The following is a 57,671-nucleotide window of genomic DNA, read 5'->3' as shown; positions in this document are numbered from 1 at the left end:
CATGGAAGAGCACCAGGTCACCGTCGACACCAGCACCTACGAGCTGGACGAGCCGTTCATGGTGATCGCCACCCAGAACCCGATCGAGATGGAAGGCACCTACGCGCTGCCCGAGGCCCAGCGGGACCGGTTCACCGCGCGGGTGTCCATCGGCTACCCCGACCAGCAGGCCGAGCTGGCCATGGTCGACGAGCACGCCGGGCACGATCCCCTCGCCGAGCTGCGGCCGGTGTCCGACGGCGAGACCGTGCACCGGCTCATCCAGACCGTGCGGAACGTGCACATGGCACCCGAGGTCCGGCGATACGCGGTGGACATCGCGGCGGCGACCCGGCAGGTGCCGGAGATCCGGCTCGGCGCCTCCCCCCGCGCCACGCTTCAACTGGTGCGCTCGGCACGCGCGCAGGCGGCGCTGTCCGGCCGCGAGTACGTCGTCCCCGACGACCTGCACGCGGTCGCCGTGCCGGTGCTCGCCCACCGGCTCGTACTGACCACCGAGGCGCACGCGGCCCGGCGCTCGGCGACCGACGTCGTCCGCGCGGTGCTGCACCGGGTCCCGGTGCCGCAGGGGCAGAACCACCACTGAGCCACGAAACCAGGCGCTGGGTTCTGTTCATGAGCGGCGAAGCCGCTTGCGGTGGGCCAGCAGCTCGCACCGCCGCGGGTTCTCAGACGTCCTCTCGCGAGGACAGCGGCGACGTGGTGAATCGGCATTCACGAGGAGGCGATCCCGGAGTGAGAGGGCGTCTGAGGTTCCGCTACCCGCACCGCTACGAAAGCCACTTTCAACAGACTCTCTAGTAGAAGAGAACCGCATGCTGCGTGCCCTGTCCGGCCTGACCACCCGCGGCCGCTGTCTCCTCGCCGCTGGCCTCGCCGCGGCGGCCTGCTCGTTCGTGCTCAACGAACGGGACCTGTTGCGGGTGGCGGTGTTCGTGGTCGCGCTCCCGGTGCTGGTCACCGTCTTCATCTCCGCCTCGCGGCTGCGGATCGGCGCCACCCGGTCGCTGCACCCGCAGCGGGTGTCGGTCGGCTCGACCGGCGAGGTCCAGCTGGAACTGTGGCGCAACGGCAGGCTCCCGGCGGGCGAGGTGCTGCTCGAGGACGGCGTCCCGTACGCGCTGGGCGCGCGGCCGCGGTTCGTCGTCGAGCGGCTGCCGCACGACCGCCGCGTCGCGCTGCGGTACCCGCTGCAGCCTGTGCTGCGCGGCATCCAGCAGGTCGGGCCGCTGCGCGCGACGATCACCGACCCGTTCGGGCTGTGCGAGTTCGAACGCGAGCTGATCGCGCACTCCCGGCTGGTGGTCGTGCCCCAGGTGTTCCCGCTGTGGGGACTGCCCAGCGGCGCGGGCGTCGGGGCCGGGGACGACGGCACCATCCGGCTGCACGCCGGGCAGGGCGAGCCGGACGTCATCGTGCGCCAGTACCGGGTGGGCGACGACCTGCGCAAGGTGCACTGGCGGTCCACCGCGCGCCGGGACGAGATCATGGTGCGGGTCGAGGAGCGGCCGTGGCGGGGCGGCACGACCGTGCTGCTCGATCACCGGGCGGCCGCGCACCACGGTGCCGGCCCGGCGGCGAGCCTGGAGTGGGCGGTGTCGTTCGCCGCGTCGATCGCGTTGCACCTGCGCCGCTCCGGGCACCACGTCCGGCTGGTGAGCGAGCACGGCGTCACCCTCGCCGACACGCCCGGCGAGGGCGGCGACCACTACGACCACGTCGTGCTGGACGCGCTGGCGGCGCTGCAGCCCGCGCACCAGCGCGACATCACCCTCGGCCACGACCCGGCCGAGGGTCAGGAACTCGTCGCGGTGCTGGGCACGGTGAGCGCGGAGTCGGTGCACGAGCTCGCCCGCTTCCGCCCGCGCGGCATCCGCAGCCTCGCCGTACTGCTGGACACGCCGGGCTGGTCGGCCGGGGTCAACGGGTCGGAGCGGCGCTCGGCCGCCACCGAGGACGCCGCCGAGCTGTTGCGCGGTGCCGGCTGGGGCGTCGTCGTCGCCGGGCCCGCCTCGCCGATGCCGCAGGTGTGGAGCGAACTGTGCCGCGCGGGTGTGGGCCGCGGCGCGCTGATCGGGGGCCAGCGGTGACCGCCACCGCGCCGCCGCGCCGGCGTCCCACCGCGCCGCCGCCCGGCCCGGCCCGGATGTCCGCCTGGGCGGGCAGTGTCGTCGCGCCGGTCGCGGCCGGGATCGCGACGTTGTCCGCGGCCACGTCGCTGACCAGCGTCGTGGCGGGCTGGGCGTGGTTCGGCTATCTGCTCGTCGCGGTCGTGCTGATCGCGGGCACCGGCCTCGCGCTGCGCACCCTGCGGGCACCGACGATCGTGGTCGGGCTCAGCCAGCTGCTCGTCCTGCTGTTCCTGATCACCGGCTCGTTCACCACCCACGGCTTCCTCAAGATCATTCCCGGGGCCCGGGCGCTCGACGAGCTGAGCCAGACGCTCGCGGCGTCGGCGGACCAGATCCGCGTCGGGCTGGCACCGGTGGACGGGACCCCGCCGATCCTGTGCCTGGTGACCATCGCGATCGGCCTCGTCGCGGTGCTCGTCGACACCCTCGCCGTGGCCGCGGCGGCACCGGCGGCCACCGGGCTGGTGCTGCTGTGCGTGTACGCGGTGCCCGCCGCGCTGGCCGAGGACATGCTGCCGTGGTGGACCTTCGTGCTCGGCGCGGCGTCGTTCGCCGCGCTGCTCGCGGTCGACGGGAACCACCGGCACCGCCGCTGGCGCACCCGGGAGGCCCCTGGCGCGGGCGGATCCGCGGGCGTGCTGCCGGTCCCGGTCGCCGTCGTCAGCGCCGCGATCGTGCTCGGCCTGCTCGGCGGGACGGTGACCTGGGTGGGCACCGTCGGCAAGATCCCCTTCGGCGGGGACGGTGCGAACGGCCGGGGTCCCGGCCGCGGCGGCGGGTTCGGCGTCGATCCCTTCACCGAGCTGCGGGGGCTGCTGGACCAGGGCGAGAACACCGAGCTGTTCAAGGTGCGCGGGCTCACCACGGACCGGCAGCTGCTGCGCGCGTTCACCCTCGACACGTTCACCCCCAACAAGGGCTGGGGACTGCGCAACGGGGGCCAGGCCCAGCAGGGCGTGCAGGCGAACAAGACCCTGCCCACGGCTCCCGGCGACGACGGCTCCGGCCCCAACCGGCAGATCCAGATCGAGCCGACCGGCTGGGTCGACAACTGGCTGCCGATCTACGGCGCGCCGCGGGAGCTGCGCGGCGTCGCCGACAACTGGCTCTACGACCGCGTCTCCGGCGCGGTGTTCACCACCAGGAAGGAAAGCGCGCCCGCCTACACCGAAACCGCGTCGCTCAAGCAGCCGTCCAAGGAGGAGCTGCGGGCCGTCGAGGTGAACCCCGCCGATCTGCCGCCCTACTACACCCAGATCGACCGGGTGGACCCGCGCGTGCGGGCGAAGACCGAGCAGCTCACCGCGGGCAAGTCCTCGAACTTCGAAAAGGCGACGGCGCTGTGGCAGTTCTTCACCGCGCAGAACGGTTTCGTCTACGACACGAAGACCGCGGACGCGACCGACGCGGACGCGCTCGCCGACTTCATCCTCAACGGCAAGCGGGGTTTCTGCGAGCAGTTCGCCTCGGCGATGGCCGTGATGGCGCGGGTGGCGGGGCTGCCGGCGCGGGTCGCGATCGGGTTCACCCCCGGTACCCGCAAGGGCGACTACCAGTCGATCAGCTCGCAGGACGCGCACGCCTGGGTCGAGGTGTACTTCGGCGACCGGGGCTGGGTCAGCTTCGACCCTACCCCGCTCGCGGACGGGCGCGGGGTCATCCCGCCGTACCTGCAGCAGAACGGGCCGAGCGGCGGCAAGACCAGCGACACCCAGGTGGCGCCGAGCGCGCCGGCGTCGAACGCGCCGGCCACCGGCACCCCTCGCGACCCGGCCAAGGACCAGGCCGCGGCGCCGATCGACGCGCCGAAGGAGCCGGAAACCGACTGGGAGGGCATCCTCGCCGCGGTGTTCGGCGGGCTCGGTGCCCTGATCGCCATCGCGGCGCTGGTGCTCGGCAGGCGGTTCCTGAGACAGCGCTGGGGCGGCGGTCCGGTGTCGTCCCCCACGCAGAGCACGCCGGGCGGCGAAGCCGGGCAGGGTCTCGAACCGTCGCGTGGCGGGCAGGCCGTGGCACTCGCGGTCCGGCCATCGGCGCGGGAGGCGGGCGAGGAACGCGCCGTGGTGGCCCTGACCTGGGTGCCGCTGGCGGTGGCCGGGCTGTGGACGATCGGGATCGCGTTCCTCGCGGCCTGGGTTTCCTGGTGGCTGGGCCTGCTCGCGCTGGTGCTGCTGCTCGCGGTCGGCGGCCCCGCGGCGGCGCGGGACTTCCGGCGGCGACGGCGGTTGAGCGTGATCGCGAGCCATCGCCCCGGTTCCGCCGACGCGGCGTGGCAGGAGCTGATGGCCGAGTGCTCGGACCGGGGGCTGCCGATCCCGGCCAGCGACACGGTGCGGGTGGCCGGGCAGAAGCTGGCGCAGAAGCACCGCCTCGACGCGGAGGGCCGGGAAGGCCTGCGGACGGTGATCGGCGCGGTGGAGCGTTCGTGGTACAGCGGGCAGGAGGACGTCGACCCGGAGCTGGGCCGGGCGTTCGAGAACGTACGGCACAGCCTGCGCCGGAACGCGCCGATGTCGTGGCGCGGCAAGCTCTTCCCGCGGTCCCTGGTCAACCGGAAGAACTGAGCACGATCCCGATACCCCCGGCCGGGCTACCCCACCGGGCCGGGGGTATCGGTGCGAGCGGGCGCCGCGTGCGCGAGCCACGCAGGCAGGTACCGCACACCGGTCCGGGCACGCGAAGACGCCGCCAAGGCGACAGCCCTGGCGGCGTCTTCGCGGAAGCGCCCGAAAACTACTGCTCTTCGAAGCGCTGGCGGAAGCGTTCCTCCATGCGCTGGGTGAACGAGCCTCGGCGGCTGGCCTGCTTGCCACGGCCCCGCTCACCCGGCCCGGCCGGTGGGCCGTCGCTCTCGGCTCCCTGCCGGATCGACGTCACCGCCATCACGACCCCGAAGAACATCACGAGGAACCCGAGCACGCTGATCAGCGGGATGTCGGCCACCCGGAACAGCGGCACCACCACGCCGAGCACCAGCAGTGCCACGCCCACCACGAACAGGGCGATCCCCTGGATGCGCCGTCGGCGCGCGGGGCGTCGCAACCGGGTGCCACGCACCGTGGATGCGAACTTGGGGTCCTCGGCATAGAGCTCGCGCTCGATCTGATCGAGCAGCCGCTGCTCATGCTCGGAGAGTGGCATCTTTCCTCCTCCGGCACAGCTGTCGCGGGCGCCGGGCCGCGCAACGTCCTGGACCCAACAGCCAACCCCAGGTGGGGTGGCACTGTCCAGGATACGAGTCCCGCGCGCTGCCGACTACCCGATCTCGCATCCTGTCGCGATCGAATCGGGCGAATTCCGGATCGACGTGGGTTGACACAGGGTCACGGCGATGGAACTCACTCCTCACCCGGCGTCAGCAGTGACGCCGGACGCACCGCGGCGGCCCCGAACCGGGACCGCGCCACGTCGGCCGCGACCTCCGCGTCCCGCCAGCGGGGCTCCGGTGAGTCGAACACCAGCTGCTCGCCCGACTCGCCGGTGTCGAGCCCTTCGACCCGGACCCCGATCAGCCGGACCGCGCCGGACGGGGCGTGCTCGGTGAGCAGCTCGACCGCGATGCGGTGGATCTCGCGGGCCACGTCGGTCGGGGTGAGCAGGGTGCGGGCACGGGTGATGGTGCGGAAGTCGGCGAAGCGGACCTTGATCGACACGGTACGCCCGCGCAGCCCGCGCTCGCGCAGTGTCGCGCCGACCCGCTCGGCGAGCCGGAGCAGCCGCAGGGCCAGCTCCGCGCGGTCGTGCCGGTCGACGTCGAAGGTGTGCTCGGCGCCGATCGACTTCTCGGCCGAGTCCGGGACCACGGCACGGTCGTCGTGCCCGTTGGCCAGCGCGTACAGGTGCTCGCCGACGGCGGTGCCGAGCGCCCGCCGCAGCCGGGGCAGTGGCGCCGCCGCGACGTCGGCGATCGTGGTCAGCCCCAGCTGGAGCAGGTTCTCCTCGGTGCGCTTGCCGACGCCCCACAGCGCGGAAACCGGCAGCTGGTGCAGGAAACCGAGGGTCTCCGCGGCCGGGACGACGACCATCCCGTCGGGCTTCGCCATCCCGGAGGCGAGCTTGGCGACGAACTTGACCCTGGCCACGCCCACCGAGCACGTGATGCCGTGCTCGGCCGCCACCCGCGCGCGGATCAGGGCCCCGAGCGCGGCCGGGGTGGCGCCGAGCCTGCGGAGCGCGCCGCTGACGTCCAGGAACGCCTCGTCGAGGCTCAGCGGCTCCACGAGCGGGGTCAGTTCGCGGAAGATCCCCATCACGCCACGGGAAACCTCGCCGTACAGCCCGAAGGTGGGCGGGATGCACACCAGTTGCGGGCACAGCCGCTTCGCCACCGCGAACGGCATCGCGGAGCGCACCCCGAACGTGCGCGCCGGGTAGTTCGCGGCGGACACCACCGCCCGCGGGCCGTTCCCGGACACCACCACGGGCCTGTCCACCAGCTCCGGCCGCGTCCGCAGCTCCACCGACACGTAGAACGCGTCCATGTCGACGTGCAGGATGCCGCAGCCGGTGTCGTCCGGCGGCTCCGCGGCCCCTTCGGCGACCCGGAAGCGGGCCATTCCCCCAGGCAGTTCGGTGTTTCGTCCCATCGCCGGGGACGCTACCCGCCACCCCCGACAATTCCGGTGGTCGGGCTTCCGCCGCGCCCCAATGTGGCATTGGGTGCGCTGGACGCACCGAACGCCACATTGGGGCGCTCGTCCGGGAGGGAAGCCCCGGCCGCGGAGCGACGGGAAGCCGGGGAGTTACGGGTGGCGGGCCAGCGCGTGGAGGCGGCCCGCGACGTCGCGGAAGGCGGGCAGCGCGGACGCGGCCTCCTCGAACTCGGCCAGGTCCTCCTCGCGGACCTCGCCCGGCACGACGTCGGCGACGATCCGGTCGCCGCGCAGCAGGGTCACCTCGAGACCGGCGGCGACGAGCTGTGCCCGCAGGCCCTCGCTGTCGAACCGCCGCAGCACGGTGTCCCGGTCGTCCGGCACGACACCGTCGGCGCTCTCCAGCAGTGCCCGCGCCTCGGCGACCCGGCCGGCCAGCGCGCGGTGCAGCACCGCGGCGTGCCGGTTGGCGACCAGGACGGACACCGCCCCGCCCGGCGCGGCGGCGGTGGCCAGCGCGGTGAGCACCGCGGCGGGGTCGTCGACGACTTCGAGCAGGCCGTGGGCCAGCACCAGGTCCGCCGATCCGGCGGCCACGTGCGCGCCGAGGGCGTCCGAGTCGTCCGCGATCACCGTGATGCGGTGCGAGACGCCTTCTTCCTCGGCGCGCAGCCGCAGCGTCGCCAGCGCGTTCGGGTTCGGCTCGACCACGGTGACCAGGCACCCCGCCGAGGCGAACGGGACGGCCCAGCCGCCGCTGCCACCGCCGACGTCGACGACGCTCGGCTGCTCCACGCCCCGCGCGCGGGCGGCCTTCAGCTCCGCCTCGAGCACCCGGCGAACCACCCCCGAACCTCGGGCGGCCACGGTGTCGGTCTTCATAGCCGCACAGCGTAGTGCCCGCCCCGCGCGTGCCCGCGCCTGCACCGCGTCCCGCCGTTAGGCTCACCCGCGTGCCCACCATCGCGGTACTCAGCCTCAAGGGCGGCGTCGGCAAGACGACCGTCGTGCTCGGCCTCGCCTCCGCCGCGCTGAAGCGGGGCGTCGGCACCCTGGTCGCCGACCTCGACCCGCAGTGCAACGCCACCGCCGCGCTCGACCCCGGCCCGGCCAAGACCACGCTGGCCGACGTCCTCGCGTCGCCACGCCGCCAGGTGGTGACCTCGGCGATCGCCCGCAGCGCCTGGGGCGCGGGGGTGGACGTGCTGGTCGGCTCCGAACAGGCCGAGTCCTTCAACGATCCCGAGCCCGGCTCGCGACGCCTCGGCAGGCTCGCCACCGCGCTCGGCGAGCTGCCCGATCCCTACGCGCTCACGCTGCTGGACTGCCCGCCCTCGCTGGGCAGGCTGACCCGCTCGGCGCTGGTCGCGGCCGACGCCGCGCTGCTGGTCACGGAGCCGTCGCTGTTCGCGGTGTCCGGTGTGCAGCGCGCTGCCGAGGCCGTCGACGCCGAGCGCGACCGGCACAATCCGGGCCTGCGGACGCTCGGGGTGGTCGTGAACCGGGTGAAACCGCGGTCGGTCGAGCACACCTTCCGGGTGAACGAGCTGCGCGAGACGTTCGACGGTCTCGTGCTCGACCCGGTACTCCCCGACCGCGCCGCCGTCGCGCAGGCCCAGGGTGCCTGCGCCCCGCTCCACCGGCTGCGCACCGCGGGCGCGCGCGACCTCGCTGCGGCGTTCGACACCTTGCTGGGCAAAGCATCCCCCGAGAGCCCGTAGGCTGTGTCGGGTGCACACGGTCGCCGTTCTCAGCCTCAAGGGAGGCGTCGGCAAAACGACGGTCGCTCTCGGTATAGCTTCCGCTGCGCTGCGTAGGGGAACACGGACCCTCGTCGCGGACCTCGACCCGCAGGGCAACGCCACCACCTCGCTCGACCCGCCGTACACCGACGCCACACTGGCCGACGTCCTCGAGACCCCGCAGCGCGCGGTGCTCGAACGCGCCATCGCGCCGAGCGTCTGGAGCGACGAGGTCGACGTCCTCGTCGGCGCCGAGGAGCTGGAGCAGCTCAACGAGCCCGACGCCGACAACCGCAGGCTGGAAAACCTCTCCCGCGCACTGGACGAACTGCACCGCGCGCCGATCCGGGAGACGCCGTACGACCTGGCGATCATCGACTGCCCGCCGTCGCTGGGCAGGCTCACCAAGTCCGCGCTGGTCGCCGCGGACAGCGCGCTGATCGTCACCGAGCCGACCATGTACGCCGTCGCCGGCGCCCAGCGCGCGCTCGAGGCGATCGAGCGGATCCGCAAGGAGAACAACCCCGACCTGCGCCCGATCGGCGTCCTGGTCAACCGGCTGCGGGTCCGCTCCTACGAGCACCAGTTCCGGATCGCCGAGCTGCGGGAGAACTTCGGCCCGCTGGTGATGCCGACCGCGATCACCGACCGGCTCGCCGTGCAGCAGGCGCAGGGCGCGTGCAGCCCGATCCACGAATGGCACTCCCCCGGCGCGCAGGAGATCGCGCTGACCTTCAACATGGTCCTGGCGAAGATCCTGCGGTCGAGCCGGGCGGGCCGCCACCGCGTCAAGGGCGAGGACGACGTCGAGGAGACCGGCGCCGGCGAAGCGGCGGAAGTCACCGGCAACGCGGGGTGAGCCGTGCCCGAGGGTGACACCGTCTTCCTCGCCGGGAAGCGGCTCGACAAGGCGCTCGCCGGGAAGACGTTGGTGCGCGGGGAGTTCCGCCATCCCGCACTGGCCACTGTGGACCTCGCGGGCCGGGACGTGCTCGGCACCGGGACGGTCGGGAAGCACCTGTTCACCCGGTTCTCCGGTGACCTGACGCTGCACAGCCACCTCCGGATGGACGGCGCGTGGGACATCTACCCCGCCGGGGCGCGGTGGCGCCGTCCCGGTCACGACGCGCGGGTCGTCCTCGCGTCGCGGGACGTGCAGGCGATCGGGTTCCGCGTGCACGACCTCGAACTCGTGCCCACCGCCGAGGAGCGCTCCCTGGTGGCCCACCTCGGGCCGGACCTGCTCGATCCACAGTGGACAGACGAGCACGCGCGGCGCGCGGCGGCGGCGCTCGCCGCCGAACCGGGGAGGGAACTCGGGCTCGCGTTGCTCGATCAGCGCGTCATGGCGGGCGTCGGCAATTTGTACAAGGTCGAGATCTGCTTCCTGCTCAAGGTCTCCCCGTGGACCCCGGTGTCCGAAGTGGACACCGCGAAGGCCGTCGCACTGGCGCGAAAGCTGTTGCTGGCCAACGCCTGGCGGCACGAGCAGAGCACCACCGGCGAGCTGGCGCGCGGCCGCCGGAACTGGGTCTACGAACGGACCCGCCAGGGCTGTTTCCGCTGCGGCGGCCGGGTCCTGGTGGCCCAGCAGGGCGAGGACGTGTACCGCAGGCCCACCTGGTACTGCCCGAAATGCCAGCCAGGCCCCGCCCCGAGCCGGTAGTATCCGCGGTGTGACGACGTTCAAGCTCCCGCTCTACGGGGCCGACACCGAACGCGGCGACCTCGCTCCCTGACCATCGCCCCTTCCCCCACACGTCACCTCACTCCATTCCCAGGGAGCTTTGTCATGCCCGAAATCCTGACCGGGCGGGCGCTGCGCGCGTACGTGCACGCCCTGCCCAAGGCCGAACTCCACGTCCACCTGGTCGGCTCGGCGAGCCTGCCGACCGTGCTCGAACTGGCCCGGCGGCGGCCCGCCGCGGGCGTCCCGGCCGACGCGGACGAACTGGCCGCGTTCTTCACCTTCCGCGACTTCGCGCACTTCCTGAAGGTGTACCTGGCGGTCACCTCGCTGGTGCGCGACCGCCACGACATCCACACACTGGTCACCGGGCTGGCCGCCGATCTCGCGGCGCAGAACGCGCGCTACGCCGAGGTCACCGTGACGCCCTACAACCACCTCCTCGACGGGATGTCCGCCGACGACCTGCTCGCCGGGCTGGAGTCCGGCCGCGCCGCCGCGGCGGCGGACCACGGCGTCGAACTGGCCTGGTGCTTCGATATCCCCGGCGAGAAGGGTGTCAAGGCCGGACGGGAGACATTGACGTTCGCGTTGCGCGAACGGCCCGAAGGACTGGTGTCCTTCGGGCTCGGCGGACCCGAGATCGGGGTGGGGCGGGCACAGTTCGAGCCGTTCTTCACCGCGGCGCGGGAGGCCGGGCTGCGCAGCGTCCCGCACGCCGGGGAGACCACCGGGCCCGCGACGATCTGGTCGGCGATCCACGACCTCGGCGCCGAGCGGATCGGCCACGGGACCAGCGCCGCCGGTGATCCGGCGCTGCTGGAATACCTTGCGGCGCACCGGATTCCCCTCGAGGTGTGCCCGACCTCGAACGTCCGCACCGGGCAGGTCCGCTCGATCGAGGCCCACCCCGTTCGCCGCCTGCTCGACCACGGCGTCCTCGTCACGCTCAACACCGACGACCCACCGATGTTCGGCGCCACCCTGAACGGCGAATACCTCGCGGTGGCCGGAACGCTGGGGCTGAGCGCGCCCGAAATCGCCCGGCTCGCCCGGAGCGCGGTCGAGGTGTCCTTCCTCGCGCCGGCACGGAAAACCGCGCTCCTGAAGGAGATCAACGAAATCACGTTGCCGGGACCCGAGGACTTCGCATAGCGTGGCGGTACACGAGAAAGGAGGTGGTCCTAAGTTGTATTCCCACAGGACTCGTGAGGTGGCTGTCCGCTAGCGGATGGCACACGATAGGACCTTGAGCAGCGATACAACGCGAGCCACCTTCGGCTCATCGCCTGCTTCGTGTGCTGCCTGCTATCGGTCACGGGACTCGTGACCATCGCGAATACCAGGCAGTCACCGGGCCCCCGGCGTACCCGAGCACCAGTCCGGCTCGGGCCCGAACGTTTGACGGCGTTCGGGAGGATCGCCGGGGGTTACCCATTTACTGATCCGGCGGCCGTCCATCCGGTCGGGACGACCGCCCGCCGATCGGATTTCGGCCTTGGGCGAAGAAGGGGTTGCGATGTTCCCCCGAACGGACGTCTCATGACTAGCCTGAACGGCATGCTCAGGCCCGACTATCCGATCACCACGGACCGTCTGCTGCTGCGCCCGTTCCGGCCCGACGACCTCGACGCCCTGAACAGTTTCCAGTCCCGATCCGACGTCGCCCGCTATCTCTACTGGGGTCCGCGCAGCCGTGCCGAATCGGCCGCCGCGCTGGCCAAGCGGGTGCACAGCTCGACCCTGTCCGCCGAAGGGCAACTCCTCGCCGTCGCGGTCGAACTCGCGTCCACCGGGCAGCTCATCGGCGACCTCAACCTGGAGTACCTGTCCGCCGAGCACCGGCAGGGCGAGATCGGCTTCGTCTTCCACCCCGACCACCACGGCAAGGGGCTGGCCGCCGAGGCGGCCACCGAACTGCTGCGGCTCGGGTTCGAGGATCTCGGCCTGCACCGGATCATCGGCCGCTGTGACGGCCGTAACACCGCGTCGGCCTCGCTGATGGAACGGCTGGGCATGCGCAAGGAGGCGCACCTCCGGGAGAACGAGATGGTCAAGGGCGTGTGGACCGACGAACTCGTCTACGCGATGCTCGAAGAGGAGTGGAAGGCCAGCCGCTGAGGGCTGGTTCACGCCGGGCACCACCTGCGCCGGGCGGCGCGGCGGCGATGAGGCAGCATGGACGCCGTGCTCTTCGAGAAGATCGTCCGTCCGGCGCTGTATCGCATGGCCTACCACGACCCCGAGCTGGTGCACGAGCGCACGGTCGCCGCGCTCGCCCGGCTGAGCCGTGTCTCCCCCGCGTTGCGGGCGATCGAAAAGGTCTACCGCACCGACGACCCGGTCTCGGTGCTCGGCCTGCGTTTCCCCAACCGGGTCGGCCTCGCCGCCGGGATGGACAAGAACGGGCACGCACTGGCCGCGTGGCCCGCGCTGGGGTTCGGGTTCGTCGAGGTCGGCACGGTCACCCGGCACGCGCAGCCGGGTAACCCCCGGCCGCGGCTGTTCAGCCTCCCGGCGACCGACGCGGTGATCAACCGGATGGGCTTCAACAACGCGGGCGCGCGGGCGCTGGCCACCCGGCTCGCCGCGGACGGCAAACCCGGTGTCCCGCTGGGGATCAGCATCGGCAAGTCGAAGGTGACCCCGCTCGACGAGGCCGTCGAGGACTACCGCTTCTCGCTGCGCACGCTGCACCCGTACGCGGACTACTTCGCGATCAACGTCAGCTCCCCCAACACGCCCGGCCTGCGCGCGCTGCAGGACCGCGCCGCGCTCGCGGAGCTGCTCGCCGAACTGCGGCTCACCTCGGGCGCGCTCGCCGAGGAGGCCGGGCGGGCGCCGACCCCGCTGCTGGTCAAGGTCGCGCCGGACCTGACCGACGAGGCACTGGCCGAACTCCTCGGCGTCTGCCTCGACCACGGCGTCGCGGGCCTCATCGCCACCAACACCACGCTCGGCCGGGACGGCATCGCGGCGGGCGAAGCCCATCTCGCCGCCGAGACGGGCGGGCTGTCGGGTAGCCCGCTGACCGCCCGCGCGCGCGAGGTCGTCCGCTTCGTGCACGAGGAAACCGGTGGCGGGCTGCCGATCATCGGCGTCGGCGGGATCCTCGGCGCCGACGACGCCGCGCGGATGCTCGACGCGGGCGCGAGCCTCGTCCAGCTCTACACCGGGTTCGCCCTGCACGGCCCCGGGCTGGTGCGGCGCGTCACCCGGGGTCTCGCGGGCCGGCGGTACTGACGAACCGCAGGTAGCCCCGCCACGACTCGTACCGGCCGAGATCTTCGGCGTCCTTCGCCGCCGCGTCCTCGCACAGCACGGCCGTCGGGCGGAAGCCGTCCTCCAGGTCGATCCGGCCGAGCACGAACGGCCCGGGCAGTTCGGCGGCGAAGCGGCCCAGCGCGCCCGGGGAAAGCCGCCAGAGCTCGCCGTCCAGCCCGGTGTCCCCTGTGGACAGTACGCCCGGCTGCGGTGGTTCGACCGGCAGCAGCACCATCCGGTACCGCTCGGCCGTCCGCACCGGACGCACGAAACGCGCGCCCAGCGCGGTGAGGCGCGCGTTGAGCGGCTGCCCGCGCAGGTGGGCACCGAACACCACCAGATCCGCGCCGGGCGCGGAGCAGAACGACGGCGGTTCCCCGGTGAGGACCGCCGCGAGGTCCAGCCCGATCTGGTCGTCGAAGGCCCTGGTCACCACGGTGACGCCAGAGGGGCCCTGTTCGCCGGGCCGCGACGGCACCCGGACCGCGGCGAAGCGGGAACGCACGGGCGCGGTGGGGAGCAGAAGCGCGTCGCAGCCCTCGGGTATCCGGCGCTCCTCGTTCTCCCCCATGGCTTCGAGGTTGCTTTCGACCACCGCGCCGGACGAGCGCAGGGCGGCGGCCGCGGTGCCGAGGGCGCGCCGCGCGGAAGCGGTCAGCGACCGGAGCCAGCCATCGTCCGGCATCGCGACCCGCGGATGCTCCCCCACGCCGAACCGGACGTCGGCGGGCCAGTTCCGGCAATCCGGATCGAGACCGTCCGGACCGGTCATGAGCCCGGCCGCGCGCTGCGCCTCGACGAGCCTGCGGGCGAAGACCACCACGCCCTGACACTCCCCGCCGAGAACACCGGTCACCGGCACCAGGCCGGGCGTCGGCCGGACCCCGGCGACGCCGTTCAGCGCGGCGGGGACCCGGCCGGGACCGGTGAGATCCGTGCCCAGGGAAAGGTCGACGATCCCGAGCGAGACGGCCGCCGCCACCCCACCGGCGACATCGAGCGGGTCGAGCGCGAGCTGCCCCGGGCTGGTCTTGCCGAGCACGACCGCGCCGGCGGCGGTGAGCCGCGCGACCGCGGTGGCGCTCACGTCGGGGACGGACGAAGTGGACGAACGGGCCGACGCGGTGGGCAGGCCCGCGACGTCGACGACGTCCTTCACCGCGAGGAGCGAGCCCGCCAGGGGAAGCTCGTCGCCCGCCCGGACACGTTCGTCGACGGCCTTCGCGTCGACGAGGACGTCTTCCTGGGCGCGGAGCGTGGTCCAGAGTTCGGGGCGGTCCAGTTCGGCGAGGCACTCGAACGCCGCCAGGACTCGCTGGTGCGCGCTGGGCGGTGGGGACGGGATGGGCTCGGGATCCGGCGGAATCGTGTTCACGGGGCGTCCTTTCCTCGGCGTGATCGAGAAAGCGTCCACTGTGTACGGTCGGCGCCGGCGAACCTCTAGTGCATCGCGCACTTCCGTTCAGGTGCCACCAGTCCATGCATACGCGAAACGCTACGCACCATGCGTTTCCGTAGCCAGACGATTCTGATTACGCGAGTGTTGCGGTACCGCGCGGTGAACAGGCGGTGACGCCGCTGTGCAACGCGACCCGTTCCGGGGAGCGGAAAACGCTCAGGAAAGCTCACGCAGCGCGAGCGCGAGACCGGCGAGCCGATCGGTGGCGTCGGTGAGCGCGTCCTTCGAGGCGCCGATCCCGCCGTCGCCGCTCGCGGCGACGGCGCGGCCCGCGGCGGCCAGCAGCGCGCCGTAGCCGTCCAGACCGTCGTCGAGCTGTTCCCGCATCTTCCGCACGGCGGCTTCCAGCGCGGACTTCTCCCGTGCCGGGGCGGCGTCGCGGCCCCGTTCGAGCGCCTGGACCCGCGCGGCGAGCCCGCGCAGTGCCTTGGCCGCCTCGTCGGCGGTGTTGCGCGCGTCGGCGACCGAGATCTCCGGCACGGCGGAGACGCCGTGCGCGCTCGGCAGCGACAGCTGGCGCAGCAGTTCGGCCAGCGACGCCTCGCTCTCGGCCAGCCGCTCCATCGGCTCCCGCGCCATCGAGCCCGCGGGCGGGAGCGGCGGCGGTCCGGCGGGGGCCTGCGGGAGTTCGACACGTTTGAGGGTGCGCAGCCGCAGCCCCGACCGGACACCGAGGGTGCCGAACACGACCATCCCGGCGAGCGCCGTGACGGCCTGGGGGATCTGCGCGGCCCCGCTGACGTTGAACACTCCGGTACCGGCCGCGACCATGTAGATGCCGCACAGGATGGTCAGCAGGATCCACAACGTCATCGCGCGCGAGGTGCGGCGTTTGCGGCGCTCCAGCTTGGCCGCGGGCTGGTTCCAGCGATCCCACCTGGCCTTGGCGTCGGCCATGATCGGAACCTGGTCGGCCATCGAGGACAGCGACATGCCGGTGAGCCGCTGTACCGGCGGCATGGCGGGACGCTGCGGCATCGGCGGGCGCGGCGGCATCGCGGGCCGCTGCGCGGACTTCCCGCCGGGCTGCTCACCCGGCGGGAAGTACCGATGCAGCTTTTCCTGGGCACGCTGGGCGTAGTCGGGCAACCGCTCGATGTGCTTCTCGAGCTTGGCGCTGAGGTCGTTGTAGTCCCCGCGCCAGTCACGTCGTCTGCGGTCCTCGCCCATGCCCAGCCCCCTGTGATGGTCTGCCCGGCGGCTCAGGCCGGGTTCTTGCCCTGCTCGGCCTGCACGCGCGCCTGGATCTCCCGCTGGATGTCCGCCGAGCTGCCGCCGGAGGACTGCGGCGCCGCGGCGGCCTTGCCGTCGGTCACCTGGGCCACCGAGTCGCCGCGCATCGAGGCGCGGATCTGCTCGAGCCGCGAGTGTCCCGCCAGCTGCGTCGTCGAGGCCTGGACCTCCATCATGCGGCCCTGCACCGAGTTCTGCGCGAGCTCGGCCGAGCCCAGCGCCGTGGAGTAGCGCTTCTCGATCTTGTCGCGGACCTCTTCCAGCGACGGCGTGTTGCCCGGCGCGGCGAGCTCGCTCATCTGGTTCAGCGAGGCGGAGACCTGCTCCTGCATCTTGGCCTGCTCCAGCTGCGAGAGCAGCTTGGTGCGCTCGGCCAGCTTCTGCTGCAGCATGGTGGCGTTGCGCTCGACGGCCTGCTTGGCCTGCGCGGCGGCCTGCAGCGACTGGTCGTGCAGCGTCTTCAGATCCTCGATGCTCTGCTCGGCGGTGACCAGCTGGGCTGCGAAGCTCTCGGCGGCGTTCTCGAACTCGACCGCCTTCTGCTCGTCGCCCTTCGCGCGGGCCTCGTCGGCGAGCACCAGCGCCTGGCGCGTCGAGGACTGCAGCTTCTCGACGTCACCGAGTTGCCGGTTGAGCTTCATCTCCAGCTGCCGCTGGTTGCCGATCACGGAAGCGGCCTGCTGGGTCAGCGCCTGGTGGTTACGCTGAGCCTCCTCGATGGCCTGCTGGATCTGTACCTTCGGGTCGGCGTGCTCGTCGATCTTCGACGAGAACGCCGCCATCATGTACTTCCAGAACTTCACGAACGGGTTGGCCATCTCCTCCGCCTGCCTTCTTGCGTCCCACTGGCTTGAGTACCGGTCGGTGGGGCGTCACTCCCCTGCTCATGCAACGTCCCGGCCCCGGTGTTGGGTTCCATCGTGTCAGGTCATCCCCCGGCGTTCCAGGCGACCCGTCGTAAATCAGGGCTTTCCCTGACTCTGCGTGGTCACCGGCCCCGCCGAGCCGGTACCTCGGAACACTGCGCAGCGACACGCCCCCAGTGCGTTACGTGAGGTCAGCAAGGCTGTCCCGGCATTTCCGGCGGGGATGTCGCGAACGACACGTTGGGGACGTTGATCGTCCCGAACGCCACGTTCGGGACATGCCAGCGCAACCACGGTGGGGGTCCGGGGGCGTGCCCCCGGGCGGGGCCTGGGGGTTGCACCCCCAGAAAACACGACGAGCGAGGTGTGTTCGCGCTTTCCGCGAACACACCTCGCCCACTCGCGAGTCTTATGCGGCGATGATCGACGCGAGCTTCGGCGCGCCGATCGTCGTGCGCAGTGTCGGGCTCATCCGCTGGGGCGGCGACATCTGCAGGTCGGCCAGATCGTTGCCGATCAGCTCCGACATCAGCCTGCCGCCCTCGAAACCACCGGCCACCGACGCCTCGGCGGCGGCACCGCGTTCCGGCACGGTCTCCCTCGGCGCGCCCTCGGCGCGCTCGTCGACCTGCGCGACCTCGACCGTGTCGAGAGCCGACACGTCGGCCGCGACGTTGTAGAGCAGCTCACCGAGCGGAAGGTCCAACGCCTCGCAGATGGACGCCAGCAGCTCGCTGGAGGCCTCCTTCTGCCCGCGCTCCACCTCGGAGAGGTATCCGAGGCTGACCTTGGCGGCGCGGGAGATGTCGCGCAGCGTACGACGCTGGTTGGTGCGGGCATGACGGAGCCGATCACCGATCGCCTCGCGCAACAGCACGGTCATCACGCGCCTCCCTTCCGAACTGGTACCCCCTACGTTACCCAGAGCGGCGCCCCGAGCGCAGGAGTTGAGGTGTGCGTACGCCAAGGGCGAACGCGCGAGTCAGCGCAGATGTTCCCCGAGCAGCGCGAACGCCGCACGCACCGCTTCGGCCCGGATCCGCTCGCGGCCGCCGTCGAGGGCGAGGGTACGCACAGTCCGTGTTCCCCGCCCGGCGAGCCCGACGTACACCGTGCCCGGCGCGACACCGTCCTGCGCGGCCGGACCGGCGACGCCGGTGAGCCCGAGTCCCCAGCTCGCGCCGCAGCGTGCGCGGGCGCCGTCGGCCAGCTGGGCGGCGACCTCCGGGTGGACGGCGCCGTGCTCGGCGAGCAGTGCCCGGTCGACCCCGGCCAGCTCGGCCTTGAGCTCGGTGGCGTACACGATCAGCCCGCCGCGGACCACCGCGCTCGCCCCGGGCACGCCGGTGAGCGTCGCGCAGACCAGGCCGGCGGTGAGGGACTCCGCTGTGGCGATCGTCTCACCGCGTTCGATGAGCGACGTCACGAGTTCCACGGCCTCCACCGGTTCAGGCCCCGGTAGCCCGGCGTCCCGCGGCCCGCAGCCGGACCGCGCGGACGAGGTAGTCCAGCCCGGTCACCACGGTCAGCGCCACCGCGAGCCCCATCAGCACCCAGCGCACCGGCGCGGCGCCCGGGGACAGCGGCAGGAGGTAGGCGACGATCGCGGCGATCTGCGCGATCGTCTTCGCCTTGCCGCCCCGGCTGGCCGGGATGACGCCGTGCCGGATCACCCAGAAGCGCAGCAGGGTCACGCCGATCTCGCGGACCGCGATCACGATCGTCACCCACCAGGACAGCTCGCCCAGCAGGCTCAGCCCGATCAGCGCGGCGCCGATCAGCGCCTTGTCCGCGATCGGGTCGGCGATCTTGCCGAAGTCGGTGATCAGCCCGTAGCGGCGGGCGACCCAGCCGTCCACCTGGTCGGTGGCCGAGGCGACGACGAACAACCCGGTCGCGAGCCCCCGCCAGAACGTGTCGGTGCCGTCGCCGAGGAACAGCGCGACGACGAACAGCGGCACGAGCACCAGCCGCGACAGCGTCAGCAGGTTCGCGATGTTGAGCGTCGGGACCGGGGTCGGCTCCGGGACGTGGGCCGGGGCGTGCGCGTCCTGGCCGTGGCCGTGCGGCGCACTGCCCTCGCCCGCGTCGCTCGGCAGGGCACTCACCGGTCGGCGTCCGGTACCGGCCGGACGATGAGGTCGACGCCCGCGGAGTCGACGACCTCGCAGCGGATCAGGTCACCGGCCGCGAGTGACTCGGGCGCGTCCAGCACGACGCATTCGCCGTCGACCTCGGGCGCCTGGTGCGCGGCGCGGCCGATCGGGTCGTCGCCGTCCTCGCCGACCTGCTCGACGAGCACCTCGACGAGGTCGCCGATCCGGTCCTCGGCCCGCTGCGAGGTGAGCTCCTCGACCAGCGCGGAGATCCGCGCGACCCGCTCGGCGACCACGGCCGGGTCGAGCTTGCCGTCGAACGTCTCGGCCTCGGTGCCGTCCTCGTCGGAGTAGCCGAAGACACCGACCGCGTCGAGCCGGGCGCCGGTGAGGAAGCGCTCCAGCTCGGCGAGGTCCTCCTCGGTCTCGCCGGGGAACCCGACGATGACGTTGGTGCGGATGCCCGCGGCCGGGGCGTACTCCCGGATCTGCTCGGTGAGCGCGAGGAAGGAGTCGGTGGAGCCGAAGCGGCGCATCCGGCGCAGCACCCGCTCGCTGGAGTGCTGGAAGGACAGGTCGAAGTAGTCCGCGACGCCCGGTGTGGTGGCGATGGCCTTGACCAGCTGCGGCCGGGTCTCGGCGGGCTGGAGGTAGGAGACGCGGACGCGGTCGATGCCCTCGATCCCGGCCAGGCGCGGCAGCAGCCGCTCCAGCGCGCTGGCGCCGTCGCGGCCGAAGTCCTTGCCGTAGGAGGTCGAGTTCTCGCTGACCAGGAAGAGCTCCTTGACGCCCTGCTCGGCCAGCCACATCGCTTCGGCGACGATCTCGTCGGGCTGCCGGGACACGAACGAGCCGCGGAAGGACGGGATCGCGCAGAACGAGCAGCGCCGGTCGCAGCCGGACGCGATCTTCAGCGCGGCCACCGGCGCGTCGTCCAGCCGGGTGCGCAGCACGCGCGGGCCCCAGCCGTGCTGGGCGTGGCCCGGCACCTCGACCGTCTCGGCCGCGGCGGGCCGGTGCACCGGGCTGATCGGCAGCAGCTTGCGGCGGTCCGAGGGCGTGTGCGCGGCGATCGAGCGGCCCGCCACGACGTCGCCGAGCCGCTCGGACAGGTCGGCGTAGTGGTCGAAGCCGAGGACCGCGTCCGCCTCGGGCAGGCTCTCGGCGAGTTCGTGGCCGTAGCGCTCGGCCATGCAGCCGACCGCCACGACCTTCTTGCCGGTGTCGGACGCGGCGAGCAGGGTGTCGACCGAGTCCTTTTTGGCCGATTCGACGAAGCCGCAGGTGTTGACCACCACGACGTCGGAGTCCTCGGGATCCGCGGTCAGCTCCCAGCCCCCCGCGGCGAGGCGGCCGGCGAGCTCCTCGGAGTCGACCTCGTTACGGGCGCAGCCCAGGGTCAGCAAGGAGACGCGTCGGCCGCTGTCGGGCTCTGTGGTGGGAGAAGGCACGACGTTCAGGGTAGCTGGCGCGGTAGATCGCCCATCGTCAGCAGGGTCAGCTCGTCGTCGGCCAGCTGTTCCAGGTCCACCTCCGGCCCGGCGAGCCGCATCGCCTGCGCGCTGATCGCCTGTTCGAGCAGCCCGCGCGCGGACCGTCCATTGGCGAACCCGGCGCCCCGGTCGATCCCGGCCATCACCCCCGGCAACGCCGCGGCGAGGTCGGGCGCGAGCCGGTAGCCCTGCTTGGCCGCCATCGCGGTGAAGATCCCCGCGAGCTCCTCGTCGGTGTAGTCGGGGAACTCGACCGTGCCGCCGAAGCGCGAGCGCAGCCCGGCGTTGCTGTCGAGGAAGCGGTCCATGTCGGCCGGGTAGCCCGCCGCGATCACGATCAGGTCGTCGCGATGGTTTTCCATCTGGACCAGCAGCTCCGCGACGGCCTCCTTGCCGAAGTCGGTGGCGTAGTCCTGCACGAGGTTGTAGGCCTCGTCGATGAACAGCAGCCCCCCGACCGCGCGTTCGCACACCTCGCGGGTCCTTGGCGCGGTCTGCCCGATGAACTCGCCGACCAGATCGGGGCGCGCGACCTCGACCAGGTGCCCGGAGGGCAGCGCGCCCAGCTCGCGGTAGATCTGCCCCATCAGCCGGGCCACGGTCGTCTTGGCGGTGCCCGGGTTGCCGGTGAACACCAGGTGCCTGCTGCGCGGCGCCACCGGGAGCCCGGCGCCGCGGCGCCGCGCGTCCAGCCGGGTCTCGGCGACCAGCGAACGCACCCGCTGCTTGACGCCGTCGAGGCCGATCATGCCGTCGAGCTCGGCCATCAGATCCTTGAGGCCGCGCCGGGGCCCGGCGTCGTCGGTGACCGCGACCCCGGCCTCGCCGGCGGCGGGCAGGTCCGCGGCGACGAGGAGATCCAGTTCCGCGCCCTCGGCGCCGGACAGGCGGCCCGACTGCCGGGCAATGGTGGTCTCCAGCAGCCCACGCGCGGACCGGCCGTTGGCGAACCCCTTCCCCCTCGGAATGCGCCGGACGGCTTCGGGCAGCGCCGCGGCCAGGTCGTCCGCGAGCCGGTAGCCCTGCTTCGCCGCCATGGCACCGAAGATGCCCGCGAGTTCCTCGTTCGAGTAATCCGGGAACTCCACGCGTCCGGCGAACCGCGACCGCAGGCCGGGGTTCGTCTCCAGGAAGTCGTCCATCTCCTTCGGGTATCCCGCGGCGATCACCACCAGGTCGTCCCGATGGTTTTCCATCTGCACCAACAGTTCCGCGACGGACTCGGCGTCGCGGAGCTGGTAGGCCTCGTCGATGAACAGCACCCCGCCGACCGCGCGCTCGCACGCTTCCCTGGTCTTCTCGGCGGCCTCGTTCACATACCGGCCCGACAGATCGGAGCTGGTCACCTCGACGAGCTGACCGGACGGCAGCACCCCGAGTTCCCGGTAGATCTGGCCGATCAACCGCGCCACCGTCGTCTTCGCCGTGCCCGGATTCCCCGTGAACACCAGATGCCGGGTCCGGGTCGTGACGGCCATCCCGGCGTCGCGGCGACGTTTGTCCACCGCCATCTCGTCCACCATCGACCGCACTCGCTGCTTCACCGGCGCCAGCCCGATCATGCCGTCCAATTCGGACAGCAGCTCGTCCAGGCCCCGCCGGGGACCACCGTCGTCCGCCATCCCGACCCCGGACTCACCGGAGGCGGGCAGGTCGGCAGCGACCAGCAGATCCAGCTCGGCGCCGTCGGCGCTGGTGAGCCGGCTCGACTGGCGCGCGATCACGGCCTCCAGCAGGACACGCGCCGAGCGGCCGTTCGCGAACCCCCGGCCCCGGGGGATACGGCGGATCGCCTCCGGCAGCGCGGCCGTCATGTCGTCGGACAGCCGGTACTTCTGCTTCGTGGCCATCAACCGGAAGATGTCGGCCAGCTCGTCGTTGGAGAAGTCCGGGAACTCCACCTTGCCCGCGAACCGCGACCGCAGGCCCGGGTTGGTCTCCATGAAGGAGTCCATCTCCTTCGGGTACCCGGCGGTGATCACCACCAGATCGTCGCGGTGGTTCTCCATCTGCACCAGCAGCTCCGCGACGGCTTCCCCGCCGTAGTCGACATTGTCCCCCTTGGCACCCGCGAGGTTGTACGCCTCGTCGATGAACAACACCCCGCCCACCGCGCGCTCACACACCTCACGCGTCTTCGGCGCGGTCTCCCCGACGTATCGTCCGATCAGGTCCGGGCTGGTCACCTCGACGAGCTGGCCGGACGGCAGCACGCCGAGTTCCCGGTAGATCTGCCCGATCAGCCGCGCCACCGTCGTCTTCGCCGTGCCCGGATTCCCCGTGAACACCAGGTGACGGCTCCGCGCGGAAACCGGCAAACCCGCCTCGCGACGACGTTTGTCGATCGCCATCTCGTCGACCAGTGACCGGACGCGTTGCTTCACCGGCGCCAGCCCGATCATGCCGTCCAATTCGGACAGTAGCTCCTCCAGGCTCCGCCGCGGACCACCGTCGTCGGCCATCCCCACCCCGGACTCGCCGGAGGCGGGCAGGTCTGCGGCGACCAGCAGATCCAGTTCCGCGTCCGCCCGCACGGCGACCCGGCCCGACTGCCGGGAGATCACCGCCTCCAGTAGCACGCGCGCGGACCGGCCGTTCGCGAAACCGCGGCCACGCGGGATCCGCCGCACCGCCTCCGGCAGCGCGGCCGTCATGTCCTCGGCGAGCCGGTACTTCTGTTTCGCCGCCATGACGCGGAAAATGCCTTCGAGTTCCTCGTTGGAGTAATCCGGGAACTCCACGCGTCCGGCGAACCGCGACCGCAGACCGGGGTTCGTCTCCAGGAAGCCGTCCATCTCCTTCGGGTACCCCGCGGTGATCACCACCAGGTCGTCCCGGTGGTTTTCCATCTGCACCAACAGTTCCGCGACGACATCGTCACCCTTGGCCTTCTCGGTGAGATTGTAGGCCTCATCGACGAACAAGACCCCGCCCACCGCGCGCTCACACACCTCACGCGTCGTCTGCGCGGCGTCCTGATACGGCTGGCCCAGCAGATCCGGACTCGTCACCTCGACCAGATGACCCGAGGGCAGCACCCCTAGCTCCCGGTAGATCTGCCCGATCAACCGCGCCACGGTGGTCTTGGCCGTACCCGGATTCCCGGTGAACACCAAGTGGCGGCTGCGCGCCGACACCGGCAAACCCGCCTCGCGACGACGTTTGTCCACCGCCATCTCGTCGACCAGCGATCGCACCCGCTGCTTCACCGGCGCCAACCCGATCATGCCGTCCAATTCGGACAGTAGGTCTTCCAGGCTCCGCCGGGGGCCACCGTCGTCCGCCATCCCCACCCCGGACTCCCCGGAAGCAGGCAGATCCGCCGCCACCAGCACGTCCAGCTCGGCGTCCGGCTGTCCCACCAGGCGGCCCGACTGCTGGGCGACCGCGGCCTCCAGCAGGCCCCGCGCGGACCGGCCGTTCGCGAAACCCCGGCCACGCGGGATCCGCCGCACCGCCTCCGGCAGCGCGGCCGTCAGGTCCTCGCCGAGGCGGTAACCCTGTTTCTCCGCCATGACACGGAAAATGGCCTCGAGTTCCTCGTTCGAGTAATCCGGGAACTCCACCCGGTTCGCGAACCGGGACCGCAGACCGGGGTTGGTCTCCAGGAAGGAGTCCATCTCCTGCGGATACCCCGCGGCGATGACCACCAGATCTTCGCGGTTGTTCTCCATCTGCACCAGCAGTTCCGCGACGGCCTCCGCACCGAAATCGGAGTTCGAGCCCTTCGCGCCCGCGAGGTTGTAGGCCTCGTCGATGAACAACACCCCGCCCGCCGCGCGCTCGCACACTTCACGCGTCTTCGGCGCGGTGTCCCCGACGTACTGCCCGATCAGGTCCGGGCTGGTCACCTCGACCAGGTGTCCCGAGGACAGGACTCCCAGCTCGCGGTAGATCTGCCCGATCATCCGCGCCACCGTCGTCTTCGCGGTACCCGGGTTCCCGGTGAACACCAGGTGCCGGGTACGCGCCGCGACCCGCATCCCGGCCTCGCGGCGCCGCTTGTCGATCGCCATCTCGTCGACCATCGACCGGACCCGCCGCTTCACCGAGGCGAGCCCGATCATGCCGTCCAGCTCGGCCAGCATCTCTTCCAGGCTCCGCCGCGGGCCGGCGCCGTCGGTCATCCCGACACCGGCTTCGCCCGCTCCCGGCAGGTCGGCCGCGACCAGTGTCTCCAGCTCGGCCGCGTCCGCGCCCGGCGAAGCGGCCAGTCGTGAGGACTGCTTCGCGATCGCCGCCTCCAGCAGGCCACGCGCCGAGCGGCCGTTGGCGAATCCCCGGCCGCGCGGGATGGTCCGGACGGCCTCCGGCAGCGCCGCCACCGCGTCCTCGGCCAGCCGGTAGCCCTGGCTCTCGGCCACTACCCGGAAGATGCCGGCAAGTTCCTCGTTCGAATAGTCCGGGAACTCCACCCGCCCCGCGAACCGCGACCGCAGACCGGGGTTGCTCTCCAGGAACGTGTCCATTTCCTTCGGATAACCGGCCGCGAACACGACGAAGCCGTCGCGGTTGTTCTCCATCTGGAGCAGCAGTTCGGTGACCGCTTCGAGGCCGAATTCGTCGTACTTGTCGCTGACGAGGTTGTACGCCTCGTCCAGGAACAGCACGCCGCCCATCGCCCGCTCGCACACCGCGCGGGTCTTGACCGCGGTCTGGCCGAGATACTCGCCGACCAGGTCGGTGCGGGCCACCTCGACGACGTGTCCCTTCGCCAGTACGCCGAGCGCCTGGTAGATCTGGCCGACGAGCCGCGCCACCGTCGTCTTCGCGGTGCCCGGGTTGCCGGTGAAGAGCAGGTGACGGCTGCGCGTGGCCACCCGCAGTCCCGCCTCGCGGCGTCGCGTGTCGACCGCCATCTCGTCGATCAGCGAGCGGACCCGCTGCTTCACCGAGGCGAGCCCGATCATCCCGTCCAGCTCGGCCAGCAGCTCCTCGATCGTCTTGCCGCCCTTGGCCCGCACCGACTGCGCGAGCTGCTCGACGTCGGCCGGTTCGATGTGCACGGGCCCGCCCGGCGTGGCGCCCCGGCCGATGGCGTACTGGCTCGCCGCGGAGAGCAGTGCTTCGACGTCGCGCGCGTTCTCGGTCGTGCGGCCGTCCTGCGCGAGCCCGGCGAGCCGGTCCCGCACCGGGGGCGCCATGACGATGGCCCGGTCCGCGGCGAAGATGTCGAGCAGCGCGGAGATCGCCGCGGGCTGGGACAGGTCCGGCATCGGATAGACGAGCAGCCTCGGCATCAGCTCGGGCGCTTCGGTCCTGAGCAACGTCAGCAGGGACTCGGTCCCGGCGAGGGCGACCACCCGGCAGCTGCTCTGGTCGTGCGCCAGCGCGCCGAGATAGCGCAGGACCCCGGCGGGCGAGCCGGTGAACAGCGCGTCCGCCTCCTCCACCAGTATCGACGGCGGTTCGTCGCCGTCCAGGTTCTCGATGGCACGCCGCAGCTCGACGTCGGCCGCGGGCTCGTCCCGGCCGGCGAGCAGTTCGGGACCGCTGAGGTTCGTGGGTGCCAGGACACCGACGTCCGCGGCGTAGAGCGCCTCGGAAACGGCGCGGAACAGCCGCCGCTGCCCGGTGTGCGGCTTGCCGACGAACAGGATCAGCGGGTTCGGCTGTTCCTGCCCGGCGGTGCGCAGCTCGGCCTCGCGCTGCCGCCTCTCCCACGCCTGGTAGTCGCGCTCCCACTGCGCATAGGCGCGCTTGTAGTCCTCGTTCTGCTTCCGCTCCTGACTCGACCGCCGGAACCGGTTCCCCGCCGCGAGCAGGTCGAGCGTCACGGACCGGCTGTGCGCGGCCATGTTGCCGAGCAGATCGTGCTGACTGCCGCCCTGCGGCCGCTCCGGTTCGGGCGGCGGCGGGTCCGCGGGGTTCGACTCGCCCGCGTGCCGGGTCTGGTCCGCCCAGCTGATGATGCGGACCGACCGGTCGATGAAGGCGAGCGCCGACTCCGGCCCGGACACGAACCGGGTGCCGCCCCGCAGCGTCTCCACCACGACCGGTGGGCGTGCGGGCGGCGGGGTCTGCCCCGGCTGCGCGACGCGCGGCGGGGGCGCGCCCGTGGGCCCCGGCGGCGGAGCCGGCTGCGGCGGGAACGGTGGCGGTCCCTGCGGTGGGCCGGGCACCTGTCCGGCCGGCGGAACCGGTGGTGGGACGGGATTCTGGCCGGACGGCGGGCCGTAGCCGGGCGGGCGCGGGGGCGGCGGGGCCTGCCCCGGCGGAGGCACCAGCCGGGTGGCGCCCCGGTAACCCGGATCGGCGGGTGGCTGCCCGAACTGCCAGGGACCGCCACGGACACTCCACTGCCACGGCCGCCCTGGGACGAGCAGCCACGAAACCCCGTCCGGCGCGGCCAGCATCGTCGTCCTTCCGGCCGATGCCTGCCCCTCCGCGGCCTGGAACGGGTCCCACCCGGCGCGCGTCAAAACTCCCCCTTTTTGTCCGTTTCCCCAGCGTGCGCGGCTGATCACTCCGCGCCGGAGGCAGCATACGGGGCACCGGGGAACACACGGAACCCACCGCAGCACAGCGCCCGGCAGCCGGATACGGTCGAGCCGTGCTCCCCGACCCGTCCGGCGACCTGACCATCCGCCGCGCCCGCATCGCCGACGTCCGCAAGATCAAGACGCTCGTCGACTCCGACGCCGGTCGCGTGCTGCTGGAAAAGGACCTGGTCACGCTGTACGAAGCGATCCAGGAGTTCTGGGTCGTCGACGCGGGGGACGAGGTGCTGGGCTGCGCGGCGCTGCACGTGCTGTGGGAGGACATCGCCGAACTGCGCACCGTCGCGGTCGACAAGGCGGCGCGCGGGCGCGGGATCGGCCACGCGCTGGTCGACCGGCTCGTCCGGGAGGCGCGGGAACTGGGACTGAAACGGCTGTTCGTGCTGACCTTCGAGACCCATTTCTTCGCCGGGCACGGGTTCGTCGAGATCGACGGCGCGCCGGTGACTCAGGAGGTCTACGACGAGATGCGGCGGTCGCTCGACCCGGGTGTCGCGGAGTTCCTCGACCTGCCCTACGTCAAGCCGAACACCCTGGGCAACAGCCGGATGCTGCTGGAACTGGCGTCCTGATCGGACCGCGCTAGTGTCAGTTGTGGACGGTCACGGCACGCCGGGAGGACGGATGGACACCGCGGTCACCGATCACCTGCTGAGCACCACCCGCTCGGTACGCCGGAAACTCGACCTCGACCGCCCGGTCGAGCCCGAGGTGCTCCGCGACTGCCTGCGCCTGGCGCTGCAGGCGCCGACGCCGGGCAACGCGCAGGCGTGGCGCTGGCTGGTCGTCCGCGACCAGGGCGTCAAGGACCGTCTCGCCACGCTGTTCCGCCGCGTCGGCACCGCGTACCTGGAGTCGGTGATCCAGGCCGCGGGCGACGCGGTGAACCAGCTCCCGGTGGCCAGGGCGATCGCCTCGGGAAGGCATCTGCTCGACGTCATCGACCGCGTGCCGGTCTACGTGATCCCCTGTCTGCAGGGCCGCCCACACGGCGAAAACGCGCTGGATTCGGCGTTCTACGGCGGAATCTTCCCCGCGGTGTGGAACTTCCAGCTCGCGCTGCGCTCGCGGGGGCTCGGCTCGACGCTGACCACCTACCACCTCCGGCACGAGGCAGAGGCGGCCGGAATCCTCGGTGTGCCCGAGGGCTACACCCAGGTCGGCCTGTTGCCGGTGGCCTACACGACGGTGCCGGACTTCGCGCCCGCGCGGCGGATCCCGCTGGACGAGGTCGCCTACCTCGACGGCTGGGGCCGTCCGCTCGGCGGCTGACCGATGCCCAGCGCCCTGGACGACGCCGTCGCCGCCTGGATCGGCACGGTGCTGCCCGGCCGCCGCGTCGCGCGGACACGGACGCTGCGCGGCGGGTTCCGTAACCACAACGTCCACCTCGTCACCGACGACGGCGGACAATACGTCCTGCGCCGTGTCGCGCAGCGCGACACCTGTGGGATCGAAGCGGCGCTCGCCACCCGGCTGGCCGGGATCGCCCCGGTCCCCGAGGTGGTTGCCGTCGATCCGGACGGAACCGAGGCGGGACAACCGGTCCTGCTGTCCCGGTTCGTCTCCGGCGTCCTGCTGTCCGAGGCGCTCCCCACCGCCGACGCCGAGTGCCTCGGCCGGGCCGTCGGCGCGGTGCTCGCCGCGATCGGCACCGTGGTCTTCCCGCGGCCGGGCTTCTTCACCGGGGCGGATCTCGTGCCCGACGGCACCGAACCCACCGCGGACCTGCCCGCCTTCGTCGAACGCTGCCTGCGCGCCGTGGACGCGAACCGCGAACTCGGCCGTGCCGAGCGGGACGCCCTGCTCCGCCACGCCGAACACCGTGTCCCCCTGGTGGAGACCGTGCGCGGCTCACGCGCGCTGGTGCACTCGGACTTCAACCCCAAGAACCTGCTGGTCGCCCGCGACGGTGACGGCTGGGTGGTCAGCGCGGTCCTGGACTGGGAGTTCGCGTTCGCGGGTTCTCCGCTGTTCGACGTCGGGAACATGCTGCGCTTCCCCGAAGATCACCCACCGGCCTTCCGGAACGGGTTCACCCGCGGCTTCGCCGAAGCGGGCGGGGAACTTCCGGACGACTGGCCCGAACTCGGCCGCGCACTGGACCTGTTCGCCCTCGCGGACTTCCTCACCCGCCCGGCGGACCATCCGTTCTTCGGCCGGGCGGTCGCGCTCCTCCGGCAGCGGCTGCGCGATTAGGCTCGCGCGATCCGTAGAGTGATCTCGTTCCCGGCCTGGTTCACCGCGACCAGCTCGACCCGGCTTGCCGCGAACTCGGCGCGATTCGACCCGCCCTGGCCGGAGTGCAACTCGGCCGTGGTGCGCTCGCCCCGGCCCGGCTCGGCGAGGCTGACCGCGACGATCGCCTCACCCGCCCAGAAGCACTGCATCCCCGGACGGCAACGCGAATCGCCGACCAGACCGGTGAAGCGCACGAGGAAGTCCTTCGAGTCCAGCGCCGCCGCCTGCCCGTCCCGGAGTGTGAACTCCCGGTCGTAGCCGACGTCGAGGACCGAGGGCGCGCTCGTTCCCGGCGCCGCGGGTCCCGGCTGGGCGACCGGCTGGACCGGCCGCGGGTACTGCCCCGCCGCGAGCGAACTGCCCGCCCCAAGCGCGACCCCGGCGAGCACGACGATTCCGATGACCAGCTGCTTCCCATCCACGCCCCTACGACGGAACGGACGCGGCCGCGGGTTGCACGGGTTCACCGAATCTTCTCCACCAGCGCCCAGACGCCGCTCGACGGGTTGTGGCGGTGTTCCTCGCCGTGCACGGCTCCACACGACCTGCCGCGTTCGACGGCGTCCGCCACGCCGTCGGCGTAGTCCGCGAACCGCAGGGCTGTCTTGTCGTAACCGGGCACATGCTTGCCCAGGCGCTTCTTGACCTCGGAGTAGCAGGTCAGCGGCGCCGAACAGTCCTGGAAATGCAGCAGCAGCCAGTACTCGAAGCAGGGGTTCGAGATCGCCAGGTTGATGCGCGATCGCCGGGCGAGTGTCGCGGTTTTCTCCAGATCGAACTCGTCGACGTCGACAACACACCAGACCTCGTCATATACACCACGATCACGCATCGCCACCGCGTGCTTGACCACAGCTTCGGGAGCGGCCGCCTTCTTCTTGATGCTCACCGTGATCGCCGCATTGCGATATGCTTCCTTGAGCCCGTCGAAGTACGCCGGTTCGGTAGCTTTCGCCCCGCAGACCACAAGAAATGAAGAACGCGACGGCCGCACCGGAGTTCTCCGCCGCGATCTGTTTTCCCGACGAGTCATCTGCCCAGAACAGCGTCAGCGAAAGCGGTCGAAGTCAACACCGGAACCGCGCCATAACTTCCAGCAAGATAACGACGCTCCGTATTGTGCTCCTTGCGCGGTTTGAAATCAGAGAGCGGGTAGAGCTTGGTGACCCCTTCAGCACCCTTCTCCACGAACCAGATCTGCTCCCGTTCCAGCACGTGCTCACCCACCATCGTCCCCAGCAAGCTCGTGTCGTGCGTGGTGAAGACCAACTGGGCACCGCGAGAGTTCGTTTCCTCCTCTTGGAAGAGCGCGACGAGCCGCGCGGTGAGCATCGGATGAAGACTTGCGTCGATCTCGTCGACGACCAGCACACCACCGGAATCCAGAGCCTGGAGCACGCTGGGAAGCAGGTCGATCCACGAGCGAGTACCCGCGGACTCGTCGGCCAGGTCGAACAGTTCCTCGGCCCCGTGATGTGCCAGCTTCAGCTTCAACCGCGTTCGCCCTCCCGCTTCAGTGATCAACTTCAGCAGCTTGGCTTCGAACGAGGTAAACCCCTCGATGTCATAATCGCGACCGCCCTCGGCCGAGTCTTCCACCACTTCGAGCACCAGATCAGAAATACCCACATCAGCAGCGGAAAGAAAGGAAACGAGGCGCCGCCAAATGCGCTCGTCACCAGTCGCGAGCATCTCGACAACCGTCGGCACCGCCGAACGCGGCCCGTGGTCACCACCACTTCGAAAGAGGAGGCGGTGTACAAACCAGTGGTACACCGGCAGCAAGGCCTCGACCCGCGCCTGCGCGGCGACACTCAGGAACAACGCGTTGGGACGGCTCAGTTCCCGCAGTGCGTCCCGCTTGGCCTTCGACTCGTCGACAGTACTGCCGAACTTGATCGCATCGCCATCCCGCTCGAAAAGGATCCGCCGACGTTTTTCCGGGTACGAGTACAGCCATTCCTCGCGAACCACGTCATTGTCCAGCGTGAACCCATAGGTGTGGTTCACCCCGTCGATAACCAGCTCGACCACGAACACGGAGGCCAGCCGCCCGTCGGCACCCCGCAGGCGGAACGGCTTGCGGGGTATCCCGCCCTCGGCGTCCCATCGGGCGAACGACGACTCCACCGCTTGCCGCATGAACGACAGCCCGTCGAGCAGGTTCGACTTTCCCGAGGCGTTCGCGCCGTAGATCGCCGTCACCGGGACCACCGGACGCTCGTCGCCCGGCGCCGCGGGCATGAGCAGCAGCTCCTGCTCATCGAAGAACGAGCGATGGTTCCCCAGACGAAAGCTTCGGAGCATCCTGGACACCTCCCTGACGAGCTACCCGGCGTTCCGCGCAGAAAACCCGCACGAAACCGCCCCAAGCATACGCCAGGCGGCGGACAGGCTACCCCTCGTCGTCCGCGGGCGGTGCGTCGCCGCCGCGGATCATGAACAGCACGGACTCCAGCTCCTCCGGCTTGATCAACACGTCACGGGCCTTCGAGCCCTCGGATGGGCCGACCACGCCACGGCTTTCCAGCAGGTCCATCAGCCGCCCGGCCTTCGCGAACCCGACCCGCAGCTTCCGCTGCAGCATCGACGTCGACCCGAACTGCGAGGTCACGATCAGCTCCGCGGCCTGCAGCAGGACGTCGAGGTCGTCGCCGATGTCCGGGTCGATCTCCTTCTTCTCGCCCGCCTTCGCCGAGGTGACGCCGTCGTTGTAGTCCGGCTGCGCCTGCTCCTTCGCGAAGTTGACGACCGCCGAGATCTCGTCGTCGCCGACGAACGCGCCCTGGATCCGGACCGGCTTGCCCGCGCCCATCGGCAGGTACAGCGCGTCGCCCATGCCGATGAGCTTCTCGGCGCCGGGCTGGTCCAGGATGACCCGCGAGTCGGTCAGCGACGAGGTCGCGAACGCCAGCCGCGAGGGCACGTTGGTCTTGATCAGGCCGGTCACGACGTCGACCGAGGGCCGCTGGGTCGCGAGCACCAGGTGGATCCCGGCGGCACGGGCCTTCTGGGTGATCCGGACGATCGCGTCCTCGACGTCACGCGGCGCGGTCATCATCAGGTCGGCGAGCTCGTCGACGATCGCCATGATGTACGGGTAGGGCCGGTACTCGCGCTCACTGCCGGGCGGCGCGGTGATCTCCCCCGACTTCACCTTCTTGTTGAAGTCGTCGATGTGCCGGACCCGGTTGGCCTGCATGTCCTGGTACCGCTGCTCCATCTCCTCGACCAGCCAGGCCAGCGCGGCGGCGGCCTTCTTCGGCTGGGTGATGATGGGCGTGATCAGGTGCGGGATGCCCTCGTACGGCGTCAGCTCGACCATCTTCGGGTCGATCAGGATCATCCGGCACTCCTCCGGCGTCGCCCGCGCGAGCAGCGACACCAGCATCGAGTTGACGAAGCTCGACTTACCGGAACCGGTCGACCCCGCCACCAGCAGGTGCGGCATCTTCGTCAGGTTCGCGGTGACGAAGTGTCCCTCGATGTCCTTGCCCAGCCCGATCACCATCGGGTGGTTGTCCTTGACCGTCCCCGGCGCGCGCAGCACGTCGCCGAGCCGCACCATCTCGCGGTCGGAGTTGGGCACCTCGATACCGACCGCGGACTTGCCGGGGATCGGCGCGAGCAGCCGCACGTTGTCGGTCGCGACGGCGTAGGCGATGTTCTTGGTCAGCGCGGTGATCTTCTCGACCTTCACGCCGGGGCCGAGCTCGACCTCGTAGCGCGTCACCGTCGGACCGCGCGTGAAGCCGGTGACCTGGGCGTCCACGTTGAACTGCTCCAGCACCCCGGTGATGGCCTCGATCATCGCGTCGTTGGCCTTGCTGCGGGACTTCGGCGCGTCGCCGAGCTGCAGCAGGTCCGGCGGCGGGAGCTCGTAGTCGCCCTCGACGGTCCGGGTGACGGCCAGCGGCGGCTCGGCCGCCTTCTTCGGCTTCTTTTCCGGGATCTCGGCCGCGACGGGTTTCGCGGGCTTGGGCGGGCGCAACGGCGTCGGCGGCTCCGCCAGCGCGGCCTCGAGGTCGAGCTGCTCCCCCTCCGAACCGCTGGACTGACGGCGCCGCGACGGCTTGCGCAGGCGCACCGCCTTCGGATCCGCCTCGGTGACCGCGTCGCGTTCGGCCGCGATCGCCTGCCGCTCGGCCTCGGCGTCGGCGAGTTCCTCCTCGTCCATGCCCCAGGTGCGCAGCCGGTGCGGGATCTCCCGGACCGGCGTGCCGGTGAACACGAGGATCCCGAACACCAGCACCAGGATCAGCAGCGGCACCGCGACCCAGGTCGTGACACCCTTCGTGAGCAGCCCGCCGGAGAACACGCCGATGACGCCGCCGGCGTACATCCGCCCGTCGTTCGTCTGCGGCAGCCCGGTGAAGATGTGCAGCATCCCCAGCACGGCCAGGATGACCAGCAGGGTGCCGATGACCATACGCGGCCGGGTCTCGGGCCGGGGTTCGGAGCGCATGAGCGCGATCGCGATCACGATCAGCGCGAGCGGCAGTGTCACCGCGCCCGCGCCGAGGATCGCGCGGGCGCCGAACTCGACGCCCTCGCCGATCGGTCCCGCCGCGCGCCACCAGACGCCGACCGCGGCGATCAGCGCGACGGCGATGAGCCCCAGCGCGAGCCCGTCCCGGCGGTGTTCCGGCTCCAGCTCCCGGGTCCGGCCGACCGTCCTCGCCACCGTGCCCAGGCCCTTGGCCAGCAGGTTCCAGCCGCCGCGGACACCGCGGGCGAACGAGCCGGAGGATCGGCGCGGGGCGGGTTTGCGCGCCGGGGTCCGGCGGGACGGCGTCTTGCGCGCCGACGAACCGCGCGAACCGGATGAACCAGACGAACGCGGCTTCGCCGGGGTACGTGGCTTCCGCGCCGGTCCCTTGCCGCCGCTTCCCGTGCTCCGCTTTCTCGTCGCCGACCCGCTAGCCATGCCCTCTACGGTAACCGGCGAGCACCGTTCGCCCCACGTGCCACTCGCGGCTCAGCGGAAACATTTCACCGTGACCTCGGACATGAGCGGCCGTTCGGGTGAAACCCGGGTCATGAAATGCTCTCGGCATGTTCACCCTGCGCCAGGACGACGAATCGCCCCGCCGTGCCCCCGCGATCTGGCGGACGATGCTCAACGTCGACCGCGGGCTGGTCAACCTGGTCGGGCGGCTGACGGTGTCCGGCAGCGTCCCGGCCCACCTGCGGCACCGGCCGCTGCTGATGGCCGCCAACCACATCGGGGTGTTCGACGCGTTCGTGCTGATGGCCGCCTGCAAGCGGATCGGCATCAACCCGCGGTTCATGCTGGCAGGCGGCATCCTGGACGCGCCGGTGATCGGGCCGGCGCTGCGCGTCAGCGGGCACCTGCGGGTCGACCGGAAGCACGCCGCGACCGCGGTCGAGCAGTTCGCCGAAGCCGTCGAGGCGCTGAAGACCACGCGCGAGCCGCTCGTGGTCTACCCCGAGGGCCGGATCAGCCACGACCCCGGGCTGTGGCCGGAACGCGGCAAGACCGGCGCGGCGCGGCTGGCGCTCGCCGCCGGCGTCCCGGTGATCCCGATCAGCCAGTGGGGCGCGCACGAGGCCGTCTACTGGGGCACCGAGACCGTCAACGGCCCGGCCGACCTGGTGCCGCTGGCGCGTTCGGGCCTGTCCGCGCCGCTGCGGCGCCCCCGGTTCCGCGTCCACTTCGGCGCGCCGGTGGACCTGTCCGGCGTCGAACCGGAACGGCCGGGTGCCGGGGTGCGGGCGCACGCCGAGATCATGCGGGCCATCACCGCCGGGCTCGTCCCGCTGCGCTGCGACGAACCGGACGTGCCGCGCTTCCACGACCCGACGCGCCCCACCGACACCCGCAGCCCGTGGCGGCCGGGGTCCGGATCATGAGACGGTGCCCGCGATGCGCTTAGAGTCGCGGACTGTGAGCACACGCATTCTCGTCGTCTACTACAGCGCCACCGGCAACACCGCGAAGCTGGCCACCGCGCTGGCCGGCGGCGCGGCCGAAACCGGTGCCGAGGTCCGGCTGCGGACCGTGCCCGAGACGGTGCCCGCCGACGCCGTCGCGCGCAATCCCCGCTGGCAGGCGTGGGTCGACTCCGGCCCGCACCACGAGTCGGCCACCCTGGACGACCTGGAGTGGGCGGACGGCCTCGCGGTGGGCAGCCCGACCCGGTTCGGCGGGCCCGCCGCGCAGCTGAAGTCCTATTTGGACAGCACGGGTGGCCTGTGGGCGCGGGGAAAGCTCGCCGACAAGGTCGCGACGTCGTTCACCACCGCGTCCACCGCGCACGGTGGTCTCGAATCGACCGTGCTGGCCATCAACAACGTCTTCTACCACTGGGGCGCGATCGTGCTGCCCCTCGGCTACACCGACCCGCACCTGCACGAGACCGGCAACCCCTACGGCGGCTCGTTCGTCTCCCGGAAGTCCGCCGAGCCCGACGACCTCGCCCTCGGCGCCCTCCGGCTCCAGGGCCACCGCCTCGCCACGGTCGCCGGGAAACTCCGGCCCGCGACGCGAAAATGAGTTGATCGGTCCGTTTAGCCTCGCGGTGTGACCACCGAACTCCCCGTCCTCACCCCGCCCCGGGTCACCCACCGCGGCCGGGGAACCGCGCTGGTGCTGACCGCCGCGCTGCTGTTCGGGACGTCGGGCGCGCTGGGCAAGTCGGCCATGCTCGCCGGGATGTCCCCCGAGCAGGTCGCCGCCGCGCGCATCGGCTTCGCCGGGCTGGTGCTCCTCGTGGGCACCGCGCTCGTCCAGCCGAAACGGCTCAAGGTGCGCCGCCAGGACTGGCCGGTGCTCGGCGCCTACGGCCTCCTCGGCGTCGCCGGGGTGCAGCTGATGTACTTCGTCTCCGCGGGACGGCTCCCGGTCGGTATCGCGATCCTGATGGAGTTCATCTCGCCGGTGCTGATCGCCCTGTGGGTGCGCTGCGTCCGCAAGGTCCGGCTGCCGCGGGCGTTGTGGGGCGGGATCGCGCTCGCGACGCTGGGCCTGGCGCTGGTCGCGCAGGTGTGGCAGGGCCTGCGGCTGGACGGGATCGGCCTGCTCGCCGGGGTCGGCGCCGCGATCTGCTCGGCCAGCTACTTCCTGCTCGGCGAACGCGCGGTGGCCGAACAGGACCCGGTCGGGCTGACCACCTGGGGCATGGTGATCGGCGCGGTCGCGGTGTCGGTGGTCGCCCCGCCGTGGACGCTGCCGTGGCCGCTCATGGCGGCAGAGGTGCCGTTCGGCCCGTGGCGTCCGCCGGTGTGGTCGTTGCTGCTCGCGCTCGTGCTGATCTCGACGGTCTTCGCCTACCTGGCGGGGATTTCCGCCCTGCGACACCTGCCCGCCTCGGTCGCGAGCGTCCTCGGCCTGGCGGAGCCGGTGTTCACCACGGCGCTCGCGTGGGCGCTGCTCGGCGAGACGCTGTCCTGGACGCAGGCGCTGGGCGCAGCCGTGCTGCTCGTCGGCGCGCTCGTCGTCCAGCTCAACTCCCGCACCCTCACCCCCGCCCCGCTCTGACCCCGGCCGGGAGTCGGGTCGCAAATCCGCCGGGCGTGCGCAAATCCTTGGCCGAGTCCGCGCGCGGTGCGACAATCCCGCTTCCTGGGAGAGTTCTGGGAGGTGGCACCGTGGCCGGCAGCACGACCGACGCCGAGGGACTACGACCGAGCCTGCGGCAACGGCACGTCCGGATGATCGCGCTCGGCGGGATCATCGGGGCCAGCCTGTTCATCGGCAGCGGCGCGGTGATCCACACGGTCGGCCCGGCCGCCGTGCTGTCCTACGCGTTCGGCGGCCTGATCGTCGTGCTCGTGATGCGCATGCTCGGCGAAATGGCGACGGCGGCGCCGGCACTGGGCTCGTTCATGGAGTACGCCCGTGAGTCGCTCGGCGGCTGGGCGGGATTCACCATCGGCTGGCTGTACTGGTACTTCTGGGTCGGCGTGGTCGCCTTCGAGGCCGTCGCCGGGGCGAAGATCCTCGCGAGCTGGGTGCCCTCGGTCCCGCAGTGGGTCTTCTCGCTCGTGCTCATGCTGCTGCTCACCGCCACGAACCTGGCCTCGGCGCGCTCGTTCGGCGAGACCGAGTTCTGGCTGGCTTCCATCAAGATCGCGACGATCGTGGTGTTCCTGGTGATCGGCGCGCTGTTCGTCCTCGGCCTCTGGCCGCACGCGACGTTCTCGGTCGGCAACCTCGCCCGCGACGGATTCGTCGCCAACGGCTGGTTCGCCGTGCTGCACGGCGTCGTGATCGTGATCTTCTCCTACTTCGGCACCGAGATCGTCACCATCGCGGCGGCCGAGTCCAGCGAACCCGCCACCGCGGTCCGCAGGGCGACCTCGACGATCGTCTGGCGGGTCATCATCTTCTTCGTCGGTTCGGTCGCGCTGCTGGTGATGATCACGCCGTGGCGGGACATCCCGAGCGACACCAGCCCGTTCGCCGCCGCGTTCGGCCGCTTCGGGATCCCCGCCGCGGAAACGATCGTGAGCGTCGTGGTGCTCACCGCCGCGCTGTCCGTGCTCAACTCCGGGCTCTACACCGCGTCCCGGATGCTGTTCGCGCTGCGCCGCCACGGCTGGGCGCCGCGCTGGATCGCGGACACGAACTCCCGTGGTGTGCCGTGGAAAGCCATCCTGGTGTCCACTGTGGTCGGTTACGTCGCGGTGGCGATGAACTACGTCTCCCCCGACAAGATCTTCTACTTCATCATCAACTCGGCGGGCGCGGTGGCGATGTTCGTCTACGCCATCATCGCCGGTTCCCAGCTGCGGATGCGACGACGGCTCGAAGCCGAAGCGCCCGAGAAACTCAAGCTCCGGATGTGGGGCTACCCGTGGCTCAGCTGGCTCACCCTCGCCGGCACGCTCGCGGTCGTCGCGTCGATGCTGTTCGTCGACGCCGACGCCCGCGCGCAGCTGTACCTGAGCCTGATCAGCCTCGCGGTGATCCTCGGCATCTACTTCCTCCAGCGCCGCCGCACCGCTCGTACCGCAGCGGACGGCTGACCGCTCAGGCCGGCGGTTCGACCGCCAGCGCGTGCCGGAAGACGTTGCCGGCGTCCCAGCGGGCCTTGACCCGTTGCAGGCGCGGGTAGTTGTCCTTGTAGTAGAGCGTGTGCCACGGCACCCCGGAGGTGTTCCACGCCGGATCGGCCAGATCGGCGTCCGGGTAGTTGATGTAGGACCCGTCGCTGACCTCGCCGGGCACCGGGGCCCCGCCGGTGCCGGAGTACACGTCGCCGTAGAACTCGCGGATCCAGGTCAGATTGCCCGCGTCCTCGCCCTCGTCGGTCCAGAGCGCGTGGTAGACCGCCTTCATGACGACATCGCGCTGGGCGATCGCGGTGGCGCCCGGCGGCACCGCACCGGCCCGGCCGCCGTAGCCGATGAGCTGGACGCCGCCGTGCGCGCCGCCGGTGTCGTTCGTCAGGTGCCGGTGGATCGTGGCGAGCTGGGCGTCGGTGAACGACCGGCGCAGGTACCCGGCCTTGAGCTTGTACCGGCGGGTGAACACGTCCCCCGGCTGTCCGAGCCCCGGCCAGGTCGTCGCGTGCAGCCACGGCAACCTCCGCCGCTCGTTCAGGACCGGGGTGAGGCCGGTGCCCGCCTGCACCGCGGACACCAGCTCGGTCACCAGGTCGTCCACCCCCGGCAGGCCCCCGTCGGCCTGCACGATCAGCTGGACGCTCCCGGCGCTGCGGTGGGCCAGCCCGAGGATCGCGTACAGCCCGGTGCCAGGGGAGCCGGGCGCGCTGTGGCGCTCGTGCCAGACGCCGAAGTTGCGGGCCAGCGTGCTCAGCGCCCGTTCGGTCATGCGGTCGTCCCACGCCCAGACCACGACGCACTCCAGCATCTGCCGCGGCGCGGGCGGCAGCAGCCGGGACGGCTCGGTGCCGGTGGCCTCCGGCGAGCGCAGCCAGTACCGGGTGACCACGCCGAAGTTCCCGCCGCCACCGCCGGTGTGCGCCCACCACAGGTCGCGGTTCGGATCGTCCGGCTCGCGGGTGGCCACCACCGCCCGTGCGCCACCGTCCCGGTCGGCCACCACCACCTCCACGGCGTACAGGTGATCCACCACCGCGCCGTACCGGCGGGACAGCGGGCCGTACCCGCCCCCGGCGAAGTGCCCGCCCGCGCCGACCTCCGGGCAGCCGCCCGCCGGGATCGTCACGCCCCAGCCCGTCCCCAGCCTGCGGTACACGTGCCCGAGCGTGGCACCCGGCTGAACCGCGAACGCGCGACGGCTCGCGTCGTATTCGACCGCGTCCATCGGGGAGAGATCGACCAGCATCCGCACCGCCGGGTCGGCGGTGAAGTTCTCGAAGCAGTGCCCGCCGCTGCGCACCGCGACCCGCCTGCCCGACCGCACCGCGTCCGACACCGCGCGCACCACCTGCGCCGTGGAGCCGGCCACGCGGATCTCGTCCGGCCGTCCGACGAACCGGAAGTTGTTGCCCCGCAACAGGTTCTCGTACCGGGAGTCGCCGGGCCGGATCGTCACCGGCCCGAACCCCGCGGGCTCCGGCGTCGCGACGGCCGTCCCCGCCACACCCGTCATCCCGGTCCCCACGGCCCCCGCCACGACCGCACCCGCACCGGCCAGCAGTCCCCGGCGGGTCACCCCGGCACCTTCCGATGGACTCATCGCACTCCCCTTCCCGAACGCCTCGACCTCCTCAGCGTCACAGGAGCACGACCGGCCGGGTACCGACCGGCTCACGGGTTCGGCGGCGGATCGGGCGGCCCGGCCGGACGGCGGATCGACTCCACCGATCGGCCGACCCGGGACACCGGCCCCTAGGGGCCGGTTCATACCCGGGTGGGAGACGGACCGCACCCCGGTGGGATGTGCCGCCTGCCGGGTTCGCGCACGATGGGACCACACACCAAGGGGGGTACACCGTGAACCGACCGAGCCGAGCCGAACAGCGCCGAGCCCGGCGCGCACTCGCCCGCCAGCTGATCACCGTGGCGCTGGCCCTGTCCGCGGCCACCGCCCGGCGCTGAACCACGCGTGCCGAAAAGCCGTGAAGGCCTCCTTCACAGCGTTGAACGCTGTGAAGGAGGCCTTCACGGCACCAGAGTCCACAGAGGACAGTTCGGGTGGGTTCAGACCGGGATGACCGTCGGCACGATCATCGGGCGGCGCCGGTAGGTGTCGGCCACCCAGCGGCCGACGACCCGGCGCACCGCCTGCGCGATCCGGTGCGTGTCGGTGATCCCCTCGGCCTCGGTGCGGGCCAGCTCCATCTCCACCAGCGGGACCACCGCGTCGAGTGCCTTGGGGTCGTCGGAGAATCCGCGTCCGGACACCTTCGGGCTGCTCATCGCCCGCCCGGTGCTGGAGTCCACCGCGACGGTGATCGCGATGAAGCCGCCCTCGCCGAGCACGAGCCGGTCCGAAAGCGTCGACTCGCCGACGTCACCGACGGAAAGGCCGTCAACGTAGACGTGCCCGACCTCGACACGGCCGGTGCGCGACGCCTTGCCGTCCACCAGGTCGACGACCACACCGTCCTCGGCGATGACGACGTTGTCGGGCGCCACACCGGTGCGCACGGCCAGTTCCCCGTTGGCGCGCAGGTGTTTCCACTCGCCGTGCACCGGCATCACGTTGCTCGGGCGCACCGCGTTGTAGAGGTACAGCAACTCTCCCGCCGACGCGTGCCCCGAGACGTGCACCTTCGCGTTGCCCTGGTGCACCACGTTCGCGCCGAGCCGAGTCAGGCCGTTGACGACACCGAAGACGGCGGTCTCGTTGCCCGGGATCATCGAGCTCGCAAGCACGACGGTGTCCCCGGCGCGGATCGAGATCTGGCGGTGCTCGCCGCGAGCCATCCGCGACAGCGCCGAGAGCGGCTCGCCCTGCGAACCGGTCGACACGAACAGCACCTTGCTCTCCGGCAGGGTGCTGGCCTGGTCGAGATCGACGAGCAGGCCCTCGGGCACGTCGAGCAGGCCGAGCTCGGCCGCGATCCCCATGTTGCGGACCATCGACCGGCCGACGAAGGCGATCTTGCGGCCGTGCCGCTGCGCGACCTCGATCACCTGCTGCACACGGTGCACGTGACTGGCGAAGCAGGCCACGATCACCCGTTGCCGGGCCCGCCGGATGACGTCGTCGATCACCGGGCCGATGTCCCGCTCGGGCGTGACGAACCCGGGCACCTCGGCGTTGGTGGAGTCGACGCAGAACAGGTCGACGCCCTCGTCGCCGAGCCGGGAGAACCCGGCCAGGTCGGTCAGCCGTCCGTCCAGCGGGAGCTGGTCCAGCTTGATGTCCCCGGTGTGCAGCACCACCCCGGCCGGGGTGCGGATGGCGACCGCGAGCGCGTCCGGGATGGAGTGGTTGACCGCGAAGAACTCCAGGTTGAAGACGCCGACGTCGCGCCGCTCGCCCTCGCGGACCTGGATCAGGTTCGGCCGCTGACGGTGCTCCTTGGCCTTGGCCGCGAGCAGCGCGTTGGTGAACTTCGAGCCGTAGATCGGCAGATCGGGCCGCAGCCGCAGCAGGAACGGCACCGCGCCGATGTGGTCCTCGTGCCCGTGCGTGAGCACCAGGCCGTCGATGTCGTCGAGCCGGTCCTCGATCGCCCGGAAGTCGGGCAGGATGAGGTCGACGCCGGGCTGGTCGTCCTCGGGGAAGAGCACCCCGCAGTCGACGATGAGCAGCCGCCCGCCGTACTCGAACACGGTCATGTTGCGGCCGACCTCGCCGATCCCGCCCAGCGCGACCACGCGCAGGGCGCCTTCGGGGAGAGCGGGCGGGGCGGTGGTCGGGCCGGGGCCGGTCGAAAGAGAAGTCACCGAGGCATGGTCCCAACGCTGGTGTGTGAAGTGGGCGCCGTGTAGGCGGCCCGCGAGTCCGTGTGTGCCACCTGTGCACCATGCCAGTCCTGGGCGGTGCCCTCACCCAGCGGCACGCCCGCCTGGGCGAGATCGGCGGCGATGAGGCCGCTCTGCTCCTCGGACACGGGCACGACCGGCAGCCGGGGGTCGCCGATGTCGAACCCGCGCAGGCGCAGCGCGGCCTTGACGAACATGACGCCACCGACGCGCGACATCGCCCGCAGCACCGGCAGCATGCCGCGGTGGTTGGTGCGCGCGGTGGAGGTGTCGCCGTTCTCGTAGGCGTCGATCATCGCGCGGATCCGGCCCGCGACGACGTGCCCGATCACGCTGACCACGCCGACCCCGCCGACCGAGATCCACGGCAGGTTCAGGCCGTCGTCCCCGGAGTAGTAGGCGAGGTGGGTGTTCGCGATGACCTCGCTGCCCGCGATCAGGTCGCCCTTGGCGTCCTTCACCGCGACGATCCGCGGGTGCTCCGCGAGCCGCTGCAACGTGTCGACCTCGATCGGCACGATCGAGCGCGGCGGGATGTCGTAGAGCAGCACCGGCAGCTCGGTGGTGTCGGCCACCGTGGTGAAGTGCGCGTAGAGCCCGGCCTGGCTCGGCCGCGAGTAGTAGGGGGTGACGACGAGCAGCCCGTGCGCGCCCGCCTTTTCCGCCGCGCGCGCCTGCTCGACACTGTGCGCGGTGTTGTTCGTGCCCGCGCCCGCGACCACCGTCGCGCGGTCGCCGACGGCCTCGACCACGGCGCGGATCAGGTCGGCCTTCTCCTGGTCCGTGGTGGTGGGGCTCTCCCCGGTGGTGCCGTTGACGACGAGACCGTCGTTGCCCAGCTCCACGAGGTGCTCGGCGAGTTCCTGCGCCCGCTTCAGATCCAGCGCCCCGTCGGCGTCGAACGGCGTGGCCATCGCGGTGAGCACACGCCCGAACGGACGTCCGGGCGCTGCGGTCGGTGGGTTGGACATGACCATGACGGTACCCCCTCGGACCTGCCAACCCGGGCCCGACCTGGCAGGAGTGAAGATTTTGCGCGCCAGGCGGTCCGGCCGCGAAACTTCTACTTCACCTTGGTGTGGATCTGCGCGGACATCTGCCCGCCGTCGGTCCTGGCGAGCAGGCAGTAGAACCCGCGCGAGTACCGCTTGTTCTCGTCGGGCACCCGGTTCCACTCCGCCTCGCTGGGCACGAGCGCGCGGTAGGTCAGGCCGCTCCGCTGAGTCTCGGGGACCACAGTGGAGTTGAACACCAGCCCGCACCGGGCCTCGGCGACCCGGTTGACCGCGTCGGCGCCCGGATACCGCGCGACGACGGCGTCCTTGTCGGTGTAGTTGCTGCCGACCTCGATGACCTCGCCGAGCTCGTAGACCTCCAGGGTGTGACTGCGGTCGCAGCTCACCTCGTTGTCGTTGCCGATCACCGCGCCCGGCTGCACGGTGACGTTGTAGCAGTCCCGCGACGTCGAGCCGATCGCCTGCTTGACCATGCCGTCGATACCGTAGGTCGCGGTCGGCTGCATGGCCTTGTCGACCTCGGGCGCGGTGACCGCCCTGCCGAAGAAGAACCCACCGACCAGCCCGGCGACGAGCAGCACCGCGGCGGCCGAAAGCCACCACGCGCGACGGTCCGGCTTCGTGTCCGTTGTGGACTGTCCGGGTGCGACCCTGGTCGGCCCGCCGGGCGGCAGCAGCGCGGTCCCGCCGTGCGGCGGGGTGTACGCGCCGCCCTGCGCGGCCGCGGTCGCGAACAGCTGCCGCGCCTGGACCGCGGTGAGCCGCGCCTCCGGCTTGGCCACCAGCAGACCGTGGATCGCGGCGGCGAGCGGGCCGTGTCCCCTGGTCAGGTAGGGCACCTCGGTCATGATCGCGTGCAGGGTCGCCGCGGTGGTCGGCCGCTCGAACGGGACGAGCCCCTCGACCGCGAAGAACAACGTCGCGCCGAGCGACCACAGGTCGGACTCCGGGAGCGCTTCCCTGCCTTCGACGCGTTCCGGCGCCATGAACGCGGGCGAGCCGACGATCATGCCGCTGGTGGTGATGCGCGGATCGTCCACCGCGTGCGCGATGCCGAAGTCGGTGAGCTTCACCCGCCCGTCCGGCGCGACCATGATGTTCGCCGGTTTGACGTCGCGGTGCACGATCCCGGCGGCGTGCGCGGCCTGCAACGCGGAGAGCACGCGTTCGCCGATCTGGGCGATCCGGGCATCCGGGAGCGGGCCGTGCCGGCGCACCAGGTCCGCCAGCGTCGGCGCCTCGACCAGTTCCATCACGATGTAGGTGACGCCGCCGTCGGTGATCACGTCGAACACGGTGACCACGGCCGGGTCGTTGAGCCGCCCGCCCGCGCGGACTTCGCGCAGCACGCGCTCGGAGAAGACGGCGTGTCCTTCGGCGTCCGGCAGGCGCAGTTCCTTGATCGCGACGTGCCGTCCGATCACCTGGTCCTGGGCGCGCCAGACGACGCCCATACCGCCGCGGCCGAGTTCGGCGAGCAGGACGTAGCGGCCGGCCACGACTCTCGCGCCGGGGGCGGTCGGGGCGGGCTCGTGGGGACGCGTGGGTTGTTCGCTCACCGGGCTGTACTCCTTCTACGGTCGCGCAGATGCTAGTCGGACCGCTTTGCCCGGTGCGGGGGTTCCCGTCAGCCGGCGAAGGTGAGATAGATCAGCGCGACGTTGAGCACGATGATCACCGCCGCGATCACCCAGCCCAGGACCGTGGTGACCCGGTGGTTCGCGTCCTCGCCCATCAGCGCGCGGTCACCGGTCAGCCGGATCAGCGGCACCAGCGCGAACGGGATCCCGAACGACAGCACCACCTGCGAGACGACCAGCGCGGCGGTCGGGTCGGCGCCGAGGGCCAGCACGACCACGGCCGGGATCAGCGTGACCAGGCGGCGCAGCACGATCGGGATCCGCTTGCGCAGCAGGCCCTGCATGATCATCGCGCCCGCGTAGGCGCCCACCGACGTCGACGCCAGCCCGGAGGCGAGCAGCCCGACCGCCATCATCAGCGCGATGCCGGGGCCGAGCGCCTGCGCGACGGCGTGGTGCGCGCCCTCGATGCTGTCGACGCCGTCCCTGCCCTGGAGATTGGTGGCCGCGAGCAGGAGCATCCCGAGGTTGACCGCGCCCGCCAGCAGCATCGCGAGCCCGACGTCGACGCGGGTGGCGCGCAGCAGACCGCGTTTGCGCGCGCCCTCGGCCTTGCCGTGCCGGTCACGGGCGAGGCCGGAGTGGAGGTAGACCGCGTGCGGCATGACCGTCGCGCCGAGCATCGCGGCGGCGATGAGGACGCTTTCGGTGCCGCTGAAACGCGGAAGGAGACCGCCGAGCGTCCCCGAGGCCGACGGCGGCTCGACGAACAGGCTGGCCAGGAAGCCGATCGCGATGATCAGCAGCAGGCCGGTGATGACCCGCTCGAACGTCCGCTGACCACCGCGGTCCTGCACCAGCAGCAGCGTCATCGAGACCAGGCCGGTGATGAGACCGCCCGCCAGCAACGGCAGGTCGAACAGCAGGTTGAGCGCGATGGCGCCGCCGACGACCTCGGCCAGGTCGGTGGCGATCGCGACCACCTCGGCCTGTGCCCAGTACGCCAGCCGCGCGGACCTCGGCAGCCGCTCGCGCAGTGCCTCCGGCAGGGACAGGCCGGTGACGAGCCCCAGCTTGGCGGACAGGTACTGCACCAGCACGGCCATCAGGTTGGCCGCCACGATCACCCATACGAGCAAGTACCCGAACTTCGCGCCCGCGCTGATGTTGGACGCGACGTTGCCGGGATCGACGTAGGCGATGGCCGCCACGAAAGCGGGCCCGAGCAGCGCCGACCCCGCCCGCAACCGGCCCAGTCTCGGCCGGACGGTATCCGCCTCCGCCACTGCCATACGTCACCTCACGTCAGGTTGTCGGGAGCCCTAAATCAAAGTTTAGGCGCGCCAAACTTTCCCTCGCAAGGGTGACGGTGCCCACCGGACCCGGCCTCGTCCGGCGCACGACCATGTCCTTAAGCTTCCGGCACAAGACCGGCATGCGCCGAAGCCAGGGCGCGAGAACGGTTCCTCGCGTCATCCAGAGGTAGGGGCCGGGGGTTACGAAAGGCTGGTTTCGCCGCCCACCACGAAGCGCGGGCGGCCAGGTCAGTGCCGCTCGATCCGGTGCACCCAGGTGTCACCGGGAACATCTTCGAATCCCGCGCAGGTGCCGGGTTCCACGACGCTCGTCCGCTCCTCCGTGGTCGCGGACGACCAGACGACGGTCGCCGCGACGGTGCCAGCGCAGACGTACTGGACCAGATCGACCTCGGCGCGGCCCCCGTCGGGGTAGCAGTGCCGCCCCCGATCGGTCTGTACCAGGACCGCGTCGGCCCGGTCTCCGCAGGACGACGACCCGGACGAACGGCGCATCACGGGCTGGGGCCCCTCCTCGGCAGCCGGGCTGCGCAGGATCTGGACCACCGCCGCGCCGGTGGCCACCAGCAGGACGGCCGACAAGCCCGCGAGCAGGCGAACCCGGCGTCGCCGGCGTGCGGCACCGCTCCGTTTCACCGTCTCCGCCGCGGCACCGGCATCGAGGAATTCCCGTTCCCGGTCGTTGAGCGCCAGGTCGTGGGCCGCAGCCCAGATCCGCGCCGACTCCAGCCGCGAGCCGTGGTAGAGGGCACTCGGGTCGCGGTCCAGGAATTCCCACGCCTCCACGGCTTCGGTCAGCTGGCGGTGGAGACGCAGCCCGTCGCGATCCTCGCTCAGCCATCCGCGCAGCCGGGGCCAGCAGCGGATGAGTACGTCATGGGTCATCTGGACGCTGTCGTCGTCCACCTGTATCAGCCGGGCCCCGATGAGCGTGTCGAGCACGACGTCGACGTCGGGGTGGTCGCGGGGGATCTCGTCACGGGAGGCGCCTCGCCGGGCGTCCTCGGTGTCGGCGCCGAGCGTCGTGAGCCGGAGGAAGAGATGCTTCGCTATCCGCTGTTGGCGTTCGGTGAAGGCCTCGTAGGTGGCTTCGGCGGTGTGCGCGAGGGCATCCTGGATTCCCCCGGCGGCCTGATAACCGGCCAGGGTCAGGGTGTTGCCGCGACGACGGCGCCAGGTCTCGACCAGCGCATGCGACAGCAGCGGCAGGGCACCGGCCCCACCCGCGTGCTCGGCGACCAGCGCGGCCAGCAGCGCGCTCTCGACCTGACAGCCCACGTCGACAACGGGTCGCGTGATCGCGCGGCGAAGCTCGTCGGCGGTCATGGGCCCGACGGACAACCGCGCGTCCCGCCACGCCCGTTCCAGTTCGGGATACGTGGAGCACCGATCACGGAAATCGATGCGAATGCCCAGCACTACACGAACCCGGCTCTCCTCGGACCGGGTGGCCGATATCAGCGCTTCGACGAACCGCGCGCGCTCGCCGGGATCCTGGCATCGGGTGAAGACCTCTTCGAACTGGTCGACGACGACCAGCAGATCGCCGCCCCGCCCAGCCACTAGCTGGCGGGCACGCAGTCGCAAGGCGCCTTCGTCGTCCCGTAGTTCCGCGCACAAGGCCACCGCGGACTCGCCGGACGCCACAGCCAGCGCGATCGCGCATTCCTGGAGGGGATGGCGACCAGGTGTCATCAGCAGGACCGGCTCGCCGGACGCGCGAGCCCCGGCTACGAGACCCGCCCTGAGCAACGACGACTTCCCGGCCCCTGACGCCCCGGAAACCACGAGCAGGCGATGCTTCGCGACGCCACCCACCAGGTCACGGACCAGCGCCTCGCGGCCATGGAATCGTTCGGCGTCCTCGGGTTGGAACGCGGCAAGCCCGACATAGGGCGTACAGGTTTTCGCGTCTTCTCGCGGCTCGGCCCGTTCTGGTCGCACTCGCGCGGCCAACGCGGAAGCGGCTTCGTGCCAGCGCTGTTCCCACTCCGCGCGGTCGCCTCCGCACGCCTCGGCGTAGGCGAGCGCCACCGCCAGGCTTGGCAGTTTGCGTCCGCCTGCCGCCTCGGACAGGGTGCCCGCCGAGTAGAACGCCCGCGTGGCCAGCAACCGGTAGGGCGGGTTGCCCGCCTTCTCGCGCAACCGCCGCAGGTCCGCCGCGAACCGCACCACCGGGTGGTCCCCCTCCTCCAGTACCCGCTCCGGTCGTGGCACCGCGTTCATCTCCCCGCTGCCGAAGATCGCCTGGCCTCGTCCACCGCACTGCGCCGAACAGGAGTCACCGACCGCGCCGGGAGGTACATGCCACCTGGCACAGCGACGGAAGTCCCCGAAATCCGGTTGGCGCGGGCCGCTGGTTGTTCGGAAACGTTTGTTCGGTGGTCGTGTACCGACACCGAACAACCCCGAGGCCGTAGACAGGTCCGCGGCGGCCGTCCCGGGCGACCGGGGAGGGACGCGCGGCGACGGCGGCCACCACGCGCACAGCTATACACAGGGGAGGAATCGCGATGAAATTCGTCAAAGCGTCAGCGGTCGGCGCGCTGGGAACACTCACCATGGCACTCGCCGCCTCGACACCGGCCTCGGCGGGCACCGCGCCCGGCGGAGTCCGGGTCACCTCGGTGGCGAAGGACGACTGCGCGTTCGCTGTATACAACAACGACGGCCAGCACTGCTTCGGGGAAAACGGTCCGCACGACATCTACATCGACCAGGTGAGCCTGGTCTGTTCCAACCGCGGCTGGGCCGACTACGCATGGTCGCCCAACCCCGGTGAACCACACAAGGCCGGGCACGTGACTGCCGGCTCCTGCGACGACTTCCGGCCCGTCCCCGGCAACACGGTCGTCGACTGGTTCGACCTGCACGCCTGATCCCGTTCCGGCGGGGGCCGGTCGGCGGGTGGTTCCCCGTCCCCGTGAAACGGGGAACCACCCGCGTCCATTCATGCGAGGGGAGCCCAGAAATGCGCACACGCACGATGTTGTCCGCGCTCGCCGTGTCGCTGTCGGTCGCCGGTGCGACGATGGCGGCGGGACACACCGTGGCGACCGCGGTACCGGCCAGGCCGGACACCGGGAAGCTGAAACTGAACCAGGACTTCGCCGATCCTGGGATCATCAAGGGTGAGGACGGCCACTACTACGCGTTTTCCACGCAGTACCACCAGGATTCCCACGTCCCGATGGCCCGGTCCAAGACGCCGGACGCGACCGGGGATTGGGAACTCCAGGTCGACGTCACGGGCAGGCGGCTCGACGCGCTGCCGGACGCCGGGCCCTGGACGCAGGCCGACCCCGTGCTCTGGGCACCGGACGTCACCCCACGTCCCGGCGGCGGCTACCTCATGCTCTACGCCGCGGTGTCGTCGGGGACCGGGGAACACTGCATCGGCTGGGCGACGGCCGACCACGTCGGACCGGGGTTCTCGTTCACCGCGCAAGGTGACCGGCCGCTGATCTGCCCGGCGGACAACCGCGGGGTAATCGACCCGAGCGTGTTCGTCGACACCGACGGTTCCCGCTATCTTCTCTACAAGACCGAACCGACTTTCAGTGCGGATCCCGCCGCCCAGGTGCCGAGCAGGATCTTCCTGCAGAAATTCACCGACAACGGCCCCGCCGGTCTGGCCCTCGACGGCGAACCGACATTGCTCCTCGAAGCCGACACCCCGTTCGAGCTGCCGGAACAGGGCCAGCTGGAGGCACCGTCGCTGGTTCACCACGGCGGGCACTACGTGCTGTTCTACTCGGGCGGCTGGTTCAACAATCCCACCTATTTCACGGGATTCGCGATGAGCACGGAGCTGACGACGGGCTACCAGAAGTCCTCCACCAAGCTGCTGGATTCGGACGTCTCCGCCGCGCACGGGCCTGGGAAACGGCTGCGCGACGGCTGTGTGCCGGGCAGCGCCGATCTGCTGTCCGGTCCCGGCGGCGCCACGGTGCTGCCGGACGGCGACTACATCGCCTACCACGGCATCCTCGAATGCGCCTCCGATGGCGACGTGAAGACACGCGGCCTCTATCTCGAACGAATGACCTGGTCCGCCGAGGACGTCCCCGGCATCGCGTAGGCCGGGAAGACGCCGTGGCTCGGTGACGCTCTGGGGGCGTCATCGAGCCACGGCACCCGTCCGCGCGGCACCAAAACTGCCGGGCGGCCGAAGGTCAAGTGGCGGAGCCGACCTCGTGGCCAGCCTCGCGCAGCGCGGTGACGGCGCGGTCGAGCTCGGCGGCCCGCACCAGGAGGTGGTCGGTGTCGAATGTGGACAGTGAGAACAGCGCGACCCCGGCGGCGGCGAGTGCGCTCGCCAGCGCGGCGATGACGCCGGTGAGGGTGAACTCCAGCGGACCGCGGACGGTCAGCAGCCGCCAGCCGTCCTCGACGGTGCCGCCCTCGGGTGCCTGTCCGGCCGGGCAGATCACCGAAAGCTCGTCCGGCGTCCGGGTCACCGAAACCAGTACCGGCTCCCCCGGGTCCAGCAGCGCCGCCGGGACCGGGGCGTCGGCGGGCAGGCGCACGACCGCGTACTCGCCGGGCCGCACGTCGATGGCGAGTCGTTTCATCAGCCCTCCAGGACCTTCGGGCTCGACGCGACCTCGGTGCCGTCGGGCAGCGTGGAGATGGTGAAGTCGGCGAATACGTTCCCGGCCGCCTTCTGCAGCTGCCGCAGGCATTCCACGGCCAGCTCGCGGATCTCGACGTCGGCGTGCTCGGTGGCGCGCATCGCGACGAAGTGCCGCCAGGCGCGGTAGTTCCCGGTCACCACGATGCGGGTCTCGGTGGCGTTGGGCAGCACCGAGCGGGCCGCCTGGCGCGCCTGCTTACGGCGCAGCGTCGCGCTCGGCGCGTCGGCGAACTTCTCCTCCAGCCCGGCCAGCAGCTCGGTGTAGGCGTCCACGCTCGCCCGGGTCGCGGCGAGGAACTTCTCGTGCAGCACCGGGTCGTTCGCGATGACCTCCGGCTCGACGACGGCGGCCTCCCGCTCGGGCACGTAGCGCTGCGAGAGCTGCGAGTAGGAGAAGTGCCGGTGGCGGATCAGCTCGTGGGTGAGCGAGCGCGAGATCCCGCTGATGTAGAAGCTCACCGAACCGTGTTCCAGCACCGAAAGGTGCCCGACGTCGATGATGTGCTCCAGGTAGCCCGCGTTGGTCGCGGTCTTCGGGTTCGGCTTCTTCCAGGACTGGTAGCAGGCCCGGCCCGCGAACTCGGCGAGCGCCTCACCCCCGTCGGCGTCGGTGGACCACGGTACGTCCTCCGGCGGGAAGAACTCCGTCTTCGCGATCAGCTGCACCTTGGGTGACACGGTCTCGGCCACGTCCGCACTCCTTCTCCCGGCCCCGCCCACGACTCCGGGCAGCGTAACCGCCACCACCGACGACATCACCGATGACGCCGCATGACATCACCATCTCCTTGACTGACATCACGAATGACGTCATATTGGTGTCATGGACCTGACGCCGTACATCGCCACCCTTCGCGAGGACCTCGCGAACACGGCCTCCGCCGGGGACGAGCAGACCCGGCGCACGGCCGCACTGCTGTCCTCGGCACTCGAACCGTCCGTCCGGCTGACGCTGATGAGCGCGCTGGCCGATCTCGCCGCCGAGGTGACCGCCGCCCTGCCGGGGCAGGTCGTGGACGTCCGCCTTGACGGGCGGGACGTCCGGGTCGTCGTGACCGGCGCCGGGGAACCGGAGCCCGCGGACGAACCCCGGGCGAGCACGCCGCCCCCGCCACCGCCGATCGACGGCGGCGACATCGCCCGCATCACGCTGCGGCTGGTCGAGCAGATCAAGGGCCAGGCCGAACAGGCGGCCGCGGCGCAGGGCGTCTCGCTCAACACGTTCGTGTCCCAGGCCGTCCAGGGCGCGCTGGGCCAGGGACACCGGCACGGGCAGGGGAAATCGCAGCACACGGGGCAGCGCTCCGACAACCGGTTGCACGGCTGGGTACAGGGCTGAGGGGAACGGGTAAATGAGCGAAGAGAACATCAACGAGCCTGTCGAAACGGGCACCGGGGCGAGCGCGGACGAGCTGGTCCGCCGCCAGGAGTTCGACACCGAAGGCCCGCTGGAGCTGGATCTCGGCGTGACCATCGGCCGCGTGGAGCTCGTGCTCGACGGGGACTCCGGGGCGAGCGTCGAGCTGCGGCACGACGCGGGCGACCAGCCGTTCTGGGTCGACGGCGTGTCGAGCCTGCTGTCCTGGGTCGGCGAGCGGTTCGGCGACCAGCTCGGCGTCGACGCGGGCTCCTCGCCCGCGGAGGCGGTGCGCCAGGCCAGGATCGAGCTGCTCGGCACTCGCCTGATCGTGCAGGCGCCCAAGGCGTGGCAGCTGCGCAACGTCCCGCTCGCGGTGAAGGTGCACGCGCCGGCGGGCTCGCACGTCGAGGTGCGCGCGGGCGCGGCCGACGTCACGGTGACCGGTTCGGCGGGCCGGACCGACGTGCTGACCGGCTCCGGCAAGGTGTCGCTGGACCGCGCGGACGGCTCGGTGACCGTGCGCACCGGGACCGGCGCCATCAAGCTCGGCCCGACGCTGGCCGGGCTCCAGCTGCGCAGTGGCAGCGGCAGCGTCGAGGCGTCCTCGATCGCCGGGTCGGCGACGCTGACCACCGGCACCGGCGACGTCTGGCTCGGCGCGGTCGCGGGCGAGGTCATGGCCCGCACCGGCAGCGGCGACCTGTCGGTCGCCGACGCGGCGTCCGGTTCGCTCGAACTCATCACCGGTTCCGGCGAGGTACGGGTCGGCATCCGCGGCGGCACCCTCGCCGAGGTCGACCTCACCTCCAGCGCCGGGAAGGTGTCGAGCGAACTCGACGTCGCCGACACCCCGCCCGAAGGCGACGTGAGGCTGCGGGTGCGTGCCCGCACGGGCTCCGGCAACGCGGTGGTGACCCGCGCGGCCCAGTAAGGGGGAACAAAGGGGAAGAAGAGGGGGGACGAAGGCCGCTTCGGGAGTTGGGGACTCTCGGGGCGGCCTTCGCTTACCGTGCTTCCGCTCCCCCACCGGCACACCGGCCTCAGCGGACGAGACGCCTGAGCGCGGGCGCGAGATCACCCCGCTTCCCCACCACGACACCGTCGAGCCCGAGCCATTCGGCCATGTGCGCGAGTTCCGCCGCCAGTTCCCCTGCCACGCGGCCGCTGTCCACAGTGGACTCCGTGAACGCGCCCTGCACCCGCAGCACACCGGCGGCGCGGTCGGCCTTGAGGTCCACCCGGCCGACCAGCTCGCCGTCGAGCAGGAACGGGAACACGTAGTAGCCGTGCACCCGTTTCGCCTCGGGCACGTAGATCTCGATGCGGTAGTGGAAGCCGAAAAGCCGTTCGGTGCGGGCACGTTCCCAGATCAGCGGATCGAACGGGCACAGCAGCGCCCGCCCGGTGACCGCGCGCGGCGTGCGCGCCTCGGCGTGCCGGTAGGCGGTGGCCTTCCAGCCGCGCACCCCGACCGGCTCCAGCCGCCCCGCCTCGACCAGCTCGGCCACCGCCTGCCGGGCCACCGCCGGGCCGAGGCGGTAGTAGTCGCGCAGATCCGTCTCGGTCGCCACCCCCAGCGCGCGGGCGGAGCGGTCGATCAGCTGCCGGGCTCCTTCCTCCGCGCTCACCCGGCTGGCCAGGATCTCCGGTGGCACCACCCGCTCGGTCAGGTCGTACAGCCGCTCGAAGGACCGGCGGGTACCGGTAGTTAGCTGCGCGACGCCGAACAGGTACTCGCACACCTTCTTCACCTCGGACCGCTCCCACCACGACCCCGGCGGCCGCGCCGCGGTGCCGGTCGCCAGCTCGCGCTCGATGCCCCCGGCGCCGATCGGGCCGAGTTCCTTGACCACCGCGAGGATGTCGTCCACCAGGCCGGGCGACCGCTCGATGATCGGGCCGTAGTGCTTCCACCAGCCGTCCCGTTTCGCGCCGGAGCGCAGCAGCGGCCAGTCCGCCACCGGGAGCAGACTCGCCTCGTGCGCCCAGGTTTCGACCAGCAGCCGGGGTCTGCGCGGGGAATGCGCCCACGCCGCCTCGTCCACCAGCTCCGGCTCGTAAGCGCCGAGCCGGGAGAACAGCGGCATGTAGTGCGCCCGGACCGCGACGTTCACCGAATCCAGCTGGAGCAGCTGGACCCGGGACAGGACACGGTTGAGATGCCGCCTGGTCGGGGTGGTGTCCGGACGGGGATCGGCGAAGCCCTGTGCGGCCAGCGCGGTGCGCCGGGCCACCGGAATACTGATCGTCTGCATGGTGAGGCCATGGTGCCAGCCACCCCCGACAGTTTTCACCGCACGCGCTATCTTGCGGGCATGAGCGACGCCGCCGTCCGTCCCGCGACCGTCCAGGACGTCGCGGAGATCGCCCGCATCCAGCGCGAGACGTGGCGTGCCGCCTACACCGCGATCCTCGGCGAGCACGCCGTCGCCACGCTGGTCGGCGCGGACCTCGAAGGGACGTGGCGGGAGACGATCGGCTATCCCGGCACCCGGGTCCATCTGGCCACGGAAGGGAACTTCACGGTCGGGTTCTGTGTCGCGGGCCGGGCCCCGGACAGCGAGGTCGCCGCGGCCGACGGCACCCTCCCCGCCGACGCCGCCGCCACCGGCCTCGTGGCGGCGCTGCTGGTCGAGCCCCGTTGGGGACGGCGGGGGCACGCGGGCCGCCTGCTGGCCACCGCCGCCGCCGGCCTGCGGGCGGATGGCGCCGAACGCGGTGTCGCCTGGGTGCCGCAGGCCGACCACGCCTCGCTCGGGTTCTACCGCCGCGCGGGCTGGGCACCGGACGGGACGGTCCGCACGCTCGACACCGGCGAGACGATGGTGCGCGAGATCAGGCTGACCGGGACGCTGGACCTCGCGCTGCGCTGAGTGCTGAAGGACGCTTTCAGTGCGCTCAATGCACTGAAGGCGTCCTTCAGCGCGCCCAACGCACTCAAGGCGTCCTTCAGCGCGTCCGTCAGGGACGCGAGTCCGCGGCGGCGGGCGAGGGTGTCGCCGGCTCCGGTTCGACGCGCTTCGCGAACACGACCCAGCGCATCACCGAGTACATGAACACGCCTTCGCACGCGCCCGCGATGATCCGGGAGAGGTGGTACTGGACACCGAGCGCGGCCAGCCCGGCGCCGACGCCGAGCAGGAACGCGGCGTAGTTGACGCCGATGGCGAGCACGTACAGCACCACCTGGCGGCCGACCGGCGCGTGCGAGCGGAAGTTGAACGCGCGGTTGAGCACGAAGCTGAGCCCGAACGCGCACGAGTAGGCCAGCGAGATCGCCAGCCACAGCGGCCAGCCCAGCCAGCCGTGGAACGTGGTGAGCAGGAGCAGGTCCACCCCGAAGGTGAACCCGTTGATCAGCGCGAACCCCAGGAAACTCGGCGCCACCACCCGCGAAAGCCCGAACGGGAGACGGCGCACGACGGCCGCGCAGAAGGCGGCGAAACGGTCGGAATGGTGGTCTTCGGCCACGCCGTCAGCCTTCCAGCGCCAGGTGTCCGCGAGCCGTCCACGAGGTGATCTTCTGGTGCGGGCTCCCCGGCGTACAGGGGTGCCAACCCCCGTGTGCGGGGGCGTCCTGCTTGCTACTTTGAAATGACGCCCACTGCGAAGCGGCGTCCCCATCCCCGGAGGCACGATGATCGGCTGGCTGCTCGTGACGCTCGGCGTCGCGTTCGGGTCGGCGATCATCCCGCTGATCAACGTCGAGGTATTCCTGCTCGGGCTGGTCGCGAGCCGTCCGGATCTGCACTGGCTGGCGCTGGGGGCGGCCGTGGCGGTCGGCCAGATCGCCGGGAAACTCCTGTACTTCCTCGCCGCGCGCGGCTCGATCAAGCTGCCGAAGTTCCTGCACGACCGCCTGCACCGCGAACGCCCGCCCTCACCGCGGCGCGATCGCTGGCGGGCCCGCACGAAGCGGATCCGCGGCTGGCTCGACGCGCTGCGGGAGCGCTGTCACCGCCATCCGCACTGGATGGCCGGCACCTACGGGGTGAGCGCGGTCGTCGGGCTGCCGCCGTTCATGGCGACGAGCGTGCTGGCCGGGCTGGTCCGGATGCGGCTCGCGACCTTCCTCACCGCGGGCCTCGCGGGCCGCTGGGTCCGGTTCAGCCTGCTGGCCGCCTCCCCGACGCTGTTCACGGGTGTCTTCCACTTCTGAACCCGTGTCCGGGCGGCAACCTGTCCAGCGACCACCGGATGTTCGACCAGAGCCGGTCCCGCTCGGGGTTCCCGGCTTCGAGGGAGACGACCGCGGCCGCGACGCTCTCCTCGTGCCTGTCGAGCCGGGCCAGGCACACGCTCAGGAAATCCCACGGCCGCCAGGAGTAGTCGGGTGGGGAGACAAAACCGGAGACTGGCGCTTTCTGTGCCGCGGCGGCCGCGTAGAACGGCAATGCCTTCGCCCATTCCCCACGCTCGAAATACGGCCCGCCGAGTCCGAGAAACGCCTCCGCGCGGGAAGAATCCAGGCGTAGCGCTCGATGAAGGTGCTCGCCCGCCTCTCCGGTCAGGCCGAGCTTTTCGGCGCATTCGCTCATGCGGAGCAGCGCCGCGTACTGTTCCCATTCCTCGCCGGGATTCCGGAGATAGACCGCGAACGCGTCGAGGGCGGCAGCGTGCCGGCCGGCGTCGCGGAGTTCGCACGCGTGGTAGTACCGCGTGCGGGGTGAACGGTCTCCTTCGCGCACCATCCGTTCGACGATACGGAGGTTGCGGCGGCTCTTCCCGGCTCGCGTCGCGGGATCCGGACGGTGTTCGACGGCCAGGTCCTCGCGGTGCAGCACCCGGTCGCCCGGGACGGCGAGGAACTCGTGCACGGCACCCCGCCAGCGCAGCCCCGTTACCCGCCGGGCGAGCCGCTCACGAGGGAAGGTGTACGCGCACGCGCCGGTGTCCTCGTCGAAGGCGTAGTGGTACGGCGTGGTGACGGCGTCCAGCTCGCCGGTCAGGAGTTCCCGTTTGACGACCCACAGTTCCGCCCGCACGCCGGGAGGCACGACGTCGTCGGCGTCGAGCCACAGCACCCACTCCCCCGTGCAGGCGTCGAGGGCGAAGTTCCGGGCGGCCGCGAAATCGTCCACCCAGGCGAAGTCGAGGACGCGGGCACCGGCGTCGCGCGCGACCCGCCGCGTCCCGTCCCGCGACCCGGTGTCCACGACGACCATTTCGTCGCACACCCCGGCCATGTCCCGCAGGACGCGGCCGAGGCGGGCTTCCTCGTCCCGCACGATCATCGTGAGCGACAGCCGTGCCGTCATCCGGCCTACCCGGGTTCGGACACGCCGCCGGACACACCGCCGGGCGGGCCGGTGGGGCCGCGTGCCCCGGTCGGCCCGGTCGGCCCGGTGAGACCCGCGGGTCCCCGCGGCCCGGCCGGGCCCGGCGGTCCGGGTGGTCCCGGCGGCCCCGGGGGTCCGGCCGGTCCGGTGGCGCCGGTCCCGCCGGGTGGCGCCGACGGGCCGGCCACGCCGGGAACCCCCGACGGCCCGGCCGGTCCGGTGGCGCCCGGGCGCCCGTTCTCCCCTGGCGGCGCCGACGCGCCGGGCGCCCCGGACTGCCCTGGCCGCGCCGAGGGGCCAAGTCGGATCGTAGCCATGTCGTTCTGTGGGCCAAGGAGTTGGAATCCC

General features: G+C 71.5%; 48 protein-coding genes (1 of these 48 running past the window's edge). 22 read left to right on the top strand and 26 right to left on the bottom strand.

Translation table 11 applies throughout. The features are described 5' to 3' along the window. The 3 genes from ABD987_RS30825 to ABD987_RS30815 all read left to right on the top strand — a co-directional run. On the top strand, nucleotides 1–586 hold the 3' portion of the coding sequence (locus ABD987_RS30825; protein ID WP_345401861.1) for an AAA family ATPase. 500 nt of this gene lie to the left of the window's left edge; only the last 586 of its 1,086 coding nucleotides appear in the window; the start codon falls outside the window, past its left edge; its stop codon occupies nucleotides 584–586. A gap of 229 nt (nucleotides 587–815) precedes the next feature. Beyond that, on the top strand, nucleotides 816–2,090 hold the full coding sequence (locus tag ABD987_RS30820) for a DUF58 domain-containing protein (RefSeq protein ID WP_345401858.1): 1,275 nt from the start codon (nucleotides 816–818) through the stop codon (nucleotides 2,088–2,090). 56 nt (nucleotides 2,091–2,146) lie between these two features. Further along, a complete protein-coding gene (locus ABD987_RS30815) occupies nucleotides 2,147–4,696 on the top strand; it encodes a transglutaminase TgpA family protein (RefSeq protein WP_345402446.1) in 2,550 nt (849 codons plus the stop codon). A gap of 169 nt (nucleotides 4,697–4,865) precedes the next feature. Here the strand turns inward: ABD987_RS30815 and ABD987_RS30810 are convergent, their stop codons facing one another. The 3 genes from ABD987_RS30810 to ABD987_RS30800 all read right to left on the bottom strand — a co-directional run bounded on the left by ABD987_RS30810 (nucleotide 4,866) and on the right by ABD987_RS30800 (nucleotide 7,606). After that, nucleotides 4,866–5,273 carry a DUF3040 domain-containing protein gene (locus tag ABD987_RS30810; protein ID WP_345401855.1) on the bottom strand — a complete coding sequence of 136 codons (408 nt, stop codon included), beginning with the start codon at nucleotides 5,271–5,273 and terminating at the stop codon, nucleotides 4,866–4,868. 197 nt (nucleotides 5,274–5,470) lie between these two features. Beyond that, nucleotides 5,471–6,688: a DNA polymerase IV gene (dinB, locus tag ABD987_RS30805; protein WP_345402443.1), complete on the bottom strand. Its 1,218-nt coding sequence runs from the start codon at nucleotides 6,686–6,688 to the stop codon at nucleotides 5,471–5,473. A 186-nt stretch (nucleotides 6,689–6,874) separates the two neighbouring features. After that, nucleotides 6,875–7,606: a methyltransferase domain-containing protein gene (locus ABD987_RS30800; RefSeq protein ID WP_345401852.1), complete on the bottom strand. Its 732-nt coding sequence runs from the start codon at nucleotides 7,604–7,606 to the stop codon at nucleotides 6,875–6,877. A 71-nt stretch (nucleotides 7,607–7,677) separates the two neighbouring features. Between ABD987_RS30800 and ABD987_RS30795 the strand changes: the two genes are divergently transcribed. From ABD987_RS30795 to ABD987_RS30770, 6 genes are all read left to right on the top strand, one after another. Further along, entirely contained in the window at nucleotides 7,678–8,445 is a 768-nt protein-coding gene (locus tag ABD987_RS30795) for a ParA family protein (protein WP_345401849.1), read from the top strand. A gap of 10 nt (nucleotides 8,446–8,455) precedes the next feature. Continuing rightward, the gene (locus ABD987_RS30790) at nucleotides 8,456–9,325 is read left to right on the top strand and encodes a ParA family protein (protein ID WP_345401846.1); all 870 of its coding nucleotides are present in this window, start codon (nucleotides 8,456–8,458) and stop codon (nucleotides 9,323–9,325) included. Nucleotides 9,326–9,328: 3 nt separating this feature from the next. Further along, nucleotides 9,329–10,132 carry a DNA-formamidopyrimidine glycosylase family protein gene (locus ABD987_RS30785; RefSeq protein WP_345401843.1) on the top strand — a complete coding sequence of 268 codons (804 nt, stop codon included), beginning with the start codon at nucleotides 9,329–9,331 and terminating at the stop codon, nucleotides 10,130–10,132. A gap of 126 nt (nucleotides 10,133–10,258) precedes the next feature. After that, nucleotides 10,259–11,308: an adenosine deaminase gene (add, locus tag ABD987_RS30780; RefSeq protein ID WP_345401840.1), complete on the top strand. Its 1,050-nt coding sequence runs from the start codon at nucleotides 10,259–10,261 to the stop codon at nucleotides 11,306–11,308. A 405-nt stretch (nucleotides 11,309–11,713) separates the two neighbouring features. Continuing rightward, nucleotides 11,714–12,274: a GNAT family N-acetyltransferase gene (locus ABD987_RS30775; protein WP_345401837.1), complete on the top strand. Its 561-nt coding sequence runs from the start codon at nucleotides 11,714–11,716 to the stop codon at nucleotides 12,272–12,274. Nucleotides 12,275–12,340: 66 nt separating this feature from the next. After that, nucleotides 12,341–13,396: a quinone-dependent dihydroorotate dehydrogenase gene (locus ABD987_RS30770; RefSeq protein WP_345402440.1), complete on the top strand. Its 1,056-nt coding sequence runs from the start codon at nucleotides 12,341–12,343 to the stop codon at nucleotides 13,394–13,396. On the opposite strand, the gene ABD987_RS30765 is transcribed toward ABD987_RS30770, so the two are convergent. The 8 genes from ABD987_RS30765 to ABD987_RS30730 all read right to left on the bottom strand — a co-directional run bounded on the left by ABD987_RS30765 (nucleotide 13,365) and on the right by ABD987_RS30730 (nucleotide 26,986). Further along, nucleotides 13,365–14,792 carry an allophanate hydrolase-related protein gene (locus ABD987_RS30765; RefSeq protein ID WP_345401834.1) on the bottom strand — a complete coding sequence of 476 codons (1,428 nt, stop codon included), beginning with the start codon at nucleotides 14,790–14,792 and terminating at the stop codon, nucleotides 13,365–13,367. The genes ABD987_RS30770 and ABD987_RS30765 overlap by 32 nt on opposite strands. A 240-nt stretch (nucleotides 14,793–15,032) precedes the next feature. Then, the gene (gene pspM / locus ABD987_RS30760) at nucleotides 15,033–16,046 is read right to left on the bottom strand and encodes a phage shock envelope stress response protein PspM (protein WP_345401831.1); all 1,014 of its coding nucleotides are present in this window, start codon (nucleotides 16,044–16,046) and stop codon (nucleotides 15,033–15,035) included. Between the two features lie 32 nt (nucleotides 16,047–16,078). After that, the gene (locus ABD987_RS30755) at nucleotides 16,079–16,927 is read right to left on the bottom strand and encodes a PspA/IM30 family protein (RefSeq protein WP_345401828.1); all 849 of its coding nucleotides are present in this window, start codon (nucleotides 16,925–16,927) and stop codon (nucleotides 16,079–16,081) included. Between the two features lie 457 nt (nucleotides 16,928–17,384). Beyond that, entirely contained in the window at nucleotides 17,385–17,858 is a 474-nt protein-coding gene (locus tag ABD987_RS30750) for a helix-turn-helix domain-containing protein (RefSeq protein ID WP_345401825.1), read from the bottom strand. Between the two features lie 99 nt (nucleotides 17,859–17,957). Then, nucleotides 17,958–18,419: a CinA family protein gene (locus ABD987_RS30745; protein ID WP_345401822.1), complete on the bottom strand. Its 462-nt coding sequence runs from the start codon at nucleotides 18,417–18,419 to the stop codon at nucleotides 17,958–17,960. 4 nt (nucleotides 18,420–18,423) lie between these two features. Next, entirely contained in the window at nucleotides 18,424–19,083 is a 660-nt protein-coding gene (gene pgsA / locus ABD987_RS30740; RefSeq protein ID WP_345401819.1) for a CDP-diacylglycerol--glycerol-3-phosphate 3-phosphatidyltransferase, read from the bottom strand. Continuing rightward, on the bottom strand, nucleotides 19,080–20,522 hold the full coding sequence (gene rimO, locus ABD987_RS30735) for a 30S ribosomal protein S12 methylthiotransferase RimO (protein WP_345401816.1): 1,443 nt from the start codon (nucleotides 20,520–20,522) through the stop codon (nucleotides 19,080–19,082). The genes pgsA and rimO overlap by 4 nt, the downstream gene beginning before the upstream one ends. Before the next feature lie 5 nt (nucleotides 20,523–20,527). Beyond that, entirely contained in the window at nucleotides 20,528–26,986 is a 6,459-nt protein-coding gene (locus ABD987_RS30730; protein WP_345401813.1) for an AAA family ATPase, read from the bottom strand. 131 nt (nucleotides 26,987–27,117) lie between these two features. Between ABD987_RS30730 and ABD987_RS30725 the strand changes: the two genes are divergently transcribed. Genes ABD987_RS30725 through ABD987_RS30715 form a run of 3 tightly spaced genes read left to right on the top strand, consistent with a single transcriptional unit; the run spans nucleotide 27,118 to nucleotide 29,263 of the window. Continuing rightward, entirely contained in the window at nucleotides 27,118–27,636 is a 519-nt protein-coding gene (locus ABD987_RS30725) for an amino-acid N-acetyltransferase (protein WP_345401810.1), read from the top strand. A gap of 52 nt (nucleotides 27,637–27,688) precedes the next feature. Then, nucleotides 27,689–28,336 carry a nitroreductase family protein gene (locus ABD987_RS30720; protein WP_345401807.1) on the top strand — a complete coding sequence of 216 codons (648 nt, stop codon included), beginning with the start codon at nucleotides 27,689–27,691 and terminating at the stop codon, nucleotides 28,334–28,336. A gap of 3 nt (nucleotides 28,337–28,339) precedes the next feature. Next, on the top strand, nucleotides 28,340–29,263 hold the full coding sequence (locus ABD987_RS30715) for a phosphotransferase family protein (RefSeq protein ID WP_345401804.1): 924 nt from the start codon (nucleotides 28,340–28,342) through the stop codon (nucleotides 29,261–29,263). Here ABD987_RS30715 and ABD987_RS30710 read toward each other — a convergent pair. The 4 genes from ABD987_RS30710 to ABD987_RS30695 all read right to left on the bottom strand — a co-directional run bounded on the left by ABD987_RS30710 (nucleotide 29,260) and on the right by ABD987_RS30695 (nucleotide 34,232). Continuing rightward, nucleotides 29,260–29,727, bottom strand: coding sequence for a hypothetical protein (locus ABD987_RS30710; RefSeq protein ID WP_345401801.1), 468 nt, complete (start codon nucleotides 29,725–29,727; stop codon nucleotides 29,260–29,262). The genes ABD987_RS30715 and ABD987_RS30710 overlap by 4 nt on opposite strands. A gap of 41 nt (nucleotides 29,728–29,768) precedes the next feature. Further along, nucleotides 29,769–30,272, bottom strand: coding sequence for an RloB family protein (locus tag ABD987_RS30705; protein ID WP_345402438.1), 504 nt, complete (start codon nucleotides 30,270–30,272; stop codon nucleotides 29,769–29,771). A 62-nt stretch (nucleotides 30,273–30,334) separates the two neighbouring features. After that, nucleotides 30,335–31,612: an AAA family ATPase gene (locus ABD987_RS30700; RefSeq protein WP_345401798.1), complete on the bottom strand. Its 1,278-nt coding sequence runs from the start codon at nucleotides 31,610–31,612 to the stop codon at nucleotides 30,335–30,337. A gap of 88 nt (nucleotides 31,613–31,700) precedes the next feature. After that, nucleotides 31,701–34,232, bottom strand: a complete 2,532-nt coding sequence (locus ABD987_RS30695) for an FtsK/SpoIIIE family DNA translocase (protein ID WP_345401795.1) — start codon at nucleotides 34,230–34,232, stop codon at nucleotides 31,701–31,703. Between the two features lie 128 nt (nucleotides 34,233–34,360). Here ABD987_RS30695 and ABD987_RS30690 point away from each other — a divergent pair, with 128 nt between their 5' ends. The 4 genes from ABD987_RS30690 (at nucleotide 34,361) to ABD987_RS30675 (ending at nucleotide 38,296) form a co-directional block, all read left to right on the top strand. Further along, nucleotides 34,361–35,179, top strand: a complete 819-nt coding sequence (locus ABD987_RS30690) for a lysophospholipid acyltransferase family protein (protein WP_345401792.1) — start codon at nucleotides 34,361–34,363, stop codon at nucleotides 35,177–35,179. A 34-nt stretch (nucleotides 35,180–35,213) separates the two neighbouring features. Beyond that, nucleotides 35,214–35,822 carry an NAD(P)H:quinone oxidoreductase gene (gene wrbA, locus ABD987_RS30685; protein WP_345401789.1) on the top strand — a complete coding sequence of 203 codons (609 nt, stop codon included), beginning with the start codon at nucleotides 35,214–35,216 and terminating at the stop codon, nucleotides 35,820–35,822. Between the two features lie 27 nt (nucleotides 35,823–35,849). Next, nucleotides 35,850–36,806, top strand: a complete 957-nt coding sequence (locus ABD987_RS30680; protein WP_345401786.1) for an EamA family transporter — start codon at nucleotides 35,850–35,852, stop codon at nucleotides 36,804–36,806. 173 nt (nucleotides 36,807–36,979) lie between these two features. Continuing rightward, nucleotides 36,980–38,296, top strand: a complete 1,317-nt coding sequence (locus ABD987_RS30675) for an amino acid permease (RefSeq protein ID WP_345402436.1) — start codon at nucleotides 36,980–36,982, stop codon at nucleotides 38,294–38,296. 4 nt (nucleotides 38,297–38,300) lie between these two features. On the opposite strand, the gene ABD987_RS30670 is transcribed toward ABD987_RS30675, so the two are convergent. The 6 genes from ABD987_RS30670 to ABD987_RS30645 form a co-directional block, all read right to left on the bottom strand. Continuing rightward, on the bottom strand, nucleotides 38,301–39,935 hold the full coding sequence (locus ABD987_RS30670) for an FAD-binding oxidoreductase (RefSeq protein ID WP_345401783.1): 1,635 nt from the start codon (nucleotides 39,933–39,935) through the stop codon (nucleotides 38,301–38,303). Between the two features lie 464 nt (nucleotides 39,936–40,399). Continuing rightward, nucleotides 40,400–42,097 carry a ribonuclease J gene (locus tag ABD987_RS30665; protein WP_345401780.1) on the bottom strand — a complete coding sequence of 566 codons (1,698 nt, stop codon included), beginning with the start codon at nucleotides 42,095–42,097 and terminating at the stop codon, nucleotides 40,400–40,402. Next, the gene (gene dapA, locus ABD987_RS30660; protein ID WP_345401777.1) at nucleotides 42,094–43,107 is read right to left on the bottom strand and encodes a 4-hydroxy-tetrahydrodipicolinate synthase; all 1,014 of its coding nucleotides are present in this window, start codon (nucleotides 43,105–43,107) and stop codon (nucleotides 42,094–42,096) included. The genes ABD987_RS30665 and dapA overlap by 4 nt, the downstream gene beginning before the upstream one ends. 92 nt (nucleotides 43,108–43,199) lie before the next feature. Then, a complete protein-coding gene (locus ABD987_RS30655; RefSeq protein ID WP_345401774.1) occupies nucleotides 43,200–44,711 on the bottom strand; it encodes a serine/threonine-protein kinase in 1,512 nt (503 codons plus the stop codon). Between the two features lie 68 nt (nucleotides 44,712–44,779). Then, nucleotides 44,780–46,024 (bottom strand): Nramp family divalent metal transporter, encoded by a 1,245-nt coding sequence (locus tag ABD987_RS30650; RefSeq protein ID WP_345401771.1) that lies wholly within the window; start codon nucleotides 46,022–46,024, stop codon nucleotides 44,780–44,782. A 252-nt stretch (nucleotides 46,025–46,276) separates the two neighbouring features. Further along, nucleotides 46,277–48,265: an nSTAND1 domain-containing NTPase gene (locus tag ABD987_RS30645; RefSeq protein WP_345401768.1), complete on the bottom strand. Its 1,989-nt coding sequence runs from the start codon at nucleotides 48,263–48,265 to the stop codon at nucleotides 46,277–46,279. Between the two features lie 296 nt (nucleotides 48,266–48,561). Here ABD987_RS30645 and ABD987_RS30640 point away from each other — a divergent pair, with 296 nt between their 5' ends. After that, the gene (locus ABD987_RS30640) at nucleotides 48,562–48,927 is read left to right on the top strand and encodes a hypothetical protein (protein WP_345401765.1); all 366 of its coding nucleotides are present in this window, start codon (nucleotides 48,562–48,564) and stop codon (nucleotides 48,925–48,927) included. Between the two features lie 92 nt (nucleotides 48,928–49,019). After that, entirely contained in the window at nucleotides 49,020–50,129 is a 1,110-nt protein-coding gene (locus ABD987_RS30635) for a glycoside hydrolase family 43 protein (RefSeq protein WP_345401762.1), read from the top strand. A 94-nt stretch (nucleotides 50,130–50,223) separates the two neighbouring features. Here the strand turns inward: ABD987_RS30635 and ABD987_RS30630 are convergent, their stop codons facing one another. Together ABD987_RS30630 and thyX are read right to left on the bottom strand one after the other, a co-directional pair. Then, the gene (locus ABD987_RS30630) at nucleotides 50,224–50,622 is read right to left on the bottom strand and encodes an ACT domain-containing protein (RefSeq protein ID WP_345401759.1); all 399 of its coding nucleotides are present in this window, start codon (nucleotides 50,620–50,622) and stop codon (nucleotides 50,224–50,226) included. Next, a complete protein-coding gene (gene thyX, locus ABD987_RS30625) occupies nucleotides 50,622–51,374 on the bottom strand; it encodes an FAD-dependent thymidylate synthase (RefSeq protein ID WP_345401756.1) in 753 nt (250 codons plus the stop codon). Before thyX ends, ABD987_RS30630 begins: the two co-directional genes overlap by 1 nt. Before the next feature lie 133 nt (nucleotides 51,375–51,507). On the opposite strand from thyX, the gene ABD987_RS30620 reads away from it, so the two are divergent. Together ABD987_RS30620 and ABD987_RS30615 are read left to right on the top strand one after the other, a co-directional pair. After that, on the top strand, nucleotides 51,508–52,023 hold the full coding sequence (locus ABD987_RS30620; RefSeq protein ID WP_345401753.1) for a toxin-antitoxin system HicB family antitoxin: 516 nt from the start codon (nucleotides 51,508–51,510) through the stop codon (nucleotides 52,021–52,023). A gap of 13 nt (nucleotides 52,024–52,036) precedes the next feature. Beyond that, nucleotides 52,037–52,975 (top strand): DUF4097 family beta strand repeat-containing protein, encoded by a 939-nt coding sequence (locus tag ABD987_RS30615; protein WP_345401750.1) that lies wholly within the window; start codon nucleotides 52,037–52,039, stop codon nucleotides 52,973–52,975. 109 nt (nucleotides 52,976–53,084) lie between these two features. Here ABD987_RS30615 and ABD987_RS30610 read toward each other — a convergent pair whose 3' ends face one another. Further along, nucleotides 53,085–54,299, bottom strand: a complete 1,215-nt coding sequence (locus ABD987_RS30610) for a winged helix-turn-helix domain-containing protein (protein ID WP_345401747.1) — start codon at nucleotides 54,297–54,299, stop codon at nucleotides 53,085–53,087. A 60-nt stretch (nucleotides 54,300–54,359) separates the two neighbouring features. Here ABD987_RS30610 and ABD987_RS30605 point away from each other — a divergent pair, with 60 nt between their 5' ends. Further along, a complete protein-coding gene (locus tag ABD987_RS30605; protein WP_345401744.1) occupies nucleotides 54,360–54,917 on the top strand; it encodes a GNAT family N-acetyltransferase in 558 nt (185 codons plus the stop codon). Nucleotides 54,918–55,005: 88 nt separating this feature from the next. On the opposite strand, the gene ABD987_RS30600 is transcribed toward ABD987_RS30605, so the two are convergent. After that, a complete protein-coding gene (locus ABD987_RS30600; RefSeq protein ID WP_345401741.1) occupies nucleotides 55,006–55,515 on the bottom strand; it encodes a GtrA family protein in 510 nt (169 codons plus the stop codon). 166 nt (nucleotides 55,516–55,681) lie between these two features. Between ABD987_RS30600 and ABD987_RS30595 the strand changes: the two genes are divergently transcribed. Beyond that, the gene (locus ABD987_RS30595) at nucleotides 55,682–56,203 is read left to right on the top strand and encodes a hypothetical protein (protein ID WP_345401738.1); all 522 of its coding nucleotides are present in this window, start codon (nucleotides 55,682–55,684) and stop codon (nucleotides 56,201–56,203) included. Here the strand turns inward: ABD987_RS30595 and ABD987_RS30590 are convergent. Continuing rightward, on the bottom strand, nucleotides 56,181–57,302 hold the full coding sequence (locus tag ABD987_RS30590) for a glycosyltransferase (RefSeq protein ID WP_345401735.1): 1,122 nt from the start codon (nucleotides 57,300–57,302) through the stop codon (nucleotides 56,181–56,183). The two genes, ABD987_RS30595 and ABD987_RS30590, sit on opposite strands and share 23 nt — an antisense overlap. Nucleotides 57,303–57,671 lie beyond the last annotated feature (369 nt).

This window comes from Amycolatopsis samaneae (assembly GCF_039541975.1).
GTDB classification, from domain to species: domain Bacteria; phylum Actinomycetota; class Actinomycetes; order Mycobacteriales; family Pseudonocardiaceae; genus Amycolatopsis; species Amycolatopsis samaneae.
The sequence above is the reverse complement of the archived record's forward strand: the minus strand, read 5'-3'. Positions and strand labels throughout refer to the sequence as shown.

Excerpts from the sequence above, each read along its gene's own strand:
- ABD987_RS30820 (WP_345401858.1), top strand. The coding sequence starts at position 816 with ATGCTGCGTGCCCTGTCCGGCCTGACCACCCGCGGCCGCTGTCTCCTC.
- ABD987_RS30755 (WP_345401828.1), bottom strand. The coding sequence starts at position 16,927 with ATGGCCAACCCGTTCGTGAAGTTCTGGAAGTACATGATGGCGGCGTTC.
- ABD987_RS30620 (WP_345401753.1), top strand. The coding sequence starts at position 51,508 with ATGGACCTGACGCCGTACATCGCCACCCTTCGCGAGGACCTCGCGAAC.
- ABD987_RS30640 (WP_345401765.1), top strand. The coding sequence starts at position 48,562 with ATGAAATTCGTCAAAGCGTCAGCGGTCGGCGCGCTGGGAACACTCACC.
- pspM (WP_345401831.1), bottom strand. The coding sequence starts at position 16,046 with ATGGGCGAGGACCGCAGACGACGTGACTGGCGCGGGGACTACAACGAC.
- dinB (WP_345402443.1), bottom strand. The coding sequence starts at position 6,688 with ATGGCCCGCTTCCGGGTCGCCGAAGGGGCCGCGGAGCCGCCGGACGAC.
- ABD987_RS30635 (WP_345401762.1), top strand. The coding sequence starts at position 49,020 with ATGCGCACACGCACGATGTTGTCCGCGCTCGCCGTGTCGCTGTCGGTC.
- ABD987_RS30750 (WP_345401825.1), bottom strand. The coding sequence starts at position 17,858 with ATGACCGTGCTGTTGCGCGAGGCGATCGGTGATCGGCTCCGTCATGCC.
- add (WP_345401840.1), top strand. The coding sequence starts at position 10,259 with ATGCCCGAAATCCTGACCGGGCGGGCGCTGCGCGCGTACGTGCACGCC.
- ABD987_RS30590 (WP_345401735.1), bottom strand. The coding sequence starts at position 57,302 with ATGACGGCACGGCTGTCGCTCACGATGATCGTGCGGGACGAGGAAGCC.
- ABD987_RS30595 (WP_345401738.1), top strand. The coding sequence starts at position 55,682 with ATGATCGGCTGGCTGCTCGTGACGCTCGGCGTCGCGTTCGGGTCGGCG.
- ABD987_RS30670 (WP_345401783.1), bottom strand. The coding sequence starts at position 39,935 with ATGAGTCCATCGGAAGGTGCCGGGGTGACCCGCCGGGGACTGCTGGCC.
- ABD987_RS30700 (WP_345401798.1), bottom strand. The coding sequence starts at position 31,612 with ATGCTCCGAAGCTTTCGTCTGGGGAACCATCGCTCGTTCTTCGATGAG.
- ABD987_RS30720 (WP_345401807.1), top strand. The coding sequence starts at position 27,689 with ATGGACACCGCGGTCACCGATCACCTGCTGAGCACCACCCGCTCGGTA.
- ABD987_RS30675 (WP_345402436.1), top strand. The coding sequence starts at position 36,980 with ATGATCGCGCTCGGCGGGATCATCGGGGCCAGCCTGTTCATCGGCAGC.
- dapA (WP_345401777.1), bottom strand. The coding sequence starts at position 43,107 with ATGTCCAACCCACCGACCGCAGCGCCCGGACGTCCGTTCGGGCGTGTG.
- ABD987_RS30610 (WP_345401747.1), bottom strand. The coding sequence starts at position 54,299 with ATGCAGACGATCAGTATTCCGGTGGCCCGGCGCACCGCGCTGGCCGCA.
- ABD987_RS30800 (WP_345401852.1), bottom strand. The coding sequence starts at position 7,606 with ATGAAGACCGACACCGTGGCCGCCCGAGGTTCGGGGGTGGTTCGCCGG.
- ABD987_RS30690 (WP_345401792.1), top strand. The coding sequence starts at position 34,361 with ATGTTCACCCTGCGCCAGGACGACGAATCGCCCCGCCGTGCCCCCGCG.
- ABD987_RS30650 (WP_345401771.1), bottom strand. The coding sequence starts at position 46,024 with ATGGCAGTGGCGGAGGCGGATACCGTCCGGCCGAGACTGGGCCGGTTG.
- ABD987_RS30815 (WP_345402446.1), top strand. The coding sequence starts at position 2,147 with ATGTCCGCCTGGGCGGGCAGTGTCGTCGCGCCGGTCGCGGCCGGGATC.
- ABD987_RS30695 (WP_345401795.1), bottom strand. The coding sequence starts at position 34,232 with ATGGCTAGCGGGTCGGCGACGAGAAAGCGGAGCACGGGAAGCGGCGGC.
- ABD987_RS30615 (WP_345401750.1), top strand. The coding sequence starts at position 52,037 with ATGAGCGAAGAGAACATCAACGAGCCTGTCGAAACGGGCACCGGGGCG.
- ABD987_RS30715 (WP_345401804.1), top strand. The coding sequence starts at position 28,340 with ATGCCCAGCGCCCTGGACGACGCCGTCGCCGCCTGGATCGGCACGGTG.
- ABD987_RS30810 (WP_345401855.1), bottom strand. The coding sequence starts at position 5,273 with ATGCCACTCTCCGAGCATGAGCAGCGGCTGCTCGATCAGATCGAGCGC.
- ABD987_RS30630 (WP_345401759.1), bottom strand. The coding sequence starts at position 50,622 with ATGAAACGACTCGCCATCGACGTGCGGCCCGGCGAGTACGCGGTCGTG.
- ABD987_RS30775 (WP_345401837.1), top strand. The coding sequence starts at position 11,714 with ATGCTCAGGCCCGACTATCCGATCACCACGGACCGTCTGCTGCTGCGC.
- ABD987_RS30605 (WP_345401744.1), top strand. The coding sequence starts at position 54,360 with ATGAGCGACGCCGCCGTCCGTCCCGCGACCGTCCAGGACGTCGCGGAG.